Origin of the sequence: Neisseria dentiae (assembly GCF_024580525.1) — a bacterium.
GTDB lineage: Bacteria > Pseudomonadota > Gammaproteobacteria > Burkholderiales > Neisseriaceae > Neisseria > Neisseria dentiae_A.
Genome location: NZ_JANIKQ010000014.1, coordinates 1 through 57671, shown reverse-complemented (window position 1 = coordinate 57671; position 57671 = coordinate 1). Strand labels below are relative to the sequence as shown.

At 56.0% G+C, this 57671-nt stretch carries 52 protein-coding genes, 2 tRNA genes, 6 pseudogenes and 1 riboswitch (1 of these 61 running past the window's edge); of the genes and pseudogenes, 21 read left to right on the top strand and 39 right to left on the bottom strand.

The features are described 5' to 3' along the window. The 7 genes from NQ012_RS13165 to rsmD all read left to right on the top strand — a co-directional run. Positions 1–111: the 3' portion of a DprA-like winged helix domain-containing protein gene (locus NQ012_RS13165; RefSeq protein WP_373566648.1), read on the top strand. Its footprint begins 75 nt before the window's first position; 111 of the gene's 186 nt are visible here — the last part of the coding sequence; its start codon lies beyond the left edge, outside the window; it ends in the stop codon at positions 109–111. Positions 112–130: 19 nt separating this feature from the next. Next, positions 131–586, top strand: a complete 456-nt coding sequence (locus tag NQ012_RS09270; RefSeq protein ID WP_085366989.1) for a DUF494 family protein — start codon at positions 131–133, stop codon at positions 584–586. 677 nt (positions 587–1263) lie between these two features. Continuing rightward, the gene (locus NQ012_RS09265; protein ID WP_257067316.1) at positions 1264–1536 is read left to right on the top strand and encodes a hypothetical protein; all 273 of its coding nucleotides are present in this window, start codon (positions 1264–1266) and stop codon (positions 1534–1536) included. 173 nt (positions 1537–1709) lie between these two features. Beyond that, positions 1710–4034: a type I DNA topoisomerase gene (gene topA, locus NQ012_RS09260; protein ID WP_257067315.1), complete on the top strand. Its 2325-nt coding sequence runs from the start codon at positions 1710–1712 to the stop codon at positions 4032–4034. Between the two features lie 96 nt (positions 4035–4130). Beyond that, on the top strand, positions 4131–4421 hold the full coding sequence (locus NQ012_RS09255; RefSeq protein ID WP_257067314.1) for a nucleotidyltransferase family protein: 291 nt from the start codon (positions 4131–4133) through the stop codon (positions 4419–4421). Beyond that, positions 4418–4762, top strand: coding sequence for a HepT-like ribonuclease domain-containing protein (locus NQ012_RS09250; RefSeq protein WP_257067313.1), 345 nt, complete (start codon positions 4418–4420; stop codon positions 4760–4762). Before NQ012_RS09255 ends, NQ012_RS09250 begins: the two co-directional genes overlap by 4 nt. Positions 4763–4896: 134 nt before the next feature. Next, on the top strand, positions 4897–5448 hold the full coding sequence (gene rsmD / locus NQ012_RS09245) for a 16S rRNA (guanine(966)-N(2))-methyltransferase RsmD (protein ID WP_257067312.1): 552 nt from the start codon (positions 4897–4899) through the stop codon (positions 5446–5448). On the opposite strand, the gene NQ012_RS09240 is transcribed toward rsmD, so the two are convergent. Both NQ012_RS09240 and recQ read right to left on the bottom strand, forming a co-directional pair. Further along, complete coding sequence (locus NQ012_RS09240) at positions 5445–5627, bottom strand: lipoprotein signal peptidase (protein WP_257067330.1); 183 nt, start codon at positions 5625–5627, stop codon at positions 5445–5447. The two genes, rsmD and NQ012_RS09240, sit on opposite strands and share 4 nt — an antisense overlap. 115 nt (positions 5628–5742) lie before the next feature. After that, positions 5743–7524: pseudogene (gene recQ / locus NQ012_RS09235) on the bottom strand (DNA helicase RecQ); the annotation flags it as partial. A 188-nt stretch (positions 7525–7712) separates the two neighbouring features. Between recQ and NQ012_RS09230 the strand changes: the two are divergent. Together NQ012_RS09230 and NQ012_RS09225 are read left to right on the top strand one after the other, a co-directional pair. Next, a complete protein-coding gene (locus tag NQ012_RS09230) occupies positions 7713–8141 on the top strand; it encodes a surface-adhesin E family protein (RefSeq protein ID WP_257067311.1) in 429 nt (142 codons plus the stop codon). Positions 8142–8344: 203 nt separating this feature from the next. After that, positions 8345–9772 carry a cryptochrome/photolyase family protein gene (locus NQ012_RS09225; protein WP_257067310.1) on the top strand — a complete coding sequence of 476 codons (1428 nt, stop codon included), beginning with the start codon at positions 8345–8347 and terminating at the stop codon, positions 9770–9772. 9 nt (positions 9773–9781) lie between these two features. Here NQ012_RS09225 and NQ012_RS09220 read toward each other — a convergent pair whose 3' ends face one another. Further along, the gene (locus tag NQ012_RS09220; RefSeq protein ID WP_257067309.1) at positions 9782–10357 is read right to left on the bottom strand and encodes an RDD family protein; all 576 of its coding nucleotides are present in this window, start codon (positions 10355–10357) and stop codon (positions 9782–9784) included. Between the two features lie 182 nt (positions 10358–10539). Between NQ012_RS09220 and NQ012_RS09215 the strand changes: the two are divergent. Beyond that, positions 10540–11664 (top strand): annotated as a pseudogene (locus NQ012_RS09215) (FUSC family protein); the annotation flags it as partial. A gap of 392 nt (positions 11665–12056) precedes the next feature. Here the strand turns inward: NQ012_RS09215 and NQ012_RS09210 are convergent. The 4 genes and pseudogenes from NQ012_RS09210 to NQ012_RS09195 form a co-directional block, all read right to left on the bottom strand. Continuing rightward, positions 12057–12386 (bottom strand): hypothetical protein, encoded by a 330-nt coding sequence (locus NQ012_RS09210; RefSeq protein WP_257067307.1) that lies wholly within the window; start codon positions 12384–12386, stop codon positions 12057–12059. Between the two features lie 99 nt (positions 12387–12485). After that, positions 12486–13703 (bottom strand): NRAMP family divalent metal transporter, encoded by a 1218-nt coding sequence (locus NQ012_RS09205; protein WP_257067306.1) that lies wholly within the window; start codon positions 13701–13703, stop codon positions 12486–12488. Positions 13704–13820: 117 nt separating this feature from the next. After that, positions 13821–13921, bottom strand: a riboswitch (TPP riboswitch). A gap of 40 nt (positions 13922–13961) precedes the next feature. Continuing rightward, a pseudogene (locus tag NQ012_RS09200) lies at positions 13962–14102 on the bottom strand (lipoprotein signal peptidase); the annotation flags it as partial. Positions 14103–14136: 34 nt separating this feature from the next. Beyond that, a complete protein-coding gene (locus tag NQ012_RS09195; protein WP_257067305.1) occupies positions 14137–14733 on the bottom strand; it encodes a hypothetical protein in 597 nt (198 codons plus the stop codon). A 157-nt stretch (positions 14734–14890) separates the two neighbouring features. Between NQ012_RS09195 and NQ012_RS09190 the strand changes: the two genes are divergently transcribed. Continuing rightward, a complete protein-coding gene (locus NQ012_RS09190; RefSeq protein ID WP_257067304.1) occupies positions 14891–15325 on the top strand; it encodes a thioesterase domain-containing protein in 435 nt (144 codons plus the stop codon). Positions 15326–15380: 55 nt separating this feature from the next. Here the strand turns inward: NQ012_RS09190 and NQ012_RS09185 are convergent, their stop codons facing one another. Further along, positions 15381–15656: a hypothetical protein gene (locus NQ012_RS09185; protein WP_257067303.1), complete on the bottom strand. Its 276-nt coding sequence runs from the start codon at positions 15654–15656 to the stop codon at positions 15381–15383. 291 nt (positions 15657–15947) lie between these two features. Here NQ012_RS09185 and NQ012_RS09180 point away from each other — a divergent pair, with 291 nt between their 5' ends. Beyond that, the gene (locus NQ012_RS09180) at positions 15948–16208 is read left to right on the top strand and encodes a helix-turn-helix domain-containing protein (RefSeq protein ID WP_257067302.1); all 261 of its coding nucleotides are present in this window, start codon (positions 15948–15950) and stop codon (positions 16206–16208) included. A 102-nt stretch (positions 16209–16310) separates the two neighbouring features. Here the strand turns inward: NQ012_RS09180 and NQ012_RS09175 are convergent, their stop codons facing one another. After that, a complete protein-coding gene (locus NQ012_RS09175; protein WP_257067301.1) occupies positions 16311–17642 on the bottom strand; it encodes a M16 family metallopeptidase in 1332 nt (443 codons plus the stop codon). Positions 17643–18003: 361 nt separating this feature from the next. Here NQ012_RS09175 and ftsY point away from each other — a divergent pair, with 361 nt between their 5' ends. The 4 genes from ftsY to prfB all read left to right on the top strand — a co-directional run bounded on the left by ftsY (position 18004) and on the right by prfB (position 22361). Beyond that, positions 18004–19362 (top strand): signal recognition particle-docking protein FtsY, encoded by a 1359-nt coding sequence (gene ftsY / locus NQ012_RS09170; protein WP_257067300.1) that lies wholly within the window; start codon positions 18004–18006, stop codon positions 19360–19362. 207 nt (positions 19363–19569) lie between these two features. Beyond that, on the top strand, positions 19570–20223 hold the full coding sequence (gene ftsE, locus NQ012_RS09165) for a cell division ATP-binding protein FtsE (protein ID WP_257067299.1): 654 nt from the start codon (positions 19570–19572) through the stop codon (positions 20221–20223). Beyond that, positions 20220–21134: a permease-like cell division protein FtsX gene (ftsX, locus tag NQ012_RS09160; protein ID WP_257067298.1), complete on the top strand. Its 915-nt coding sequence runs from the start codon at positions 20220–20222 to the stop codon at positions 21132–21134. The genes ftsE and ftsX overlap by 4 nt, the downstream gene beginning before the upstream one ends. A 123-nt stretch (positions 21135–21257) precedes the next feature. Further along, positions 21258–22361 (top strand): peptide chain release factor 2, encoded by a 1104-nt coding sequence (prfB, locus tag NQ012_RS09155; protein ID WP_085366777.1) that lies wholly within the window; start codon positions 21258–21260, stop codon positions 22359–22361. A gap of 487 nt (positions 22362–22848) precedes the next feature. Here prfB and NQ012_RS09150 read toward each other — a convergent pair whose 3' ends face one another. The 26 genes and pseudogenes from NQ012_RS09150 to mraZ all read right to left on the bottom strand — a co-directional run bounded on the left by NQ012_RS09150 (position 22849) and on the right by mraZ (position 50527). Further along, positions 22849–24195, bottom strand: coding sequence for a M16 family metallopeptidase (locus NQ012_RS09150; protein ID WP_373566647.1), 1347 nt, complete (start codon positions 24193–24195; stop codon positions 22849–22851). Positions 24196–24318: 123 nt separating this feature from the next. Beyond that, the gene (locus NQ012_RS09145; RefSeq protein ID WP_257067296.1) at positions 24319–25656 is read right to left on the bottom strand and encodes an MFS transporter; all 1338 of its coding nucleotides are present in this window, start codon (positions 25654–25656) and stop codon (positions 24319–24321) included. Between the two features lie 26 nt (positions 25657–25682). Then, positions 25683–25829 (bottom strand): annotated as a pseudogene (locus tag NQ012_RS09140) (lipoprotein signal peptidase). A 43-nt stretch (positions 25830–25872) separates the two neighbouring features. Then, positions 25873–26715, bottom strand: coding sequence for a shikimate dehydrogenase family protein (locus NQ012_RS09135; RefSeq protein ID WP_257067295.1), 843 nt, complete (start codon positions 26713–26715; stop codon positions 25873–25875). A 546-nt stretch (positions 26716–27261) separates the two neighbouring features. Next, entirely contained in the window at positions 27262–27903 is a 642-nt protein-coding gene (locus NQ012_RS09130) for an OmpA family protein (RefSeq protein ID WP_257067294.1), read from the bottom strand. Between the two features lie 368 nt (positions 27904–28271). Continuing rightward, a complete protein-coding gene (locus NQ012_RS09125) occupies positions 28272–28880 on the bottom strand; it encodes a phosphoribosylglycinamide synthetase (protein ID WP_257067293.1) in 609 nt (202 codons plus the stop codon). A gap of 168 nt (positions 28881–29048) precedes the next feature. Next, positions 29049–30218: a cell division protein FtsZ gene (gene ftsZ, locus NQ012_RS09120; RefSeq protein ID WP_085366593.1), complete on the bottom strand. Its 1170-nt coding sequence runs from the start codon at positions 30216–30218 to the stop codon at positions 29049–29051. Between the two features lie 129 nt (positions 30219–30347). Next, positions 30348–31583, bottom strand: coding sequence for a cell division protein FtsA (gene ftsA / locus NQ012_RS09115; RefSeq protein WP_085366591.1), 1236 nt, complete (start codon positions 31581–31583; stop codon positions 30348–30350). Between the two features lie 21 nt (positions 31584–31604). After that, positions 31605–32372: a cell division protein FtsQ/DivIB gene (locus NQ012_RS09110; RefSeq protein ID WP_257067292.1), complete on the bottom strand. Its 768-nt coding sequence runs from the start codon at positions 32370–32372 to the stop codon at positions 31605–31607. Next, positions 32362–33273 carry a D-alanine--D-alanine ligase gene (locus tag NQ012_RS09105; RefSeq protein ID WP_257067291.1) on the bottom strand — a complete coding sequence of 304 codons (912 nt, stop codon included), beginning with the start codon at positions 33271–33273 and terminating at the stop codon, positions 32362–32364. Before NQ012_RS09105 ends, NQ012_RS09110 begins: the two co-directional genes overlap by 11 nt. A gap of 114 nt (positions 33274–33387) precedes the next feature. Continuing rightward, the gene (murC, locus tag NQ012_RS09100) at positions 33388–34782 is read right to left on the bottom strand and encodes a UDP-N-acetylmuramate--L-alanine ligase (protein ID WP_257067290.1); all 1395 of its coding nucleotides are present in this window, start codon (positions 34780–34782) and stop codon (positions 33388–33390) included. A 133-nt stretch (positions 34783–34915) separates the two neighbouring features. Then, positions 34916–35119: pseudogene (locus tag NQ012_RS09095) on the bottom strand (lipoprotein signal peptidase). A 40-nt stretch (positions 35120–35159) separates the two neighbouring features. Next, positions 35160–36227, bottom strand: a complete 1068-nt coding sequence (gene murG / locus NQ012_RS09090; protein WP_085366583.1) for an undecaprenyldiphospho-muramoylpentapeptide beta-N-acetylglucosaminyltransferase — start codon at positions 36225–36227, stop codon at positions 35160–35162. Between the two features lie 81 nt (positions 36228–36308). Continuing rightward, positions 36309–37469 (bottom strand): putative lipid II flippase FtsW, encoded by a 1161-nt coding sequence (gene ftsW, locus NQ012_RS09085; RefSeq protein WP_257067288.1) that lies wholly within the window; start codon positions 37467–37469, stop codon positions 36309–36311. Positions 37470–37604: 135 nt separating this feature from the next. Next, positions 37605–38942, bottom strand: coding sequence for a UDP-N-acetylmuramoyl-L-alanine--D-glutamate ligase (gene murD, locus NQ012_RS09080; RefSeq protein ID WP_257067329.1), 1338 nt, complete (start codon positions 38940–38942; stop codon positions 37605–37607). Between the two features lie 171 nt (positions 38943–39113). Beyond that, positions 39114–39587 (bottom strand): group II truncated hemoglobin, encoded by a 474-nt coding sequence (locus NQ012_RS09075; protein WP_257067327.1) that lies wholly within the window; start codon positions 39585–39587, stop codon positions 39114–39116. Between the two features lie 160 nt (positions 39588–39747). Then, positions 39748–40830 (bottom strand): phospho-N-acetylmuramoyl-pentapeptide-transferase, encoded by a 1083-nt coding sequence (mraY, locus tag NQ012_RS09070; RefSeq protein ID WP_085366575.1) that lies wholly within the window; start codon positions 40828–40830, stop codon positions 39748–39750. Positions 40831–40990: 160 nt separating this feature from the next. Further along, positions 40991–42361: a UDP-N-acetylmuramoyl-tripeptide--D-alanyl-D-alanine ligase gene (locus tag NQ012_RS09065; RefSeq protein ID WP_257067287.1), complete on the bottom strand. Its 1371-nt coding sequence runs from the start codon at positions 42359–42361 to the stop codon at positions 40991–40993. A 176-nt stretch (positions 42362–42537) separates the two neighbouring features. Continuing rightward, positions 42538–43473: an Abi family protein gene (locus NQ012_RS09060; RefSeq protein WP_257067285.1), complete on the bottom strand. Its 936-nt coding sequence runs from the start codon at positions 43471–43473 to the stop codon at positions 42538–42540. A 67-nt stretch (positions 43474–43540) separates the two neighbouring features. Next, the gene (locus tag NQ012_RS09055; RefSeq protein ID WP_257067284.1) at positions 43541–44059 is read right to left on the bottom strand and encodes a M23 family metallopeptidase; all 519 of its coding nucleotides are present in this window, start codon (positions 44057–44059) and stop codon (positions 43541–43543) included. Positions 44060–44138: 79 nt separating this feature from the next. Then, entirely contained in the window at positions 44139–45095 is a 957-nt protein-coding gene (locus tag NQ012_RS09050) for a hypothetical protein (protein WP_257067283.1), read from the bottom strand. Between the two features lie 389 nt (positions 45096–45484). Then, complete coding sequence (locus tag NQ012_RS09045) at positions 45485–46981, bottom strand: UDP-N-acetylmuramoyl-L-alanyl-D-glutamate--2,6-diaminopimelate ligase (RefSeq protein WP_257067282.1); 1497 nt, start codon at positions 46979–46981, stop codon at positions 45485–45487. 10 nt (positions 46982–46991) lie between these two features. Beyond that, positions 46992–48743: a peptidoglycan D,D-transpeptidase FtsI family protein gene (locus NQ012_RS09040; RefSeq protein WP_257067280.1), complete on the bottom strand. Its 1752-nt coding sequence runs from the start codon at positions 48741–48743 to the stop codon at positions 46992–46994. A gap of 54 nt (positions 48744–48797) precedes the next feature. Continuing rightward, positions 48798–49058 (bottom strand): cell division protein FtsL, encoded by a 261-nt coding sequence (gene ftsL, locus NQ012_RS09035; protein ID WP_257067279.1) that lies wholly within the window; start codon positions 49056–49058, stop codon positions 48798–48800. A 57-nt stretch (positions 49059–49115) separates the two neighbouring features. Continuing rightward, positions 49116–50075 carry a 16S rRNA (cytosine(1402)-N(4))-methyltransferase RsmH gene (rsmH, locus tag NQ012_RS09030; RefSeq protein ID WP_257067278.1) on the bottom strand — a complete coding sequence of 320 codons (960 nt, stop codon included), beginning with the start codon at positions 50073–50075 and terminating at the stop codon, positions 49116–49118. After that, on the bottom strand, positions 50072–50527 hold the full coding sequence (gene mraZ / locus NQ012_RS09025) for a division/cell wall cluster transcriptional repressor MraZ (RefSeq protein ID WP_257067277.1): 456 nt from the start codon (positions 50525–50527) through the stop codon (positions 50072–50074). The genes rsmH and mraZ overlap by 4 nt, the downstream gene beginning before the upstream one ends. A gap of 320 nt (positions 50528–50847) precedes the next feature. Between mraZ and NQ012_RS09020 the strand changes: the two genes are divergently transcribed. The 3 genes from NQ012_RS09020 to NQ012_RS09010 all read left to right on the top strand — a co-directional run bounded on the left by NQ012_RS09020 (position 50848) and on the right by NQ012_RS09010 (position 52302). Beyond that, the gene (locus NQ012_RS09020; protein WP_257067276.1) at positions 50848–51996 is read left to right on the top strand and encodes a class I SAM-dependent methyltransferase; all 1149 of its coding nucleotides are present in this window, start codon (positions 50848–50850) and stop codon (positions 51994–51996) included. A 146-nt stretch (positions 51997–52142) separates the two neighbouring features. Further along, positions 52143–52219 (top strand) — tRNA-Met (locus NQ012_RS09015). Between the two features lie 7 nt (positions 52220–52226). Continuing rightward, positions 52227–52302 (top strand) — tRNA-Ala (locus tag NQ012_RS09010). 95 nt (positions 52303–52397) lie between these two features. Here NQ012_RS09010 and NQ012_RS09005 read toward each other — a convergent pair. After that, entirely contained in the window at positions 52398–52997 is a 600-nt protein-coding gene (locus NQ012_RS09005; protein ID WP_257067275.1) for an RDD family protein, read from the bottom strand. A 142-nt stretch (positions 52998–53139) separates the two neighbouring features. Here NQ012_RS09005 and asd point away from each other — a divergent pair, with 142 nt between their 5' ends. Continuing rightward, positions 53140–54261, top strand: a complete 1122-nt coding sequence (gene asd, locus NQ012_RS09000) for an aspartate-semialdehyde dehydrogenase (protein WP_257067274.1) — start codon at positions 53140–53142, stop codon at positions 54259–54261. A gap of 22 nt (positions 54262–54283) precedes the next feature. Here asd and NQ012_RS08995 read toward each other — a convergent pair. From NQ012_RS08995 to NQ012_RS08985, 3 genes and pseudogenes are all read right to left on the bottom strand, one after another. Beyond that, a pseudogene (locus NQ012_RS08995) lies at positions 54284–54427 on the bottom strand (lipoprotein signal peptidase); the annotation flags it as partial. A 51-nt stretch (positions 54428–54478) separates the two neighbouring features. Continuing rightward, complete coding sequence (locus NQ012_RS08990) at positions 54479–55477, bottom strand: M48 family metallopeptidase (protein WP_257067273.1); 999 nt, start codon at positions 55475–55477, stop codon at positions 54479–54481. A gap of 22 nt (positions 55478–55499) precedes the next feature. Continuing rightward, a complete protein-coding gene (locus NQ012_RS08985; protein WP_257067272.1) occupies positions 55500–56612 on the bottom strand; it encodes a YjgN family protein in 1113 nt (370 codons plus the stop codon). 366 nt (positions 56613–56978) lie between these two features. On the opposite strand from NQ012_RS08985, the gene NQ012_RS08980 reads away from it, so the two are divergent. Continuing rightward, positions 56979–57452, top strand: coding sequence for a hypothetical protein (locus NQ012_RS08980; protein WP_257067271.1), 474 nt, complete (start codon positions 56979–56981; stop codon positions 57450–57452). Positions 57453–57671: the final 219 nt, after the last annotated feature.

Sequence of the window (57671 nt, the reverse complement as noted above, 5' to 3'; positions counted from 1 at the left end):
GCGCAGGCCCTCAACCTGCCCGCTGCCGAAATTTATGCGCAATTGCTCGAACTCGAGCTGGCAAACCAAATTGCCGCCTTGCCGGGCGGCCGCTACCAGCGGGTTAAATAACAAAAAACAAGGAACCATCATGGCTGATGTTATCGCCTTTTTAATCAAACACTTTTACGACTTGGACGCCTGCCCCGCCCCATCGGACCTGGGGCAGATTCTGGAAGACATCGGTTTCAGCGATTTGGAAATCAACCAAGCCCTGATGTTGCTCGAGGTGCTGGCCAACAGCCCCGAAGTTGCCGAAACCCGTTACAGCAGCGGCGCCATGCGCGTTTACCACCACGAAGAGTTGGACGCGCTGCCGCATGATGTAATCAACCTGCTCTACTTCTTAGACCGCGCCGAAGCCATCAACGGCGAACAGCGCGAATTTGTGGTGCACGCCTTGGCGCACCTGCCGGCCGAAGACATTACCGTCGATATGGCCAAAGTGCTCACGCTGCTGGTTTTGTGGGCGCACAAATCGGAACTGCCCGCCCTGATCGGCGCAGAGCTGATGATGGCGCTGCACGGCAAAGCCGTGATGCATTGAAACTGAAAACACGCAAACCGGGCCTTCACAAAGGCCGAAAACACGGCAACCCGCTTTATCACGCGCGTTGCCGAACCCGAATAAATTAATTTCAAAGGGAAAACCCGTGCCGCATCTTCTGCCGCACGGCAACAAGGGAACCAACAGGAAGGCCGTCTGAACACGTTTTCAGATGGCTTTCGGACACCTTAAACACAATAAAAATACGATAGAGACCTTTGCAAAACTGCCTTCAGGCCGTCTGAAATGTTTGATTTCGTCATTCCCGCGCAGGCGGGAATCCAGATGAAAAAAATTTCAAGTATTGATTAAACAAATACTTGGATACCAAGCGTCTGGATTCCCGCCTGCGCAGGAATGACGGTAAATAAACTTTTTGGGGTTTTGCAAAGGTCTCAATAAAAACACAATAAAAATACCATAGCAATAATTCAAACACTTACTTAGCGGTAACAGACTCAACCTGCGCCGCACGGAAATCCAATCTCACTACCGGCACCGGCTCCAACCGCTGCCGCACGCGCAAGCAGCCTGCGGGCGCGCCCGAATACGCACGCCGTCCGGCACGACCGGAACGGCATCCGCATTCGTGCGCCGTCCATATGCAGCACGGCCTGCAACCAAGCACACTCTCCCGCTTATGTTTTTCAACACTTGGTAAATATAAAACAGAGATTATGTTACGCATTCCGTTTATTGATTTGCTCTATGCAACTGCATTTTCCATCATGCTGACCTCGGTGGTGATGAGTACGCAAGTCGGCGATTGGATGGCACACATCACATTGATTTTCCTGCCCGACAGCCAACGCCTGCTGCACAAAGGCATTTATAACTTCCGCACCGTTTCCCCCGCCCTTTCCGTCCACTTTTTATGGGGGCTGGCGGCGGTTTACCTCTACCGCAAACAAACCAAACCCGGCAAAAGGCCGTCTGAAACCGAAAAATAGTTTTGACAAGCCATAAAGCCGCATCATATAAATAATAATAGGCACCGGCGGCACACCACCGAAACCGCCGCGCCGCACAACCATAAAATATTTTTCAGACGGCCTCATTTCAGGCCGTCTGAAACACAAACTATTTTGATTTTGCTTGTTTGACAACATTCAGGAAACCGACCATGGCAAAAAACCTTTTGATTGTAGAGTCGCCCTCCAAAGCCAAAACGCTGAAAAAATACCTCGGCAGCGAGTTTGAAATTCTCGCTTCCTACGGCCATGTGCGCGATTTGGTGCCGAAAAACGGCGCGGTCGACCCAAACAACCACTTCGCCATGAAATACGAGCTGGTTGCCCGCAATGCCAAACACGTCGATGCCATCGTCGCCGCCGCCAAAGAAGCCGAAAACCTCTATCTGGCCACCGACCCGGATAGGGAAGGCGAAGCCATTTCATGGCATTTGCAGGAAATCCTCAAAACCAAACGCGGCTTGAAAAACATCAACCCGCAACGCGTGGTGTTTCACGAAATCACCAAAACCGCCGTACTCGAAGCCATCGCCCACCCGCGCGGCATCGAAACCAACCTCGTCGATGCCCAGCAGGCGCGCCGTGCGCTCGATTATCTGGTCGGCTTCAACCTCTCGCCGCTGTTGTGGAAAAAAATCCGCCGCGGCTTGAGTGCCGGCCGCGTGCAAAGCCCCGCCCTGCGCCTGATTTGCGAGCGCGAAAACGAAATCCGCGCCTTTGAAGCGCAGGAATACTGGACGCTGCACCTCGACAGCCACAAAGGCCGCAGCAAATTCACCGCCAAACTGGTTCAATACAAAGGCGAAAAGCTCGAGCAATTCTCGCTGCCGTCTGAAACTGCACAAGCAGAGGTGCTTGCCGCCTTAGAGGGCAAAAGCGCGCACGTTGCCGCCATCGAAAAGAAAAAGCGCAGCCGCAACCCCGCCGCGCCGTTTACCACATCGACCATGCAGCAAGACGCCGTGCGCAAACTCGGCATGACCACCGACCGCACCATGCGCACCGCACAGCAACTTTACGAGGGCATCGACGTCGGCCAGGGCGCCATCGGCCTGATTACCTATATGCGTACCGACAGCGTAACCCTGTCGGACGAAGCGCTTACCGAAATCCGCCACTACATCGAAAACAAAATCGGCAAAGATTATCTGCCTTCCGCGGCCAAGCAATACAAAACCAAATCCAAAAACGCCCAAGAAGCGCACGAAGCCATCCGCCCGACTTCCGTGTACCGCACGCCCGAAAGCGTGAAGCCGTTCCTGACCGCCGACCAGTTCAAACTCTATCAAATGATCTGGCAGCGCACCGTTGCCTGCCAGATGGCGCCCGCAAAATTCGACCAAACCACCGTCGATATCGCCGTGGGCGACGGCATCTTCCGCGTAACCGGCCAAGTGCAAACCTTTGCCGGCTTCTTAAGCGTGTATGAAGAAAGCACCGACGACGAAGGCGAAGGCGAAGAAAACAAAAAACTACCCGAAATGGCCGAAGGCGAAACCCTGCCCGTCGACAACATCTATGGCGAACAACACTTCACCACCCCGCCGCCCCGCTTCAACGAAGCCACGCTGGTGAAAGCACTCGAAGAATACGGCATCGGCCGCCCGTCGACTTACGCCAGCATCATTTCCACGCTCAAAGACCGCGAATACGTTACCCTTGAGCAAAAACGCTTCACCCCCACCGACACCGGCGAAATCGTCAACAAATTCCTCACCGAACACTTCGCCCAATACGTCGACTACCACTTCACCGCCAAGCTCGAAGACCAACTCGACGAAATCGCCAACGGCAAACGCGAGTGGATACCCGTGATGGACAAATTCTGGAAAGGCTTCCACAAACAGGTTGAAGAAAAAGAAGGCATCGAGCGCGCCAAGTTCACCACCCAAGAGCTTGACGAAACCTGCCCCAAATGCGGCAACCACAAACTGCAAATCAAGTTCGGCCGCAACGGCCGCTTCGTTGCCTGCGCCGGCTACCCCGAATGCGGCTACACCCGCAACGTTAACGAAACCGCCGAAGAGGCCGCCGAACGCACCGCGCAGGAAGCCGCCGAGCAGGCCGAACTCGAAGGCCGCCAATGCCCCAAATGCGGCGGCCAGCTGGTTTACAAATACAGCCGCACCGGCAGCAAATTCATCGGCTGCGCCAACTACCCCAAATGCAAGCACATCGAACCGCTGGAAAAACCCAAAGACACCGGCGTTGAATGCCCGCAATGCAAAAAAGGGCATCTGGTGGAGCGCAAATCGCGCTACGGCAAACTGTTTTACAGTTGCAGCACTTACCCCGACTGCAACTACGCCACTTGGAACCCGCCCGTCGCGGAAACCTGCCCCAAATGCCAATGGCCGGTGTTAACCATCAAAACCACCAAACGCTGGGGTGTGGAAAAAGTCTGCCCGCAGAAAGAATGCGGCTGGAAAGAGCAGATTAAACCGCCTGCGCCGAAAGGAAGCGCGGCTGAAGAATAACCCCGGCATCGAAAAGCCGTCTGAAAATCAAAAATTTTCAGACGGCTTTGTATCTTCAATATATAATAAATCATAAATATCAAAGAAGTAGAGAAAATGAGACCCTCCGAAATCATCACACTGCACCGTCAAACCATCCGCGAGACCGCCGCCCGTTTTCCCGTTGCCAATGTGCGTATTTTCGGCTCAACCGCACGCGGCACAGATAGCGACGGCAGCGACTTGGATTTGTTGATTGACCCGTTGCCGCACACCACGCTTTTTGATTTGGGCGGTTTTCAGGATGAATTGGAAACACTTTTGGGGGTGCGTGTCGATGTCTGCACGCCGCAAGATTTGCCCGCATCATTCCGGCAACAGGTGCTAAATGAGGCAAAGGTGTTATGAATATTGACCGCAAACAGGATTATTTGAGCCATATCCGCAAAGCCGCTCAAAATGCCATTGATTTCAATCAGGATTTGCTGCTATCGGATTTTTTAGCGGATGAGCGCACACAGCAGGCCACCGTTATGAGTTTGCTCATCATCGGAGAAGCGGCAACCAAACTGATAAATGATTATCCTGAATTTACCGAAGCCAATGCCCATATTCCATGGCGCAGTATGCGCGGCATGAGAAACCGCATCGCACACGGCTATTTTGATATTGATTGGGCAGTTGTTTGGGCAACCGTTCGGACGGCCTTGCCGGATTTATTGGATAAATTGGCAGATGTACGGATGTAATAGAATTTTTATAGTGAATTAAAAAAGCAAAAGCCGAGACCTTTACAAAATTCGTTGAGGCCGTCTGAAAATCAAAAATTTTCAGACGGCCTTTGTTTTATAATCCCCCATCCTTTCCAAACCCGAACAGCCCCATGAAACACAGCAAACACCAAAACCAGATCCGCATCATCGGCGGCAGCTGCCGCGGCAGGAAATTGCATTTCAACGACGCCGACGGCCTGCGCCCCACACCCGACAGTGTGCGCGAGCGTTTGTTTAACTGGCTTGGGCAGGATTTAACCGGCCAAACCGTGTTGGATCTGTTTGCCGGCAGCGGCGCGCTGGGGCTGGAGGCGGCTTCGCGCAATGCGGCTTCAGTGGTGCTGGTGGAAAACAACCGCCGCACGCTGCAAACCGTTGGCGGCAATATCCGCGAGCTGGGTTTGAAGCAAGTTGAAACCGTATGTTCAGACGGCCTGCTTTATCTGAAACATTGCGGCAAAACGTTCGACACGGTGTTTCTAGACCCGCCTTTCGGCTGGCAGCAATGGCCGGATTTGTTTGCGCTGCTGCAAGGCCGTCTGAATATCGGGGCGATGGTTTATATTGAAGCGGGCAGCCTGCCGCCGTTTCCCGACTGGCTTGCGCCGTATCGCGAAGGCAAGGCGGGGATGAGCAAATTTGCTTTGCTGGCGTATAGTTAAATCACTGAACGAGGCCTTTGCAAAACCCTCAGATGTGGATGCAGTTCAAGGCGTAGCAGCGCAGCGAGTACAGACATATCAAGCAGATAGGCAAACGAGCGAGCGGCACACAATGCAGAAATGCGCCGCAGATGGGGGGGTTTGCAAAGGTCTCTGAATTTCAATAACGTTTCCGCCATACCCGGCCCTAGCCCGGGTATTTTCTTTAAAAACAAAAAGATGCCCGGGCCAAGCCCGAGCATGACGGTATTGCATTCAAGCTTTTCAGACGGCCTGATCGTTTTGGATAAACGTTTGGCAAATCTCGATGATGTCATTGCCGAATTTGTTGATTTTGGCTTCGCCCATGCCGTAGATTTCGTGCAAATCGTCGGGCGTGACGGGCAGTTTTTCAACGATGTCGCGCAGGGTTTTGTCGCCGAACACCACATAGGCTGGCACTTCTTCGGCCTGCGCGCGCGCCAGCCGCCAGCTTCGCAGCGCCTGCCAGATGCGCTCTTCGCGCTCGGTGCGCAGCCATTCTTCTTTGGGTTTCTGCGTGGCGGCTTTTTCGCGTTTGAGCGGGCGCAGCCACACTTCTTCGCTGCCTTTGAGCACGGCTTTGGCCTCTTCGGTGAGCACCAGCGCCTGATGGTGCAGCGGGTTGACGGTGAGGTAGCCCAAACTGATGCACTGGCGCACGATGCCGCGCCATTCTTTGTCGCCGAAGTCGGCGCCGATACCGAAGGTGGATAATTCGTGGTGGCGGTTGCGGGCGATCCAGTCGTCGTTTTTGCCGCGCAGCACGTTAATCACGTAGCCTGCGGCAAACTGCTGGCCGACGCGGTACACGCAGCTTAACAGTTTCTGCACAATCACGGTGCCGTTAAAGCGCACGGGCGGGTGCAGGCAGTTGTCGCAATGGCCGCAGGGTTGGCTCTGCTCGCCGAAATGTTGCAGCAGCAGCACGCGGCGGCAGGCGGCGGTTTCGCACACGGCAAGCATGGCGTCGAGTTTTTGCAGCTCGATTTGTTTCTGTTCGCTGCTGCTCTCGCCGGTTTGGATGCGTTCGCGCAGAATCACCCAGTCGTTGAGGCCGTAGCACAGCCAGCTGGCTGCGGGCAGGCCGTCGCGGCCGGCGCGGCCGGATTCCTGATAGAAATGTTCGACGCTCTGCGGCATATCGAGATGGGCGACGAAGCGTACGTCGGGCTTGTCGATGCCCATGCCGAAGGCAACGGTGGCCACCACGATAATATTGTCTTCGCGGGTGAAGCGCCGCTGGTTGGCTTCGCGCGTTTCCATGCTCAGGCCGGCGTGGTAGGGAACGGCGTCGAGGCCGTGTTCGCACAGAAAGGCTGCCGTGTCTTCCACTTTTTTGCGGCTCAGGCAGTAAACGATGCCGCTCTGCCCTGCCATCTGCTTGGTAATAAAATCAAGCAGTTGTTTTTTGCCATTGTTTTTTTCGATAACTTGGTAATAGATGTTGGGGCGGTCGAAGCTGGCGATAAATTCGGGGGCGTCGTTCAGGTACAGGTAGTGTTTGATGTCGGCGCGGGTGGCGGCGTCGGCGGTGGCGGTAAGCGCGATGCGGGGAACATTGGGGTAGCGTTCGGCCAAAATGCCGAGCTGTTGATATTCGGGGCGGAAGTCGTGCCCCCACTGGCTCACGCAGTGGGCTTCGTCGATGGCAAACAGGCTGACGGGGTGTTGGTCGAGAAAGCGCAGAAAACGCTCGCTAACCAGGCGTTCGGGGGCAACATAAAGCAGTTTCAGACGGCCCGACTGTATATCGTCGGCAATCTGCCGGGCTTCGTCGGGCGAAGTGCCGCTGTGCACGCTGGCCGCCGCCACGCCTGCAGCGTGCAGGTTGGCCACTTGGTCGTTCATCAGCGCAATCAGCGGCGACACCACCACCGCCACGCCTTCGCGCATCAGCGCGGGAATCTGGTAGCACAGCGATTTGCCGCCGCCGGTGGGCATCAACACCAGCAGGCTGCCGCCCGCGGCCAGCGTATCCACAATCTCGGCCTGGCTGCCGCGAAATTCGGGGTAGCCGAACACATCGTGCAAAATTCGGGCGGCGGTTTGGGGCATGGGCGGCTTTCGCAAAAGGGCGTAACGGGCGGAAAGTGCGTATTTTAACGTTTTTCGCAACAGGCCGTTTGAAAATTCAAGCGGCTTTTTTTACACGGTTTTGTTTATTTTTTTGCCGCCTCACATAAAAAGGCTTACCATTATGCAGTTTTAACCGAGCGGCAGATAAGGCCGTCTGAAAGGAATTTATGAACGCTTTTCGCTTTTCCGCCACGGCGGCGGTTGCCTTGCTGCTGGCCGCCTGTGCGGGCACGTCCGGCCCTTCGGTAAGCGGCAGTTGGGACAAAATCGGCACCACCTCCAACGGCAATATCCGAGCTTATATCGATAAGGCCAGCATCCGCAAAAACGGCAACCTGGTTACTTTCCGCGACCGCAAAGTGGTGCAGAAAACCGACGAAGAACGCTATGTGAACACGCCCAAATACAAAACCGCCGTCGGCACTTGGGAAATGCACTGCACCAACAAAACCTACCGCTTAACCGCCCTGCAACTGCTGGACGAAAAAGGCACGGTGCTGCTGAACCAAACCTACACCGCCGCCGGCATCCGCCCCATGAGCATCATCGGCGGCTCGGTAAACGAAAAACAGTTTGAAATAGTGTGCAAGCAGTAGCCCGCAAACCGAATGCTTGAAAGGCCGTCTGAACGTTTTCAGACGGCCTGAATCTTTGCAAAATAAAAAACATCACAAAAATAAACCGTTGCAAAAAACAATTCAAGCCTGAAAACGTTTGTATCTCGTCATTCCCGCCGCCGATACCCATCCTTTACAAAAACCCATTACAATAACCGCACCGCCAACCTTTCAGACGGCCTATGACTGCTCAACCGATTACGCTGGTGTGGTTCCGCCGCGATTTGCGCCTGTTCGACAACACCGCCCTGCAAACCGCCATACGCCGCGGCCTGCCCGTAGCAGGCGTGTTTGTGTTCACCCCCGCCGAAGAGGCCGCCCTCGCGCGCAACGGGCGCCGTTTAGGTTTTATTTACGACAGCGTGGCGGCGTTTCAAGCGGCCTTGTCGGCCAAAAACGTGCCGCTGTATGTGCTGCACGGGCGCGCCGAAAACGAAATTCCGCAACTGGCCGCAACGCTTGCCGCAGAAGCCGTGGTGTGCGCCGAAAGCTACGAGCCGCAAGGCAGGGAAGAAACCAACGCCGTCAGCCGCGCACTCGACCGGTCGGGCCGCGCCCTCGTGCAGGTTGACGATTCCGCCGTGCTGCCCAAAGCCGCCGTGATGACGCACACCGGCCGCCCCTATCTGGTTTACACACCCTACAAAACCGCCTGGCTGCAAACCTATGCCCAACGTTTCGGCACATGGGCGCCCGCCGACAACCGGCACGACCTTGCCGCACTGCAAGCGCGCCTGCCCGAATCCGCCCGCCGCTCTCCGCCGCTGCCCGATCCCGCCGCCCTCGGCATCGGCCCCGACGACCGCACCACTCTTTTTGCCGGCGGCGAAGAAGCCGCTCAGGCGCAGTTAGGGCGGTTTCTCAACCACATCGGGCGCTACCGCCTCGAGCGCGATTTTCCCGCCAAAAGCGGCACTTCCCGCCTTTCGCCCTATATCGCCCACGGTATGCTCTCGCCCCGCCATCTGGTTTATCTCGCGCGCCAACACGACGGCGAAGGCGCATCAGCATGGCTGGACGAGCTGATTTGGCGCGAATTCTTCCAGCAGGCGCTCTACCACCACCCGAACACGGCGCAGGAAAGTTTCCGCCCCGAATACCGCAACCTGGCTTGGCCCGGCAAAGCCGAATGGTTCGAGCGCTGGAAAAGCGGGCAAACCGGCTACCCGATTATCGACGCCGCCATGCGCTGTCTGGCCGGCAGCGGCTGGCTGCACAACCGTTTGCGTATGCTGGCGGCGGGCTTTTTGGTGAAAGACCTACTCACCGACCCGCGCCTTGGCGAAGCGTGGTTTGCCGAACAGCTGATTGATTACGATTTGGCCGCCAACAACGGCGGCTGGCAGTGGGCGGCCGGCACGGGCTGTGACGCGCAGCCGTATTTCCGCATTTTCAACCCCGTGCTGCAATCGCAGAAGTTCGACCCCGACGGCCGCTTTATCCGCCGCCATGTGCCGGAACTGGCGCACTTGGGCAAAGACGTTATCCACGCCCCGTGGCTGGCGAAAGAAAGCATACGCACCCACGGCTACCCGCCCCCCATCGTTAACCACAGCGAACAGCGTTTGCGGGCGCTGGCTCTTTTCAAGCAGCCTGAAAAGGCCGTCTGAAAATCGCTGCTACGCCTGCTTTCCGGCGGTGTCCGGCTGATGCGGCGGCGTATCATCCTGCTGTTTTTCCGAGCCGCCTTCTTTTGAGTCAGGCGGCAGATCCACGATAACCGTTCCGGCGATAAAATCGTGAATGCCGCGGCTGTTGGAGCCGAACACAATCATCAGACAGTTGATCCAAATGGGCCATCCACCTAGAAAATCATCGAAAATCAAAAAATTGCCAAAAATAAGCCATGCCGGCGTTCTGAGCAGGAGATATTCCAGCGCACTGGCCCGCTGCCCTGTGCGGATATTGATGGGAACAAGATAAAGCGCGCATTTGCCTGCCGAACGGCCGAAAATGCAGATAATGCAGATTTGTATCAGGGCATAAACCGAATACTGGAACACAGAAGGTGCACGGAGGGCATCTTCAATGGCTTTGGCATCACCGGCCATCACAGCATCGTTCATGGTGCAAAGCACCACTATCCACAATAAAATGCAATCTATTGTAAATGCCGCAAACCTGTCACTCACCGGCGCCACGCGGAAGTTTGATTCTTCAAATTTAAATGTTTTCAAATCGGCCCGTTCGCCCATAGCAGCGCTCCAAAAGCCTGTTAGAATCACAGAGAAACAATTAAGTTCAGTTCGATATTCATAACATGTGCCGCCCGAAACTTTTCAGACGGCCGCCCATCCGCCTGACTTAACGCAAGCCGCAGGCGCAAACCTTGTGTTCTAATGCACTTTTTTATCCGCCCCGCCCGCCCCGTGCCATTATGAAAACCCTGCTGCAACAAGCCGCCGAACGCTGGTTCAACCCCTACAAACGCTACCGCTACAGCCGCCTGATCCATGCCGTGCGGCTGGGCTTGGCGGTGTTATGCGCCACCCTGATTGCGCGCCGCTTCGGCCTGATGCACGGCGAGTGGATCAGCATCACCGTGTTTGTGGTGCTGGGTATGTTGCAGTTTCAGGGCGCGATTTATTCCAAAGCCGTCGAACGTATGCTCGGCACCCTGATCGGCTTGGCCGCCGGCCTGCTGATTTTGTGGCTGAATCAAAACCACCTGCACGACAATGCCGCGTTTTACCTGATACTCGGCGCATTCAGCGCCGTGGCCGGTTGGCTGGCAGTGGGGAAAAACGGCTATATCCCCATGCTGGCGGGGCTGACCATGTGTATGCTGGCGGGCGGTTTCCACAGCGGCGAATGGCTGCACGACAGCATGATGCGCGCGCTCAACGTGCTGCTCGGTGCCGCCATCGCCGTGGCCGCCGCCAAACTGATGCCGCTGAAATCCACCCTGATGTGGCGTTTTCTGCTGGCCGACAACCTCACCGCCGCCAGCCGCGTGCTGGCCGAAATCGGCAACGGCGAATACATGGGCAGGCAGCGGTGGCGCGAAAACCAGAAAAAGATCAAACAGATCAACAACCGCCTGGTGCGCAGCCGCAGCCATCTCACCCCCACCGCGCAAGAGAGCCGCATCAGCCTCACCATGATGGAAACCATACAGCACACCCACCGCAAAATCGTCAGCAGCACCGACCTTTTGCTGCACGCCGTGCTGAAACTGCCGCGCCCCGACATAAGCGAAGAGGAAGAAGCGCTGCTCAACCGCCATTTCGCCGCCCTGCAACACGAGCTGCACCTCACGTCGCATATGCTCAAAGGCCGCTATGCCCACCGCATTCATATTTCCACCGCCATCGACCCGCAACTGCGCGCCCTTTCGCAGCGGCTGCCGTTTGAATGGCAGGGTTTTATCTGGCTGAGTATCAATATCCGCATCGAGCTGGCCAATTTGGTGATGATGCTGGTGCGCACGCGGCAGAAGTGGCTGGAGCCGAAAGAATTGCGCAAACTGCGCAAGCATTTGATTGATAAAGGCGCACACGGGCAGGGATATAGTGAATTCAATCACTTCGGTACAAGGCAGCAAGCCGCAGGCAGTACAGGCAGTACGACAAGGCGCAGCAACGCCGTAACGGAGTAAGTGGATTCACTATAGGCGCGCAAAATGTTTTCAGACGGCCGCAAGGCTTGGCAAGACCTGTTTTTCTACCGTTTTCGTCATGCTCAAACTTGACCCGAGTATCCGGCTATTTTTAAAAAATAAAAAGATACTCGGGTCAAGCCCGAGTATGACGTTATTTTTAAACAAGTTAGCGGAATATTTTGCCAAGCCTTGCGGCCGTCTGAAAACCGTTCGGCAATGAGTAGGTCGGGCATTTATGCCCGACAAAACCGAAAAATATAACGGAATGTCGGATAAATGCCCGGCCTACGCTGCTACCCGCTGCGCCGTTTCAAGGCCGCCAGCACCACTTCGCTTTGCAGCGCCTGGCGGAACATCGTGCCGAACGGCATCACATCTTTATTCGCCACCACAATCACGCGTTTGCGGCTTTCGGGATTTTGCCAAAGATCAAACCACAACCCGCAGGCATGGGCGGCCATGCGCACGGCCTGCTCGGTGCGCTCGGGCTGCAAAGCCAGCCTGAACAGCGCGGGGTTGCGGATAAAATAATCGCTGAGCCGGTTTTTCGACACCGCATAATCGGCCCGGTCGCGGTCGATGGGCAGCACGGGCACAGGCAGTTGGTTGACGATATTCATCATAGTGTGTCTCCGATGGTTCCGATATCAACGGCTTCCATTGTGGCACAAATCGGGCGGCAACGAACCGTGTTGAATCAAAAACCGGCGATCCGGCCGCCTTCACGCCCACAACAGATAAACCGCCGCCATCGCCACCAGATAAACCAACCCCAGCCAGGCCAGCGGCAGCAGGCCGGACTGTTTGGGCAGGCTGCCCGCCAGCCCCAGGTTCAGCCACGCAAACACGGGGGCGGAAAGAAAAGAAGCCGTCATCGCAAACGGTATCATCTTGCCGACCGCGCCGCTGAAAAACTGAATCAGCACAAACGCCGCAACCGCCGCCGCAATAATCCACACACGCAAAACGCCGTCGCTTTCCGAAACTTCAGACGGCCTGCCCCGCAGCAAATCCACCGCTTGCCGGTTGCAGCGCGAATAACCGTCCACCGCCACGATGGTGGTGCCGTAAATACAGGCAAACGCCGCCAGCACCATCGGAACATACATAAACCCGCCGATGACCGCGGTGTACATATCCACAAACTGCCCGATAAACTTCCCGCCGCTCAAAGGCGGCACGTTTTGCCCGTATTGCACGCGCGCGCCGAGCATCATAAACATCAGCGCCAATATGATGGTAACGGCGTAGCCGGTGTTGAAATCGACCATGCGCCTTTCACGGTAGCCCGCGTGGCGGCGGTTTTTTTCTTTCACCCACATCGAACCGGCCACGCTCAATTCCATCGGCGCGGGCATCCAGCCCATCAGCGCGGCCAGAAACGGCACGGCGGCCAACGTCCACGGCGAAGGATCGGTAAAACCCGCCGCCGCCGGCGGGGGCGGTTTGCCGAAAGCCATCAGCAAAGCGGCGGCGGTTACCGCGCTCAACAGCAGCATGATGATTTTCGACACTTGGTCCAGCCGCCGGTATTGGTGCGAAAACAGCAGCACCACGAAACTCGCCAACACAATCAGGTTCAGCACATTCAGGCTGATGCCCTGCGGCAGCATCATGCCCAGCAGCAGCGCCGACAACAGCGTGCCGCCTGCAATATTCACCACCGTGGCAAACAGGTTGAATGCCAGAAACAGCCACAAATAAGCGCGCCCGCGTTCGGCATAGCCTTCGAGCAGGGTTTTGCCGTGCAGGGCGGCATAATCGAACGCAATGCGGAAAAACGGATATTTCAAAACATTCACCAGCACGATCAGCCCGGCCAGCTGCCAGCCGTAATACGCCCCCGCCTGTGTGGAGGCGATAATGTGCGAACCGCCCACCGCCGACGATGCCATGATGATGCCGGGGCCGAATGTTTGGAAGAAGCTCGGTTTATTCATCAAACTTCCTTTCCGGCAGTCATAAAAAATGCTCCTGTTTCTCGTTTATAGAAAGAAACAGGAGCGCCGTTGCTGCGGTTTCAGACGGCCTGATACAGCCTGATGCCGTCTGAAAAATACAATACGCCGGAAACTTCCCACGCAGGCATTATCCTGATCGGGTGTAAGGGTAACTCTCAGCTGCGCCCGAAAACGGCGCGGCACCCCTGTTTCTGTTTGGTGATTAAAACACGGAAAGCGCCCGGCGTAAATCCGCACGGGCGGAGACCTTTGCAAAACCCTCAGATGCGGATGCAGTTCAAGGCGTAGCAGCGCAGCGAGCGCAGACATATCAAGTAGATAGGCAAGCGAGCAAGCAGCGCACAACGCAGAAATGCGCCGCAGATGGGGGTTTTGCAAAGGTCTCGGGCGGTTTTACAAACGGCGGGCCGGATTACAGGCGGCGGCATTGGTCTTCTTTATTGCCTTTGACCTGGTTGTCGGAGCCGCCGATGCGGCCTTTGTTGCCTTTGCATTGCAGGTTGCCGCCGATACGGTTGCCGTTCACAGACGCACCGGCGTTGTTGTCGAACAATTGCAGATCGCCGTCAATCCATGTATCCGCCACTTTTATCGCATCCGATTCCTTCACCTGAATATCGCCGTCGACACGGGCGCGCTCAACCGTAACCGCACCGGCCTTATCGGCCTGGATATCACCGTCGACGATGGCGCCGAACGCTTGTAGGTTGCCGCCTTGCCCAACCTTCACATTGCCTTTAACACCCGTGCCATTTAAGGTGCAGCTTTGCCTGGCCGGCACCACCACGTCGCCGTCTATCGAAATATCCGACAGCGTGCCGTTACACGTTTGCGTTTCGGCATAGGCTGCCCCGCTGAATGCCAGCACGGCTGCGGGAATCAGAATGGATCTGCATAATTTGTTCATAATCGGTTGCTCCAAAACATCGAAAGCCCTGCCGCCGAAAATCGAAGCACTTAACGGCAAAACCTGCACATTACGCCCCGAATGCGGCAACACGGATGCCATTCAAGCATAAAGCCCCACTAACGACTAGAATATTTGCTTCAATTTTCACAACACAATCAAACCCAACGTTTGTTTCAATCGTGTGACCAACCGGCAAAAAGTGCGGCAACTGCCGCCGCAGGTTTTATAATATCCGCCCCACCGAATAGGAAACGCCATGACCCCTGCCGAACTGCAAAACTTTCTGCACCGCAACATTCCCGCCTCCGCCGCCCTGTCGCTGGCCGTAACCGAAAGCTCGCCCGCACGGGTGGCGCTGCTCGCACCCATCGCCGTTAACCGCAACCACCACCAAACCGTGTTCGGCGGCAGCATTGCCATGCTCGCCACCTTGTGCGGCTGGTCGCTCGTGCATCTCAATTACCCCGAATACCACGGCAAAATCGTGATACAGGAAGGCCGCACACGCTATCTCAAACCCGCCGCAGGCGACTTAACCGCCGTGTGCGAAACCGCCGACCCGGCAGCATGGGCGCAATGCACGAAAATGCTTGCCGAACGCGGCAAAGGCAAAATCACCCTATCCTGCCGCCTGTTCAGCGAAGGGGTTTTGGCGGCGGAATTCGAGGGAAAATATGTGGTGCTGGCTTGATAAAAAGGCCGTCTGAAACATTTCAGACGGCCTTCAATCATGTTTACACTCCCGATTAACGGTAACCGGTCATAACAACATAACCTTTAGAGCGCATACAGTAGCCGACCAGCTTGGCAGCCTCCTCCCGAGGCAACTCGCTGGCGCGGACTTCATGACGGCAAAAGCCCAACTGATCTTTGGCAGCCTGTCGGGAGACACCCTCTTTACCCCAGTAGCGGTATGCCTGCAACTGCCGCTGTGGCTGTGGTTGCGGTTGCGGTTGCGGGGCTGCACATGCGGCCAGCACAACGGCAAAGAGAACGGAAAGAATGATTTTCATGGTTTTCATCGCAATTTCAGATTAATCGGAAATTTATTTTTTATTTGAGCCGCCCTTGCCAGACGGCGGATTATTACCTCTGCCGCCTCCTGACGGATTACCTGTTTTGCTCGGCCAATTAGGATTCGGATTGTTTGTACTGCCTGCCGACATCATTATCTCCTTAATATCGATTGTTGAAAAAATTCCTGAAAAGGAAAAATAAATATATATTAAAATTAAATATAATTCAATTATAGTTGATAAATATACCATTATAATTAATTGTTTGGTAAACGGTGTTTTTCCATACTGCCCACTATGGAAAAAACGAACACACCACACCCCTACCGTTTGATTTTTGCTCAAAATATGCGCCAAATCCGCCGCCTGCAAGAAATTTCCCAAGAAGAGCTTGCATTTTCGGCAGGCATCAGCAAAACCTATGTTTGTGAAATCGAACGGGGCAGTAGAGCTGTATCCATCGATATTATGGGGAGGATTGCCGATGCACTTGAAATGCCGTTGGAAGAGCTTTTACAACGTGATTTAACCAAAGTCGGCAGCAATAAGCAGCAATAAATAGTTTGATACAGGGACAACCAATATTAAAAGGCCGTCTGAAACATTTCAGACGGCCTTTTAATTTTTCAACGGTTTCCGGCACAAACCCTGCGCGGCAGGCTAAGGCTTCTTCACATATTCCGGCTGCGCCTGCGCAGGCTGCACCACCACCACGCTGGAACGCTCGGGGGTGAGTAGGCGGGCGGCGCCCTGCACGTCGGCGGCGGTAACGGTTTGCAGGCGGCGGCGCAGTTCGGCTTCGTCGCCGTAGCTGAAGCCGCGGGCTTCGAGCCTGCCCATCAGCGAGGCTTGGGCGCTCATCGAATCTTTGGCGTAGATTTCGGAAGCGGCCGCCTGCGTGCGTACCCGTTCCAACTCGGTGCGGCTGATGCCGTTGCGGGCGATGTCGGCGATTTCGCTGCGTATCATTTCGAGCAGCTCTTGTTCGCCCGTGCCGCCGGCGGGCATGGCGATGATGCTGAACAGGGGCATTTCGCGGCTGAACATATCGTAGTTCACACCGATGTCGAGCGCGGCCTGCCTGCCGCGCACCAGGTTTTTGTCGAAGCGGCTGGAGGCATTGCCGCCGAGCACATCGGCAAGCACGTCGAGCGCATAAGGCGTTTTGTCGTCGATGCGGGTAAGTTTGGGCACGCGGTAGGAAAGCGCGAGCACGGGCTGGCGGGTTACGGCCGATTCGGTTTGTGCGCTCGCGGGGCGGGTTTCGGCGGCTTCGCTCACGGTGTTGCGCGGCGGCAGGGGCTTGGCGGGAATCGCGCCGAACAGCCGTTCGGCGGTTTTTAGGGTTTGCCGTGCGTCCACATCGCCCACCACCACCAGCACGGCGTTATTGGGGGCATACCATTGGCGGTACCATTGGCGCAAATCGTCGGCTTTGAGCGCGTGCAGATCGTTCATATAGCCGATAACGGGCGCGCGCAGGGCGGGGGTTTGGTAGCTGTTGAGGTAAATATGCTCCCACAGCTTGCCGAAGGGGTTGTCTTCGGTGCGCTGACGGCGCTCTTCGCGTATCACGCTCATTTCGTTGGCGAACTCTTTGTCGCTGAAATTGAGGTTGGCCATGCGGTCGGCTTCCATTTTCAGCACTTCGGGCAGGTTTTTGGCGGCCACGTTTTCAAAATACACGGTTTCGCTGCGGTTGGTGTAGGCGTTGTTCTGGCCGCCCAAAGCCGACACGCGGCGGCTGAATTCGCCCGAAGGCACGGTTGGCGTGCCTTTGAACATCATATGTTCGAGCGCGTGGCTCAGGCCGGTTTTGCCTTCCTGCTCGTCAACGCTGCCCACCTTATACCAAAGCTGCGACACGGCCACGGGCGCGCGGCGGTCTTCTTTCACAATCACTTTCATGCCGTTGGGCAGCGTTTGCGAAAGCGTTTGCGCCCACGCGGGGGCGGCGGCAAGCAGCATCAGAAAAACGGTTCGGCGCAGCATGGTTGTTCTTTCGGAATGGATTGCGGGGCATGATAACTTTTGCCTGCCGATTAAACAAGGTTTGAGGCCGTCTGAACGCTTGTTTTCAGACGGCCTGACGAAGTATAGTGGCTTAAATTTAAAATAGGACAAGGCGACGAAGCCGCAGACAGTACAGGTAGTACGGAACCGATTCTGTTGCCGCTTCAGCGGCTTACAAAATCGTTCTCTTTGAGCTAAGGCGAGGCAACGCTGTACTATTTTAAATTTAAGCCACTATAAGTGTTTGTTTCCGCCGCATCTTGTACTTTCGGGGCATAGCCATTATTTGAAAATACGTTACAATCCAACCCTGAAACCATTTTCAAAACAAGGGAAACCCATGTTCAGTTTCTTTAAACGCAAAAAAAAGCAGGATAACGCCGAACCCGCCGAACCTGCGCAAACGCCCGCGGCGCCCGAAGAAGAGGCGGCCGCATCCGAGGCGGAAAGCGGCTCCCCGTTGGCAGAGGAAGCCCCCGCCCCGCTCACCGAAGCGCAACTCGAAGCGGTTGAAACACACCTGCAAAACAACCCTGTTGATCAATTGGTAGCCGACATCGTCAACCCCGAAGCCAACCTGCCCGAGCAATATAATCCGAACGCGCCGGTGGCCAAAGTTCACATCAGGCCGTCTGAAAACGAAACCGCACCTACCGAAGCGGCCGCAACACTCAGCAGCGGCGAAATGGCCGAAACCCTGAAACAGCCCGACAACATCGCCACCGTTACCGCGCCCGTGCCTGCCGCCGCAGCGGCTGCCGCAGCCGCCGAAGAGAGCGAACCCGCCAAACTCGGCTGGGCGGCGCGCCTGAAGAAGGGCCTCACCAAATCGCGCGACCAAATGGCCAAATCTCTGGCGGGCGTGTTCGGCGGCGGGCAGATCGACGAAGACTTATACGAAGAACTCGAAACCGTGCTGATTACCAGCGACATGGGCATGGAAGCCACCGACTATCTGATGAAAGACGTGCGCAAGCGCGTGTCGCTGCGCGGCCTCAAAGACGGCAACGAGTTGCGCGGCGCCCTCAAAGACGCAATCTACGATTTAATCAAACCGCTGGAACAACCGCTGGTGGTGCCCGATAACGGCCAACCTTTCGTGATTATGCTGGCCGGCATCAACGGCGCGGGCAAAACCACTTCCATCGGCAAGCTTGCCAAATATTTCCAATCGCAGGGCAAATCGGTGCTGCTGGCTGCGGGCGACACTTTCCGCGCCGCTGCCCGCGAGCAGTTGCAGGAATGGGGCGCGCGCAACGGCGTTACCGTGATTTCGCAAACCACCGGCGATTCCGCCGCCGTGTGTTTCGATGCCGTTGAAGCCGCCAAAGCGCGCGGCATCGACATCGTGCTGGCCGACACCGCCGGCCGCCTGCCCACGCAGCTGCACCTGATGGAAGAAATCAAAAAAGTGAAGCGCGTGCTGCAAAAATCCATGCCCGACGCACCGCACGAAATCATTGTGGTGCTGGACGCCAACATCGGCCAAAACGCCGTCAACCAGGTTACCGCCTTCGACGACGCGCTGGGCCTTACCGGCCTGATTGTTACCAAGCTCGACGGCACCGCCAAAGGCGGCATTCTCGCCGCGCTCGCCAGCAACCGCCCGATTCCCGTGCGCTATATCGGCGTGGGCGAAAGCATCGACGATTTGCGCCCGTTTGACGCCAGAGCATTTGTGGACGCGCTGCTCGACTGACTTTCAGGCCGTCTGAAAACCTTTCCGCCCGCACCGCGCACTGCCGTGCGGGCGTTTTTTAACCAAAACGGTTTTCTTGAAACAGTTTGTTTCCTATCATCTCCGCCCGTCGTTCCCGGCTGAACCGCGCAACATTATTCGGTATAATCGCGCATAACCTTTCAGACGGCCTGATGCCGTCTGAAACCAACTTCACCGGATAAACCTATGATTCGTTTCGAACAAGTTTCCAAAACCTATCCCGGCGGCTTTCAGGCGCTGAAAAACGTCAGCTTCAGAATCAGCAAAGGCGAAATGATTTTCGTGGCCGGGCATTCGGGCGCGGGCAAATCCACCGTGCTCAAACTCATCGCCGGCATCACCAAACCCACCGAAGGCAAGGTGTGGATGAACAACCAAAACATCGGCGATTTAAACGACAACCAAATCGGCTTTATGCGCCAGCACATCGGCATCGTATTCCAAGACCATAAAATCCTTTACGACCGCAACGTGCTGCAAAACGTGCTGCTGCCGCTGCGCATCATCGGCTACGACGCCAAACAGGCCGACAAACGCGCCCGCATCGCCATCGAAAAAGTGGGCTTGGGCGGCCGCGAGCTTTCCGACCCCATCACCCTTTCCGGCGGCGAACAGCAGCGCCTGTGCATCGCCCGTGCCGTGGTGCACCAGCCCAGCCTGCTGATTGCCGACGAGCCTTCCGCCAACCTCGACCGCGCCTACGCCCTAGACATTATGGAACTGTTCAAAACCTTCCACGAAGCCGGCACTACCGTTATCGTGGCCGCGCACGACGAAACCCTGATGGCCGACTACGGCCACCGCATTCTGCGCTTGCAGGAAGGCAGGTTCACATCATGAGCCAATACGTATCGCTCCACCTTGACGCCGCCGCCAACGCCGCCCGCCAACTGCTGAAACAGCCCGTGGGCACGCTGCTGATCCTGCTGATGCTGGCGGTGGCGATGACGCTGCCGCTCGCGCTTTATTTGGGCGTGCAAAGCTCGCAGGCCGTGGTCGGCAAACTCAACGAATCGCCGCAGATTACCGTTTATATGGAGCTGGGCGCCGACACGGGCGACACCGAAGCCGTGAAAAACCTGCTCGCGCAAGACAAACGCATTCAGAAAAACGAATTCGTGAGCAAACAAAAAGGCCTGCAAGAGCTGCAAACCAGCATGGGCGGCCAAGATTTGGTGTCGATGCTCGACGAAAACCCGCTGCCCGACGTATTCATCGTTACCCCCGATCCCGCCACGCCGCCCGAAGAAATGAAGGCGCTGCAAAAAGATTTGGCCGAACTGCCGATGGTGGAAGAAGCCAAACTCGACACCGAATGGATGCAGACGCTCTACCAAATCAACGACTTCGCGCATAAAGTTTTCTGGTTTCTCGCCTTCACCCTCGGCGTGGCTTTCGTTTTGGTGGCGCACAACACCATCCGCCTGCAAATCTTGAGCCGCAAAGAAGAAATCGAAATCACCAAACTTTTGGGCGCGCCCGCCTCGTTTATCCGCCGCCCCTTCCTTTATCTGGCCGCCTGGCAGAGCGTGCTCGCCGTTGCCGTGAGCCTGGGGCTGTGCGCCTGGCTGGTGAACGTGTCGAAACCGCTGGTCGATCAGATTTTCAAACCCTACGGGCTGAACATCGAATGGCGTTTCTTCTATTTCTGGGAAGTGCTGCTGGTGCTCGCCGCCGTGGCCGCCCTCGGCATCGCCGGCGCATGGCTGGCCACGCAGCAGCATCTGCTGGGGTTTAAAGCCAAGCGCTGACCAGGGCACAAAACGCACAGGCCGTCTGAAACCCTTTTCAGACGGCCTTTCTCCATAGCCCGCCCCTGTAAAATCCAGTACAATACGCCCCTTAAATAAAGACCTTAGCAAGAGAAAACCATGATTGAAGCCGAAACCGTCAACCAATTGAACGCCATGCTGGGCGACCTTGCCGGCCGCAGCAGCGACATCCGCGGCTATCTCGATTACGACGGCAAAAAAGACCGCCTCGAAGAAGTGGTCGGCCTCTCCGAAGACCCCGACCTTTGGAACGACCCCAAAAAAGCCCAAGAAATCGGCAAAGAGCGCAAAGTGCTCGAAGGCATCGTGCTCACGCTCGACAACATCGCCGCCGGCATCGACGATAACCGCGAGCTGCTCGAAATGGTGGTGGAAGAAAACGACGAAGCCGGCTTCGCCGCCGTGCAGGAAGACATCGCCAAACTCGAGCAGATGATGGCCGATTTGGAATTCAAACGCATGTTCAACCAGCCGGCCGATGTGAACAACTGCTTTATCGACATCACCGCCGGCGCCGGCGGCACCGAAGCCGAAGACTGGGCGGGTATGCTCTACCGCATGTATCTGCGCTATGCCGAGCGCAAGGGCTTCAAGGTAGAAGTGCTCGAAGAAGACGAAGGCGACATCGCCGGCATCAACCGCGCCACCATCAAGCTCGAAGGCGAATACGCATACGGCCTCTTGCGCACCGAAACCGGCATTCACCGCCTGGTGCGCTATTCGCCGTTCGACTCCAACAACAAACGCCACACCTCGTTTGCCTCGGTGTTTGTTTACCCCGAAGTGGACGACAGCTTCGAAGTGGAAATCAACCCCGCCGACCTGCGTATCGACACCTACCGCGCATCCGGCGCGGGCGGCCAGCACATCAACAAAACCGACTCCGCCGTGCGCATCACCCACAACCCCACCGGCATCGTGGTGCAGTGCCAAAACGACCGCTCGCAGCACCGCAACCGCGACGAAGCCATGAATATGCTCAAAGCCAAGCTGTTCGAGCTGGAAATGCGCAAGCGCAACGAAGAAAAGCAGGCGCTGGAAGACGGCAAATCCGACGTGGGCTGGGGCCACCAGATCCGCTCGTATGTGTTCGACCAGTCGCGCATCAAAGATTTGCGCACCTCTTACGAAGTGGGCAACATCAAAGCCGTGATGGACGGCGATTTGGACGGCTTTATCGAAGCCAGTTTGAAACAGGGCGTGTAGCCGGGCCGCCAACCAAACAGGCCGTCTGAAAAGGTTGTTTCTTTTCAGACGGCCTGAAATTTTTGCAAGTTGAGCGCTTTGCCAAACTCATTAAGGCCGGGAGCGTTGCAAGTTGTTTAGGCCGAGACCTTTGCAAAAAAACCAATTCAACCCTGAAAAGGTTTGTGCCTCATCATTAGCTTCGCAAGTCCGCTGCGCTACCCCCGCGTAGGCGGGAATCCAGCCTTTAAACCATTAAGTATTTTATTTCAATAGTTTACGAAAACGACTGGATTCCCGCCTACGCGGGAATGGCGATGGTTGAATATTTCAGACGGCCTAAATGAATTTTGCAAAGGTCTCAGGCCGTCTGAAATATTTGATTTTGTCATACTCGGGCTTGACCCGAGTATCTTTTTGGATTGAAAGAAATAGGGATACCCGGGTCAAGCCCAAGTATGACGATGCAAGTGTTTTCCCGCCTGTTTCCACACTTTCCCGCCACCGCCTACCGCCGCTTTATCGGGTGGTAATCCGCCGCCGTTGCCGCGCCCTGCTCCGCGCCCACCACCACGATATTCATGTTTTCCGCTTTCACACGCCGCTGCCACGCCGATTTGACCTGTTCGGCGGTGAGGGCGGAAACGGCTTTCGGATAGGCTTCGAGATAATCGTCGGGCAGGTTGTAGAAACCGATCAGGCTCAGATAGCCGAGCAGTTTGGCGTTGGTGTCGAAACGCAGCGGGAAGCTGCCGGTGATGTTGGCTTTGGCCTGTTGCAGCTCTTCTTCGGTCGGCCCTTCCGCCGCAAAGTCGGCCAGCACTTTGCGGGCGGCGGCCAGCGCGGCGGCGGTGTTGGCTTTTTGGGTGGAAAAGCCTATGGTCAGCGGCCCGGCCTCAGAGGAAGGGGCGAGGCTGCTGGACGCTCCGTAGGTGTAGCCGTGTTTGTCGCGCAATTCTTTCATCAGACGGCTGTCGAAACCGCCGCCGCCAAGGGTGTAGTTGCCGGCCACCAGTGCGTAATAATCGGGATCGTGGCGTTTGATCAAGGGCATACCCATCACGATTTGCGCCTGCTCACCCGCAAACGGGATATTCTGATGCGCCGCGCGGTGTTCGGGCACGGCGGGCACGGCGCTGCTTTGGCTGCTGCGCGCAGGCAGGCCGTTTAACGCCTGCCGCACCAGGGCTTCGGTTTGGCGGCGGTTGAGGTCGCCCACCACGGCTACGACGGCATTGTTTTTACCGTAGCGGCTGCGGTAAAACGCGCGGATGTCGTCGAGCGTTACGCGGCGTATGCTTTCCACGCTGGTTTGCGCGGGGCGGCCATAAGGGTGGCTGCCGTAGTTCAGGCGGGCGAGTGCGCGGTCGGCGATAAAGCCGGGGTCGGTTTCCTGCTGTTGCAGCGCGGTGATGCTCTGTTTGCGTATGCGCTCGAACACGGCGGTATCGAAACGCGGCTGCGTGAGCGCCTGATTGAGCAGGTTAACGGCGGGTTTGAGTTTGGCGGGATGGCTCAGGCTGCGCAGGGTAACGGTTGCACCTTCTTCGCCGCCGTCGCTGCTGATGCTGGCGGCCAAACCGTCGGCCTGCTCTTTGAAGGCTTCTTCGTCGAGCCGCCGCGTGCCACCCGTCAGCAGTGCGGCGGTAAATTCGGAAACTTCGCCTTTGCCTTCGGGGTTGAAGGCGCTGCCTGCGCCTTTAAAGCTGATCTGCACATCAACAATCGGATTCTGATGCCGCTCCACCAGCAGCACTTGGGTTCCTTCGGGCGTTTGCCAGCGCTGGATATTCACGGCGGCATGGGCGGCAAGCGGCAGCAGGGTTAGCGCGAGCAGAGTTGCGGTCGGTTTCAAAGGCATGGCGTGCTTTCTGAATCTGGCGGAAAGATGCAAGGTTAAACGTTTTTGAATGCGGCTGTAAAGGCAAAGGCCGTCTGAACAATATTTTCAGACGGCCTGAGACCTTTGCGGGCTTGTTTATGCCGCTTCTTTGCGGCGGTAATACGCGCGTTTCAAGCCCAGCAGCACGGCCACGGCGGCGGCGGGCGCGGTCAGGGCGACGGCCACGGTGGCGAAGCCCCAACCGAAATTCAGCATCCACGCGCCCACGAATGCGGAAAGAATCGCGCCGATGCGCCCCAAGCCGTGCATCCAGCCGTTACCGGTGGCGCGGGCGGAGAGCGGGAAAAACATGCTCGACAAGGCGTTCATGCCCGTGCCGCCGCCGTTAAAGGCCGCGCCGACCACAAATGCCAACACGCACAACAGCATATATTGCTGGCCGGCGTTGCTGATGGCCACCAGCACCACCGCGCCGGTGAGATACGACAAACCCAGCACGCGGTGCGGCTCGAACCTGTCCATCAGCCAGCCCAGCATCACCGAGCCGAGCGGGCCGCCGAGCTGGAACATGGCCGAAATAATGCTGGCCTGCGAGGCGGTCATGCCCGATTCTTTAATCATGGTGGGCATCCAGCTGCCCAAGAGATACACTAAAAACAGGTGCATGAAATAGCCCGACCACAACATGATGCTGCCGAAGCGGTAATGCTGATTGAGCACGGTTTTAATCGGCGCTTCGCCGGCGGCGGCTTCGGCGGGCAGCGGCAGCACGAAGGTGCTGTGTTCGGTGGTGGAGCCGGGGGCGCAGCGTTCCACCAGTTTGCGTATGCGCTCGGGCTTGTGCTTTTTATGCGCCAGAAAACCGATGGATTCGGGCAGCATCCACACCAACAGAATGCTCAGCACAATCGGCGCAATCCCGCCCACCCAAAACACGCTGTGCCAGCCGTAATGCGGAATCAGCCCGGCAGCCAGAAAACCGCCGCCCGCCGCGCCCACGGTAAAACCGGCAAACACCACCGTTACCAAAAACGCACGGCTGCGTGCGGGCGAAAACTCGGTGGCCAGCGTGGCCACGCTCGGCATAATGCCGCCCATCGCGCAACCGGCGATAAAACGGTAAACAATCATATGGTTGAGCGAGTTTGCCGAGGCCACCAGCAGCGTGAACAAGCCGAAGGTAAACACGTTGGCAATCAACACCTTGCGCCTGCCGAATTTGTCGGCCAGCGGGCCGGTAATCATCGCCCCTACCGCCAAGCCCGCCAGCGCGGCACTCAACACGGGCGCCAGCGCGTTATTGCTCAACTGCCAGTCTTCTTTCAGCGAGGGCGCCACAAAGCCCATAATGGCCACATCGAAGCCGTCCATTACCACAATCAGAAAACATAAAAAAATCACCAGCTTCTGATAAGCGCCCACGGGGCGGTGGTCGATTAGTTCGCGCACATTGATTTCGTTGGTAGTTGTCATAAGCAGTTACTCTGGTCGGGTTGTTTTCAGACGGCCTGAAACCTTTGCAAAACCGTCAGATGTAGATGCAGTTCAAGGCGTAGCAGCGCAGCGAGCGCAGACATAACATAAAGTCAGGCAAGCGAGCGGGCAGCGCATAACGCAGAAATGCGCCGAAGATGGCGGTTTTGCAAAGGTCCCGGCCTGCCGCCGCACGGTTGGTTGGGATACGGGGGTTCAATCCAATTGTGCCAAACGGCGCAGGTTTTCGGGCGTGGTTGAAGGCAGGCCGAAATATTCCAGATAGGCCGGAATCTGCTCGAACAGCATATCCGTGCCCAACTGCACCGTACAGCCCCGCTGCTGCGCCGCACGCACAAACGGCGTGGCTTCGCGCAGCACCACTTCGCCCACAAACGTTTCGGGCGATAGGCGCGACACGTCGGCGGGCAGCGGGTCGCCGTCATACATCCCCAGCGGCGTGGCATTCACCACCAAGTCAAAGCCGCGCACATCGTTGCCGCCCGTTTCCACCGCCAGCGCCGGATAATGCTTGTTCAGACGGCCTGCCAGCGCCACAGCCGACTCCGCGCGCGTGTCAAACAGCGCCAGCCTTGCCGCCCCCGCTGCCGCCAGCGAAGCCGCAATCGCCGAACCCACGCCGCCGCAGCCCAAAATCAGCGCCGATTTTCCCTGCGGTGCAAAGCCTTTGCGGCGTATGCCGCGCACAAAGCCCTCGCCGTCGAACATATCGCCTTCGAGCCTGCCGTCCACCCCCAAGCGCACGGCGTTGCACGAACCGGCGATTTCCGCCGCCGGCGCAACACGGTCGATTAACCCCACGGTGGCCACTTTATGCGGCATGGTAATCAGCGCCCCTGCGGTGTTGGTATTACCGAACACGGCTTTCAAAAACGCCGGATAATTGTGCGCCTCGCACGAAAACGGCACCACCACCGCATTGATGCCCGCATCGGCGAAATAAGGGTTGTAAATCATCGGCGATTTAAAGGTTTGGGTGGGGAAGCCGATATGGGCGATGACACGGGTTAACCCGTTGATGGTTAAAGAAGACGGCATAAGGCGCTTTCCGACAGAAAAAACGGACTTATTCTAACCGATGTTCCCCCGCCCGCCCCGCTGCAGCAGCAACGGGCGGCGGGAAAAGCAGGATTATGGGTGGGTTTGCAAGAGCATTGGAAGTTTATACCCGAAACAGCGGCATAACCGACATTCACGCTTTGATTTAGCCAATGTTTCGCCTGAAAATTGCAGAACGGAAGGGGCAGAACCTTTGCGGACAATAGTTGCAGCCTTTGCAAAAATACCTTCAAGCCGTCTGAAATGCTTAAATCCCGTCATTAGCTTCGCAAGTCCGCTGCGCTCCCCCCGCGTAGGCGGGAATCCAGATAGAAATATTGAAGTATTGATTAAACAAATACTTGAATACCAGGCGTCTGGATTCCCGCCTACGCGGGGGGAGCGCAGCGGACTTGCGAAGCTAATGACGGAAATCAGGTGTTTTAGATAGTAATTTGAATTTAGCAAAGGTTTCAGGCCGTCTGAAATATATTTTTCAGACGGCCTGAAGGTGTTTTTGCAAAAGTCTCACCCTATGTAAGCCGCTTATTCGCCCAACTGCTTGGTTTTGTTGATCACGATTTCCACGCGGCGGTTTTTGGCGCGGCCTTCTGGGTTGTCGCTGCCGTCTTCGTTGGTGTTCGGCGCAATCGGATCGGCCGCGCCTTTGCCGTCGGTTTGGTAATCATAATGCAGGCCGTGTTTTTCAAACCATTGCTTCACGGCCTCTGCGCGCGCCAGCGAGAGCTTTTTATTGTAGGCTTCGCTGCCCTTGCTATCAGTGTGGCCGGTGATCAGAATCAGCCCTTTGCCCTTTTCGCGTATCACTTCGGCGGCCTTTTGCAGCTCGGCATCAGCCTCGGGTTTCAAATCGGCCTTATCGAAATCGAACAACACATCGGAAGCCAGATTGATTTCGATATTGAACCCCGTTTGCTGCGCACTCAGGCTGCTGCCGGTTGCCGATAAGTTGCTGCCTTGTGCAGAAACTGATGAAACGGGGGCAGAAGTTGTTTGTGCGGGAGCAGGTTGCGGCTCGGCTGTTTGCAAAGCAGCGGAAGCGGGTTGGGCTTGTTGGGCCGGTGCGGATTGCGCAGGCGCAGCAGGTGCTTGGCTGCCTGAAGATTGCGGGTTGCAGGCGCATAAGGCAACGGCGGCCAAAAGGGAAAATGCAGTTGTGGCGTTCATCGGATTGCTCTTTAAAATTAAAGTCGGACTCACTTAGGGAGTGTAGTCAGAAGGCTTGTGAAGCGGATTTTTGAGGGAACATCCGCAGATGCAAGGCAAAAAGCACAGCAAGATTGAACATCTTGCGAGCATTTTAGCTTCGCAAGTCCGCTATGCTACCTAACGCAGCAGATGCGGATTTTAACCAAAAATACCGCCGCAACGCTTTCTGGCTACACTCCCTAATATTAGCCGCAGCGCCGGCATATTCGGATCAGCCCCAGGTGTGCGCGGATATGGCTGTTTGTTTTTTTAAGTTTTTCGGCAAAACGGTTTTCAGACGGCCTGATCTAAATTCATAGGCCGTCTGAAAGCCCGTATCCGAAAACTTAACGGCTCACGGGAACGGATTCAAACGAACCGACTTCGGGAAAATCGATGGTAATAGTGGGCGAGGTTGTAGGCGGGGCAGGAAATTTTAATGTAAGTGCTTGCGGATATTTCTTGTAGTTTAATATCCGCACTCTTTTGCCATCATCATCCAATGGATTGGCCATGTATTTTCCGTTTTCGTCTTGCAGCAAGGTAACTTTTTTGCTGGTGGTTTCGTCTATGTAATCAAAGTCTTTTAACGGAAAGTATTCGCCTGCGGCACTTTTATATTCTCCGTTTGCATCTTTTGGAGGCACAGCGATAAATTCCACGCTCAAAATCTGGCCGATAACCTTGGCTTTGGTCAAATGAATGGTGAATTCACCAAATGTTTTGGTTTGAATCGCCTGCACAGGTTGGCTTTGCGCGGCAACCGGCTCGCGGATCAAGCTCTCACCCGAAGTGGGTGCAGCTGCCTGCTGCGGTGCTTGTGCAGCCGGTTCGGTTTGAGCCGGAGCCTGCTGCTGCGCCTGTTGCGCAGGCGCAGCAGGCGTTTCTTCTTTTTGGCAGGCGGCCAAGCCGGCCAATGCGGTTAACGTGAATACAGCCAATATTTGCAAACGCATATTTTGCTCCCTCAGATATAACGGTATTGGTGGTTAATATTACTTTGACTTATCGTTAGTGTATTAAGTTCAGCCCCAAAGAGTAATTACTTTAATAAAAATCAAAAGGCCGTCTGAAAACCTGCTTCGGTTTTCAGACGGCCTTTTCAAGTATCAAACCGATAACGGTTAGTCGGCTTGGCGGCGCAGAATGGCGGGGATTTCAAAATCGTCCAACACGGATTGGTTGGCGAAATCGGAAGCGGTCAAATTCATGCTGCGAGTGCTGCGACCGGAACGGATCAAACCGTCGATATTACCAAAGCCATCGTCGGTGCCGGTTGCCTGTTGGGTTTTCACCATGCGCAGGTTGTTTGAAGCGGCGGCGGTGTTTTCTTTCAGGCCGGTGGCGATAATGGTTACGCGGATGGCATCCTCTTCCATGCCTTCGTCTTCGGCAGTGCCGTATTTACGCTCTGCATCGGGATGGGCGTATTCGTCAACCACTTTCATAATTTCGCGGTATTCCGACATTTTCAGGCAGCCGGGGGCGGTGGTGATGTTCACCAAAACGCCGCGCGCGCCGTCTAAGGTTACATCGTCCAGCAGCGGGCTGGAAATGGCCTGCTCGGTTGCCAAGCGGGCACGGTCGATACCTTGCGCGAAGCCTGAACCCATCATGGCCATGCCCATAATGCTCATCACGTTTTTCACGTCGGCAAAGTCCAAGTTGATGAAACCGGGACGGGTAACCACTTCGGAAATACCGGCAACGGCATCACGCAACACATTGTCGGCAGCGCGGAATGCTTCGCGCACGGTGATGTCTTCACCCAGTGCGGTCATCAGTTTGTCGTTCGGGATAACAATCAGGGAATCCACCTGGCTTTTCAGATGATCCATGCCTTCTTGGGCGATGTGTACGCGCTTGCCTTCGTGACCGAACGGGCGGGTAACCACGGCAACGGTCAAGATGCCTTGTTCTTTTGCGATTTCCGCAACAACGGGGGCAGCGCCGGTGCCGGTGCCGCCGCCCATGCCGGTGGTGATGAACAGCATATTGGCGCCGCGGATGGCGTCGGCAATGGCTTCACGGTCTTCTTGTGCCGCTGCGCGGCCGATTTCGGGATTGGCGCCCGCGCCCAAACCGCGGGTCAGATTGGTGCCCAACTGGATGCGTTTGGCGGCGTTGCTTCTGCCCAAAGATTGCGCATCGGTGTTGGCGCTGATAAATTCCACACCTTGAACGGTGTTTAAAATCATATTGTTAATGGCATTGCAACCGCCGCCGCCGATACCGATAACTTTGATAACCGCAGGGCTTGCGGCGGCTTCTACTACGTCGTAAACCAATTCCATAAAATGCTCCTCTGCGCCCTGCGTCAGGACGGGTAAATAAATGACGGCTAAATAACTGCGAAAGTTGGCGCTATTATATAAGAAGCCTTGCCCCGCTGGCAAAATTCTTCTTACATTTTTACGAGAATTTTAAAAATTATTTTTCAGCCATTCTTTCAGCCGGACCAGCCAGTTTTCTTTCGGCTCCCTGATGGCAACCGCACCGGTTACCGGCGCACCCGAAACTTCGCCGCGCGCGGCCTGCAAAAGGCCGATGGCGGTGGCGTAGCGGGGGTTGCGGATGCGCTCGGAAACGCCGCCCATTTCGTGCGGCACGCCGATGCGGGCGGGCAGGTTGAACACGTCTTCGGCCAAATCGACGATGCCGGTAAGCAGCGATGCGCCGCCGGTAAGCACCACGCCCGAAGTGAGTACTTCTTCGGGGAAGCCGCTGCGGCGCAGTTCGTTGAGGGTAAGCTCTAAAATTTCTTCGACACGCGGGCCGATAACGCTGGCCAAAACGCGGCGGGAAATCTGGCGCGGCTGGCGGTCGCCCACGCTGGGCACTTCGATCATTTCGTCGAGGCCGTCCATGGTGGCGATGGCGACGCCGTGGTTGATTTTGATGTATTCGGCGGCATTGTGCGGCGTGCGCAGGGCTTGCGCCAAATCTTTGGTAATCAAATCGCCGGCAACCGGAATCACGGCGGTATGGCGGATGGCGCCGTTGGTGTAAACGGCGATGTCGGTGGTGCCGCCGCCGATGTCGATTACGCAAACGCCCAAATCTTTTTCGTCTTCGGTTAAGACGGCCTGCCCGCTCGCCAGCGGTTGCAGCATAATCTGCTCCATATGCAGGCCGCAGCGGTTGACGCATTTTTGAATGTTTTGCAGGGCGGTAATCGCGCCGGTGATGATGTGCACGCGGGTATCCAGGCGCACGCCGCTCATGCCGATGGGTTCTTTAACGCCGGGCTGGTTGTCGATGATGTATTCCTGAACCACGGTGTGCAGGATGTTGTGGTCGGGCGGGATATTGACGGCTTTGGCGGTTTCGATGGCGCGGTCGATGTCGGCTTGGGAAACTTCGCCGTCTTTGATTTTCACCACACCCTGCGAATTGAGGCTGCGGATGTGGTTGCCGGCGATGCCGGTGGTTACGCTGTCGACTTTGCAGTCGGCCATGCGTTCCGCTTCTTCCATGGCCTGTTTGATGGCTTGGGCGGTGGCATCGATATTGGTTACCATACCGGCTTTGAGGCCGCGCGAAGGTGCCTGCCCCAAACCGATAATATGGATTTCGTTGTCTTCGTGCACTTCGCCGATTAACGCGATAACTTTAGAAGTGCCGATATCCAATGCACTGATGTATTTGCCTTTTACCATGATGTCCCATTCGTTTGCTGATTACTGTCGGTTTTGTGCTTCGACGCCGGATGCGCTGTTTTCAGACGGCGTGTCTGCCTGCGGTTCTTGCTGTTTGTCGTGGTAGCGTACGGCGAATCCGTCGCGGTAGCGCATATCCACATAGGCCAGATTGCCTTGCTGCGCCTGCAAAATGCCCGGCCACATTTCGGCAAAGCGTTGCAAGCGTTTGGTTTCGTTTTCGCGCCCCAAGCGCACGGAAATGCCGTTATCCAGCCCTACCGTCCAAGCCGAGCGCGGGGAATATTCGAGTTCGGCAACGGCCAAACCCAAGGGCTTTAAGACGGCGTTAAATTCGTTGAAATGCTTCACCATAATTTTGCCGGTGCCGGGTTCGCCTGAAAAAACAGGGAATTTTTCGTCGGTGGCGGCGTTGAAAAGGTTGCCGTTGCTGTCGATCAGGCCGGACTCTTTCCAGCGCGCCACGGGGATGCGCTCGACGAGGTCGATTTCGACGGTATCGGGCAGGCGGCGGCGCACGGTTACTTTATCAACCCACGGCAGTTTGGCGAACGCTTCCTGAGCGCCGTTCAAATCGGCGCGGAAGATGTTGCCGCGTATGTATTTTTGCGCCACGGCTTGCAGCTGTTTGCCGCCGGTGCGCTGAATTTCGCCTTCGATTTTGACTTGTTTCACCGGAAAATACGGCGAATTGTAAACCCAAACGGCCAATGCTCCCAGCAGTATCAGCACTACCAGGATCATCAGCCAACGGGTTACGCGCTTCAAGGCGCCTGCATTATCCCACATGAGCGGTTTTCAGAATTTCAACACATAAATCGGCGAAGCTCAAGCCGGTTTGGGCGGCGGACTTCGGCACCAAGCTGTGGCTGGTCATGCCGGGCAAGGTATTGATTTCAAGCAGATACAGCTTGCCGTCGGTGTCTTTTAAGAAATCCACGCGCGACACGCCTTCGGCGCCGACTGCCTGCGCGGCGCGCACCGACAGCGAGCGCATCAGGGCTTCGTCGGCTTCGCTTAAATCGGCAGGGCACTGGTAAACGGTGTCGTCGCGGGTGTATTTGGCTTCGTAATCGTAAAATTCGGTGGCGGGAATGATGCGGATGGCGGGATAGCCTTCGCCGTTAATCACGGGGCAGGAATATTCGCCGCCGCCGATAAAGCGTTCGGCGATGATTTCGCCGTGCAGGTGTTTGAGGCTGTTATACACTTCTTTCAGACGGCCTGCTTCCTTCACTTTTACCACGCCCACGCTGCTGCCTTCCGCGGCGGGCTTTACAAACATCGGCAAACCCAATTCGCGCTCGACGGCATCGAAATCACTGTCTTCGCGCAATACGGCAAACTCGGGCACAGGCAGCCCCAGCGCCTGCCAAATCAGTTTGCAGCGGTATTTGTCCATGCCCACGGCCGAGGCCATCACGCCGCTGCCGGTGTAAGGGATGCCCAAAAGTTCGAGTGCGCCCTGCACGGTACCGTCTTCGCCGTAGGTGCCGTGCAGAATGTTAAAGGCCGTCTGAAAGCCCCGGGCTTTCAGCTCGTGCAAAGGGGTTTCTTTCGGGTCGAACGGGTGTGCGTCTATGCCCTTGCTTTGCAGGGCGGCGACAATGGCGGCTCCGCTGTCGAGCGACACTTCGCGCTCGCTGGAAAATCCGCCCATCAATACGGCAACTTTGCCAAAATCTTGCATATTTACGGTTTCTTTCTTTTTCAGACGGCCTGTTTATTGATCTGCAAAAACAATCAACAACCCCTGTGTTTTATTATTTTTCAAAGCGCGGCATAACCGCCCTACCCTGCCGTTTCAGCTTGCGTTTCCGGCTAGCGCCTGCGGGGTTTTGTTAATGCTGCCCGCGCCCATGGTCAGCACCACGTCGCCGTCTTGCAACACGTTCAGCAGGGTGTCGGGCAGGGCGTTCACATCTTCGCAGTAAATCGGTTCGAGCTTGCCCAACACGCGCACGGCACGCGCCAGCGCGCGGGCATCGGCAGCCACAATCGGCTCTTCGCCGGCGGCATATACTTCGGTCAACACCAGCGAATCGACGGTGCTCAACACGCTCACGAAGTCTTCAAACAAATCGCGGGTGCGGGTGTAGCGGTGCGGCTGGAAGGCCAATACCAAACGTTTGTCGGGATACGCGCCCCGTGCGGCGGCCAGCGTGGCGGCCATCTCTACGGGGTGGTGGCCGTAATCGTCGATCAACGTGGCCTTGCCGCCGCCGGGCAGGGTGATGTCGCCGTATTTCTGGAAACGGCGGCCGACGCCGGCAAAACCCAGCAGGCCCTGTTGGATGGCTTCCACCGATGCGCCCACTTCGAGCGCTACGCCGATGGCGGCCAGCGCATTGAGCACGTTGTGGCGGCCGGGCATATTCAGCACCACTTCAAAGGGCTTGATGCCTTCTTGCTTCACATGAACGGTAAAACGCATTTTGTCGCCTTCGGCCTGAAGCTCGGTGGCGTAAATATCGGCGCTTTCGTCCAAGCCGTAAGTGGCGTAAGGCTTGCTGATGCGCGGCACAATGGCGCGTACGTGTTCGCTGTCGGTGCATAAAAACGCTTTGCCGTAAAACGGCATACGGTGGATAAACGACACGAACGCCTGATGCAGTTTTTCGACGCTGTGATCGTAGGTGTCCATATGGTCGGTGTCGATATTGGTTACCACCGACATAATGGGCGTGAGGTGCAGAAATGAAGCGTCGGATTCGTCGGCCTCGGCCACCAGATACTCGCCTTTGCCCAAGCGGGCGTTGGTGCCGGCGGCGGTGAGTTTGCCGCCGATAACGAAAGTCGGATCCATGCCCGCCGCCGCCAGAATGGAAGCGGTGAGGCTGGTGGTGGTGGTTTTGCCGTGGGTTCCGGCAATGGCGATGCCGTCGCGGAAACGCATCAGCTCGGCCAGCATCAGCGCGCGCGGAATCACGGGGATTTTACGCTCCTGAGCCGCCAGCACTTCGGGGTTGTCGGGTTTGACGGCGGTGGAGGTTACCACCACATCGGCATCGGTAACGTGCGCGGCGGTGTGGCCGGGGTAAACCTGAATGCCCAAGCCGCTCAAGTGGCGCGTTACCGCGCTTTGCGCCTGATCGGAACCGGATACTTTAAACCCCAGGTTGTGCAGCACTTCGGCAATCCCGCACATGCCCGAACCGCCGATACCGACAAAATGAATATTGTTGACTCTGTTTTTCATGTTGTTGTGTTTTCCTGAAGCCCGTTCCGTTTCAGACGGCCAAAATGCTGCGCCCAAACCGCCGGCAAACCTAAAAGGCGTTATTTTAAAGGGCTGCGGATAGATGCGCTATGGTTTTAATGTAAAAGGGTGTTCAGACGGTTGTTGCCAGGCAGGTTTTGTGCCGCTTCCAAACCAACCCGCTTGCCGCAGCAAGAGGCCGAGACCTTTGCAAAACCCCCAGATGTGGATGCAGTTCAAGGCGTAGCAGCGCAGCGAGCGCAGACATAACATGGAGTTAGGCAAGCGAGCGAGCAGCGCACAACGCAGAAATGCGCCGCAGATGGGGGTTTTGCAAAGGTCTCAGGCCGTCTGAAAAAATCTTCTTCCGAATCTGTTTACATCGTAGCGGCAATTGCGGTAACCGCCACATCGTCGGCGCTGTGCGGCATGGCCAGCGTGCGGGCGTTTTCGGCCCACTCGAGGCAGCGTTCGCGGTTGAGCGCCCACAACACTTCCGACAGCTTCTCGGCGGTAAGTTGCGACTGCGGCAGCAGCAATCCGGCATCTGCCTGCACCATAAAGCGGGCGTTGGCGGTTTGGTGGTCGTCCACCGCATGGGGGTAAGGCACCAGCAGGGCGCCCACACCGGCGGCGGTCAGCTCGGCAATCGTGAGCGCGCCCGCGCGGCAGATAACCACGTCGGCGTGTTCGTAGGCGGCGACCATATCGTCGATAAATTCCACGCATTTGGCCTGCACGTTAAGCACTTCGTAATCGGTTTTGAGCGTGCCGAGTTTGCCGCGGCCCGACTGGTGGTAAATCTGCGGACGCTCGCTTTCGGTGAGCAGCGCCAGCGCGCGCGGCACGGTTTGGTTGAGCACGTCGGCACCCAAACTGCCGCCCATCACCAACACTTTCAGACGGCCTTCGCGTCCGGCAAAACGCTCGGCCGGCGGCGGCAGGTTGGTAATGTCGGCGCGCACGGGGTTGCCGACCAAGCCGTCGGGGTTGCCGAAAGTGCGCGGAAAGGCATACAAAACGCGGCGCGCCCAGCGGGCAAGCTGTTTATTGGCCAAGCCTGCCACGGCGTTTTGCTCGTGAATCACAATCGGCACGCCCGACAGTTTGGCGGCCACGCCGCCGGGAAAGGTAACGAAACCGCCGAAGCCGATAACGCAATCGACGCGGTGTTTTTTGATAATCCGCATCGCCGCCTGCACGGTTTTGAACAAGGTGAACGGCAATTCCAGTTTGCGCTTCCAGCCGTTGCCGCGAACGCCTTTAATCGCCAGCGTTTCGAGGCGGATATTGTGTTTCGGCACGATGCGCTCTTCCATCGAATCTTCGCTGCCCAGCCAAATCACATGGTGCCCGCGCCCGCGCAGGGCTTCGGCTACCGCCAGCGCGGGGAAAATATGGCCGCCGGTGCCGCCGGCCATCAGCATAAAGGTTTTACTGCCCATAACTCGAATTATCCTTTTCTATTATATTTTTTCGGTTGATACGTTTTTTCAGACGGCCTTCCGCAGCGCAGGCGGCCGGTTTTATCCTTCCACTTTGTAACCGCGCATTTTCAGACGGTTTTCATAATCCACGCGCAGCAGCAGCGCTATGCACACCAGCATGATAATCACCGCCGAACCGCCGTAGGACATCAGCGGCAGGGTCAGGCCCTTGGTGGGCAGCAGGCCGATGTTCACGCCGATATTGAAAAAACTCTGAATGCCCAGCCAGATGCCGATGCCTTTGGCGACAAACGCGCCGAAAAACAGCTCCAGATCGCGCGCCTGCTTGCCGATGGAAAACGCCCGCCACACCAGCCACGCATAGCAGAAAATCAGCACCGAAATGCCCACGAAGCCGAATTCTTCGCCGATTACCGCCAAAATAAAGTCGGTATGCGCCTCGGGCAGGTAGAAACGTTTTTCCAAACTCGCGCCCAACCCCACGCCGAACCATTCGCCGCGCGCAATCGCCATCAGCGAGTGGGTAAGCTGGTAGCCCTTGCCCAGCGGGTCTTCCCACGGGTTTAAGAATGCCGACACCCGCGCCATACGGTAGGGTGCGACGGCAATCAGCGCCACCATGCTGGCCAGGCCGATGCCCACCATCATCAGAAACCAGCGCCACGGCAGCCCCGCCAGAAACAGCAGCCCCATCGCCACGGCGGTTACCACCACAAACGAGCCGAAGTCCGGCTCCAGCATAATCAGGCCCAAGCCTATGCCCACCGGCACGGCGGAAAAGCCCACTTTTTTAAACTGCTTCAGGATTTCGGCGCGGCGGGTGAAAAAGCTCGACAAATATAAAATAATCGCCAGTTTGAACACTTCGGTGGGTTGCAGGTTAACCGGCCCCAGATGTATCCAGCGTTTCGCGCCGTTAATCTCGCGCCCCACCAACAAAACCGCCACCAGCAGCCCCAAGCTCGCAAACAGAATCCACGGCGTGTATTTCTTCCACTTGGCCATCGGGATTTTAAACGCCACCAGCCCCGCCAAAGCGCCTGTGGTCAGAAACATGGCCTGGCGGGAAAGGTAAAACCATTGGTCGCCGCCGTCGTGGGCGGCGTAGGCGATGGAGGCGGAATAAATCATCAGCAGGCTGAACGACACCATCAGCACCACCATCCACAGCAGCGACTGGTCGGTTTTGTGGCCGCTGCGCAGGATTTTGCGGTCTAGGATTTTGGATTCTGTAATCATATGCTTTAAAAAATGGTTTGAGTTGCTTTAGGGTTCGGGCGGTTTAACAAACATACGAACGTCATTAACACCCGTTTCGGCTGGTGAACCGCAAACGCTTTTCAGACGGCCTAAACGGTTCGTCCCTTTCGGCCGCTACAAAGCCTTAAACGCCTCGACAAACACTTGCGCCCGATGCGCGTAGCCTTTAAACATATCGAAGCTGGCGCAGGCGGGGGAAAGCAGCACGATATCGCCGCTTTGCGCGAGCCGGTAGGCCGTCTGAACGGCTTCTGGCAAGGTTTCGCAATCAATCATCTCCACGCCGCAGCCGTCCAAATCGCGGCGGATTTGCGGCGCGTCGGCGCCGATTAGCAGCACCGCGCGGGCTTTGTTTTGCAGCGCGGCGCGCAGCGGGGTGAAATCCTGCCCTTTGCCCTGCCCGCCGGCAATCAGCACAATCGGGCTTTGCAGGCCGGAAATGGCCGCTACGGTGGCGCCGACATTGGTGCCTTTGCTGTCGTCGATAAAGGTGATGCCGTTTTTCTCGCCCACTTTTTCCACGCGGTGCGGCAGCCCTTTGAAGGTTTGAATGTGTTGCAGCAGCTCGGTTCGCGGCAGGCCGATGCTTTCGCACAAGGCAAGTGCGGCCAACACGTTGGCGGCGTTGTGCAAACCTTGCAACGGCACGGCGGCGGTGTCGAGCAAACCGCTGCCGCCCGCTTTCAGACGGCCTGCCTGAACATCCGCCCAATAATCGGTTTCGTTTTCCAGCGAAAACCATTTCACTTGGCGGCCGTTGCGCTTCATGGCGCGGCACAGCGCATCGTCGGCGTTGAGCACCTGCACGCCGCTGCCGCGGAAGATTTTGTCTTTGGCGTGGGCGTAGTCGAGCAGGTCGTCGTAGCGGTCGAGGTGATCTTCGGAAATATTCAGCACCACGGCGGCATCGGGAGTAAGGCTTTCGGTGTTTTCGAGCTGGAAGCTGGAAAGTTCGAGCACCCACACGTCGGCTTTTTTGCCTTCGCGCTGCAATTCGGCTTCGAGCACGGGCGTGCCGATGTTGCCGGCCACCACGGTGTCCAACCCGCATTTCACGCACAGATAGCCCACCAAGCTGGTTACGGTGGTTTTGCCGTTGCTGCCGGTGATGGCGATCACTTTGTCGCCGCGCGCTTTCACGATATGGGCGAGGATTTCGATATCGCCCAACACCCTGCCGCCGTTTTGTTTGAATTCGACGATTTCCGGCGCGCGCTCGCTGATGCCGGGGCTGAGCGCCAGCACGTCGAAACCCTGCGCCAACGCGTCTTTCAGACGGCCTGTGTGGCAGTTCAAACCTTTGAAAAGCTGCGTAAGCTGCGCTTCGCGCTCGGGTTTCAAATCGGCATCGTAAGCCGCCACCTGCGCGCCGGCGCGGCGCAGATAGGCAATCATGGAAACGCCGGTACCGCCGAGGCCGGCGACGAGGATTTTTTGGTTTTGCCAGTTCATGTTGTTGCTCATCAATATTTTGTCATTTTCAAATATTTCGTCATACTCGGGCTTGACCCGAGTATCTTGTTACATTTTCACTATGCCTGTCTGAAAAACTTTTCCGGTTATTTTCGAGAGATACTCGGGTCAAGCCCGAGTATGACGGCAATTTATATTTTTCAAACGGTCTCAAAAAAACCCTTCCACCCCATATTCTTCCAACACCGCCGCCAATTCCGGCAAGCGCGCTTCCGGTTCGGCCGCCATTGGTGGCAGCGGCTGGGCGTATTCCGGTTCGTGTTGGTTACGCATCCAGTCGGCCAGCGCAAACAGGCGCAGCAGCAACGGTTCGGCCAAATCAGGCGCAACCGCCGATTCGTGCAGCGCTTGGGCGAAACAGGCTATCCATTGGTTGCGCGTCTGCAGGGTAACGGCGAAGGGGAAATGCCGCTGGCGCAGGCGCGGGTGGCCGTGTGCCTGCTCATACAGCGGCGGGCCGCCGAGCCAGCCGCTTAAGAATTGGAACAGGCGTTCGCGGGCGTAATCGAGCGTTTCGCCGTGTTGCGCGCGCAGTTCGGCGTATTGCGGTTCCAGCTCCATCAAATCGTAGAAGCGGCCGGTTAGCGCCTCCACGCCCGCTTCGCCGCCCAATAGGGCGTACATCGTTTGTTGCGTCATGTTTTCTGTTTTATGTGGTTCCTGACGCCGTCTGAAACTTTGCGGCAAACTTTAATCGGTAGTGCGTGGAGATACTCGGGTCAAGCCCGAGTATGACGGCAATAGGTATGTGCTTTTCAGACGGCCTTTGCTTTTCAGACAGGCATCAGCGGATTTTCAGCGAGCTTAAGCCCACCAGCACCAGCACAATGGTAATGATCCAAAAGCGCACTACCACTTGGGTTTCTTTCCAGCCTTTTTGTTCGTAGTGGTGGTGGATGGGCGCCATCAGGAAGATGCGTTTTTTGGTTTTCTTATACCAGCCCACCTGCAACATCACGGAAATGGCCTCCACCACAAACAGGCCGCCCATAATCACCAGCACCAGCTCTTGGCGCACAATCACCGCCACCGTGCCCAAGGCCGCGCCCAAGGCCAGCGCGCCCACGTCGCCCATAAACACTTGCGCGGGGTAGGCGTTGAACCACAAAAAGCCCAAGCAGGCGCCGCACATGGCGGTACAGAAAATCACCACTTCGTTGGCACCGGCCACATGGGGCAGTTGCAGGTATTGGGCGAACTGCGCGTGGCCGCTGGCGTAGGCGAAAATCGCCAAACCGCCCGCCACCAGCACCACGGGGAAGGCGGCCAGGCCGTCCAAGCCGTCGGTGAGGTTGACCGCGTTGGAGGTGCCGACGATGGTGAGGTAGGCCAGCACCACAAAGCCGAACACGCCCAGCGGCAGGGCCACTTGTTTGAAAAACGGCACGATCAGGATATTGTTGGCCGAGTTCTGCGCCACATAAAACAGCAACAAGCCCGCCGCCAGCGCCACGCCCGACTGCCACACCATTTTGAAGCGCGCCGACACGCCGTTGGGGTCTTTATAAACCACTTTGCGCCAGTCGTCGTAGAAGCCCAGCGCGCCGGTGGCGAGCAGCACCAGCAGCAGAATCCAAATATAGGGGTTGGCCAGATTGCCCCACAGCAGGGTGGAAACGGTGATGGCGGTAAGAATCAGCGAGCCGCCCATGGTGGGCGTGCCGGTTTTGATCAGGTGGGTTTGCGGCCCGTCGTGGCGCACGGCCTGGCCGACTTTCAGCTCGGTGAGCTTGCGTATCGTCCACGGCCCCAACAGCAGCGAAAATGCCAGCGCGGTCAGGGCGGCCATCACGGCGCGGAAGGTGGTGTATTGGAAAACGTTCAGCGCGGAAAACCAGTCGCTGAAGTGGGCTAACCATAAAAGCATGGGGTTTACTTCCTTTTTGTTTGATTTTGGTGTTGTTGTTTATTATTGGGCTTGAGGCCGTCTGAAACCGTTTCAGACGGCCTCTTTCTTAATGTGTCGGTTTTTCCGAATCCGTTATTTTAAAGCAGAACGGCAAACCTTCCGGATGCAATATTCCTTTTCAGACGGCCTTTTCCAGCAACGCTTCGGCCACTTCTTCCATCTTCATAAAGCGCGAGCCTTTCACCAGCACATTGGCGCCTTGCGGTAAATCGTGCGCCAACACCTGAATCAGCGGGTCTTTGTCGGCAAACCATAACCCATTGCCGCCGAAGGCTTCCGCCGCCGAAGCGCTGTAATCGCCGACGAAATAAGCGGATTCGATGCCTTTGCTGCGGGCGTAGGCGCCCACTTCGGCGTGCATGGCGGCCGATTCGTCTTCGCCCAATTCGCCGATGTCGCCCATCACGAACACGCGCGGGGCAGGCAGTTGGGCGAGCACATCGAGCGCGGCTTTCATGCTGTCGGGGTTGGCGTTATAGGTGTCGTCCAACACGGTGGCGCCTTTGATGCCGCGTTTCACGTTCAGACGGCCTTTGATATTGGCGAAACCGGAAAGGCCGTCTGAAACCTCTTGCAGGCTCAAACCGGCGGCCAGTGCCAGCGCGGCGGCGGCGGCGGCATTGGCCACATTGTGCCGCCCCGGCACCGGCAGCCTGACGGCGGCGCGCGCGTTGCCGCACACCAAATCGAATTCGCACGACAGCGGCTTCAACACGATGTTTTCGGCATGGATATCGCCGCTTTGTGCACCGAAAGTCTGCTGTTTCAAACCTTGTGCGGCCGTCTGAAACACGGCGGCATGGGCGTCTTCGGCCGGAACCAGCGCCAATCCGTTTTCAGACAGGCCTTGGTAAATCTCGCTTTTGGCTTTGGCAATATCGCCCACGCCGTCGAAACCGCAGCCGACGTGCGCACGCAGGGCGTTGTTGACCAGCGCCACGTCGGGTCGGGCAATCCGCGTAAGCGCGGCCAGCTCGCCGAAGTGGTTCATACCCATTTCAATCACGGCATAACGGTGCGCGGGCGTGAGCTTGAGCAGGGTCAGCGGCAGGCCGATGTGGTTGTTGAAATTGCCCGCCGTCGCCAGCACGGCATCTTCGCCGAAACGGTGGCGCAGTATCCCCGCCAGCATTTCTTTCACGGTGGTTTTGCCGCTGGAACCGGTGATGCCGAACACAAACGGGTTGGTTTCGTTGCGCCAGGCAGATGCCAGCGTTTGCAGCGCGGCCAGTGTGTCGCCTACTTTCAACGCGCCGGGGAGCGCGGCGCAATCTTCGCGCGACACCACAACCGCCGCCGCGCCTTTGGCCAGCACGTCCGCCGCAAAATCATGCGCGTCGAAACGCTCGCCGGCCAAGGCGAAAAATACGTCGCCGCTGCGGATATCGCGGCTGTCGGTTACGATGCGCTTGACTTCGGCATCGCCGTTTTCAGACGGCAGCGGCAGGTTTAGGGCTTGGCGGATAAAATTCAGGGTTAGGGGTTTCATTTTCGTGTTCTGTTTTCTTTTCTATTCAAAGAGCTGCATTTTGCGCAATGTTTTATTTTTCAAACAATCTTATTTTTTGGATTTGGTTTTAAACAAATTGTGTTGCTTTGAAGACGGTTTCAGCGTAATATTTATCTCGAAACGGCCGCTACCTCTGCTTTTGCATGTAGTGGCCTTTATTTTTTCCACAAATCCCATTCCCGATAATGCTCCGGTAATCCGAATGCAGCCAAGCTGGTAACGGCTTCTTCGGGAAATTCACGCAACAGCTCATCAAACCTGTCTGCCCATTTAGAATGCGGGCACAATATTTTCATCATCTGCTGCATAATGCAGAAATAGAAAAACGGATGGTAATTTTTGAGTTTTTTCCAATATTCATCTGTCGAAATGGGCGCTGCCTGCTGAACGATGCGTGCATTCCACAATCGGTCGTGATGGGCTGCAATATTGCGTATCTCATTCAAACTGCGCAGCCACTTCGCAAATATCCCGCCATGCAACGCACCGTATTTACGGGCAATGAGATTTTGATCCTGATGCTTCATTCCCTCATATAGGCGGGACATCGCACCAAAGTCCCATAATCCGCATACTGCCCAAACCGGTAAGTGTCCGTATTTATGTAAATTATGCACAACACAAGATGTTTTCCGTTGCCGGGCTTTTCTAATCAATTCTTCCAGCCGCTCATACCATTCCTGATACTTAGTCTTCCCGTTGGCCTGAATGGTTTTGGCAAACTTACCATCGAAACACGCCGCGTTTTCATGAGCCAGCGGATCTTTCTTACCCAGAATATGCACGATATCCACCCGCACAGCCATTTCAATCCGCTCAAGCGCATCCAACGCCAGCAAGCGCAATTTTTTATCAAACAGATATAGCGATAAAACACTCTCAAAACTGCTATTGGGCCGGAAGGTTTCCAGCAAAACCTGATTTTGCCCATCCCATTGTCGGAAAACATGAAAATAGCCGCTCAAACGATAATACCCGATACGGCGCAGATATTTTTCCGCACGCTCACTATCGTCAATTTGCATCCCTCTGCTTTCCAGCAACACAACTTGGTCGGCAAAATCCCGCCACGGTTTTATCGGTTCATACATATTTTCAGACGGCCTCCCGTTATATTGTTTTTATATTTGTTTCAGAAACTTATTATTCCAACCCGATTCATCTCTCCTGATCAATCAACGGATAAGGATTCACCGCGCCGCCGTGGGTGGGATAAACGCCGTAGTGCAGGTGTGCCGGTGTTTTTTTGGCGTTGCCGGTTTTGCCTACATAGCCGATAACCTCACCGGCCTTCACTTTGTCGTATAACTTCGCGCCGGCGAATTTTTTCAGGTGGGCGTAATAGTGCCATGCGCCGGGGCCTTGTATGCCGATCACTTTGCCGCCCAATCTGTTTTTGCCGCGTTTGGTAACGATGCCGTTGGTGGTGCTGCGCACGGGCGTGCCTTTGTCGGCGAAAATATCCACGCCTTCGTGCCTGCGTCCGCCGCTGCGGGCCGCACCCCATGTGTCGGCGAAACGTTGGCCTTTCACGGGGTTAATCAGGCTTTGTTTTGCCGGGGCGGGCTGCGCCCTGAGTTCGGCCAGCTCCTGATTCGGCCGCGTGGCCTGGCAGCCCCATAAAAAAACGGAAACGGCGGCAAAGCACACCAGCCGCTTGGCGGGTTTCGATATCACTGATCGGGTTCCTTTCGTTGGTTTCAGACAGGCCTTCCCCACTTCGATAAGCCTGTCTGAAAAACTCCCTTTCCTTGGCCTACATTACTTCCCGCATATGTTTCATTAATGTTTTGGGTGTAACAAAGGTTAATTCGTACATGCTGCTCAATGCCGCTACCTGAGAATCTTCCAAATCGGTTACCAGCACAACAAATCTGGCGGCGGGCAAATTCAAGCGCTTTCTCAACCGCACATATTTCTCAATATCTTGGCGGAACTCGCCCGACTTACATTCAATCATCAGCGGCGGCTGCCCGGCGGGCTGGAAAACCACATCTAATTCATGCACATCTTCATTACTGAATTTGATTTTCACATTGCGGGCACAAGAAAAGGCATATGCCTTGCCACGCTGCTTGGCTTCGGCCAACATTTTGCCCAAGGCATACCACTCCAACCAACCGCCGCTGAAAAAATGCTTGATGGCTGCGGCTTTTTGCAGATTCAGCCGGATAACTTTTTCCTGCTTTTGGTAGAAATATTTGGCAAACAATGTATGGCTGTAAAACTGACGGCACATATTGTTGATCAGTTGCGCATCTTTCTGCGCCATTTTGCCTATATCAAGATTGATTCCGGTATGGTTGTTACGGTATGCCCATCCGATACGACCTAAAATATCCTTGGTAATGTGGTATTTGCCGCCGATTTCCGAAGCCGCTTCGTCAAAATAGCCGCTCATATCGACCGCCGAAAAATCAAACGTAGGCACGATGTTTTGTTTGATAAACCATTGCTTAAGCGGCTCATGCTGCTCTTGCGTTGCCAGCACATCGGTTGCCGCGAGATTTACGCCCACCAATAAATTATTCTGTTCTTGCTCCGCCTGTTGCGGCGATTGGTTTTTATCTTCCGACGTTTCCTGCTCTTGGGCTTTCAGCGCCTGCAACTCCCGATGTACGGCAAAATAACGCTCCAAAAGTTTCTGCACAAAAAATAAGGTGTCGTAAACCTTATTGGGCGCTTGGCACTTCGGGCAGGCAACTTCTGCCATATTCGGCTGCCAAGCATGCTCTGCCAAATGCCCGCATTTGTTACAACGATAAATTCCCATTTGTAGGAAATTCCAGCGTTGTTTACACTTTCCGTTTTTTGCATGCAGACCCATTTTGGGATTTTTGAGGGTTGTCAAGAATGCCGAAAGGCACGGCGAAGCCGCATCGTTCTTGAGAATGCTCAAAAATCACGAAACCATCATTCCAGCAAAAAATAAAAGCCGTTTGGCATAAAAAGTGTAAACAACCCGACCTTTTCCCACATCGTAAGTGAGTTTGTTTATTTAATTTTTGTTTTCAGACAGGCATTGTTGGGGATAACCCGTGTTTTTACTTTTACAATTTTGTCTGCCAGTTATCTGAAATGTTATGCCTGTCTGAAAATTTTTTAACGATTATCCAACGCCTTTTGGGCTTCTTCGAAATCGGAAAAATGATGCTTCTCGCCCTGCACGTCCTGATAGGTTTCGTGGCCTTTGCCGGCAATCAAAATGATATCGTCTGCCGCGGCATGTTTGACTGCATAGCCGATGGCGGCGCGTCGGTCGGCTTCGATGTGTTCGGGGTTGGGCACGGCGGGAAGGATGTCGTCGATAATGGCCTGCGGCTCTTCCATGCGCGGGTTGTCGCTGGTAACCACCACCTTGTCGGCGCCCGCAACGGCGGCGGCACCCATCAGCGGGCGTTTGCCTTTGTCGCGGTTGCCGCCGCAGCCGAACACGCACCAAAGGCCCGCGCCTTGCGGTTTGATTTCCTGCAAGGTGGCGAGCGCTTTTTCGAGGGCGTCCGGCGTGTGGGCGTAATCGACCACCACCAGCGGTTTGCCGGGATTCATGATGCAGTCCATACGGCCGGTGGCGGGGCGGATGCGGGCGAGTGCGTTTAATACCGGTTGCAGCGGGTAGCCTGCCGCGCACAGCACGCCGACGCAGGCGGCAAGGTTTTGGGCGTTGAAACGGCCGAGCAGGCGGGTTTGGCATTCGCCCGCGCCCCACGGGGTGTCGAGCGCAACCGTCATGCCGCCAGATGTGGCGCTAAAGCCGGTGATGCGGATGTCGGCATCTTCGGCAAAACCGTAGCGGTAAACGGCCAGGCCGGGGCGATCGGCTTTCAGACGGCCTGCCAGTTCGGCGCCGTATCCGTCGTCGGCATTAATCACGGCGTGTTGCAGGCCCTGCCAGTAAAACAGGCGCGATTTGATTTCTCCGTAGGCTTCCATGCTGCCGTGGTAGTCGAGATGGTCGCGGGTGAGGTTGGTGAACACGGCCGTCTGAAAGGGCACGCCGTTAACGCGCGCTTGGTCGAGGCCGTGGCTGGACACTTCCATCGCCACGGCGCGTGCGCCTTGCTGTTTGAAGCGGTGGAACAGGGTTTGTACGGAAACGGGATCGGGCGTGGTGTGGGTGGCTTCAACCAACTCGCCCCAAAAGCCGTTGCCGACGGTGCCGATAACGGCGCAGCTTTTCAGACGGCCTTCGAGCAGGTCGGCGGCTTGTGCGAGCCATTGGGTTACCGAGGTTTTGCCGTTGGTGCCGGTAACGCCCCAGACGGCGGGGCCGTCTGAATGACCGCTTGAAACGTTGCCGTACACTTCGGCGGCCAGTATGCCGGCGCGGTTTTTCAAATCTTTGATGCCTTGGTTGGGCACTTGCCACTCGGGCTGCCAGGCAAAACTGCCGTCGTCGTCCCAAAACACAAAGGCGGCGCCGTTGGCGATGGCGGCGGGGATAAAGCTGCGCCCGTCGGTGTATTCGCCCTGGCAGGCGACGAAGATGTCGCCGGGCTGGATTTTTCGGCTGTCCGAATGCAGCAAACGCCCTGCTGCGCTTTCGCACAGCAGGGGCGGCAGGTCGGTTTCAGCAGGGGGAACTCGTTCGCTGAACATAAAAAACTCTTTATCGTTTGGCCGTCTGAATGGTGGGGGTTTCCTTCAGAGGTTTGGTGGGCGATACGCCGAGAATATTCAAGCTGCCGCCCATGATGCCTTTGAACACGGGGCCGGCAACCACGCCGCCGTAGTAGCCGTTGGCGGAGGGTTCGTCCACCGAAACGGCCACAATCACGCGCGGTTTCTCGGCCGGTGCGAAACCGATGAAGGTGGCGACGTGCTTGTCGCTGGCATAACGGCCGTTCACCAGTTTGCGGGCCGTGCCGGTTTTGGCGCCGACATCGAAGCCGTCAACCGCACCCATGGTGCCGGTGCCGCCTTTTTCGGTAACGGAAATCATGATTTCACGCACGGCGCGGGCGGTTTCGGGCTTGATAATCTGCTCGCCTTTGGGCGGGGCTTCCTGTTTTTCGAAGCTCACGGGCAGCAGTTCGCCGTCGCTGGTGATCACGGTGTAGGCGCGCGCCAGTTGCAGCAGGCTCATTTGCAGGCCGTAACCGAACGACATGGTGGCCTGTTCGATGGGTTTCCAGTTCTGCCATTTGCGCAGCATGCCCGGTGTTTCGCCGGGGAAGCCGGAGTGCATACGGCGGCCTATGCCCAGGCTTTGGTAAAACGCGTGCATTTCTTCGGGCTTGAACATGGCCGACAACTTGCTGGTGCCTACGTTAGACGATTTCTGCATGATGCCGCGCACGTCGAGCGAGGGGTAAACATGGGTGTCGCGCACGGTGGCGGGGCCGATTTTGAACGGCAGGGTGTTGAAGCGTGAATTCACGCTGGCTTTGCCTTCGTCCAACGCTTTGGCAATCGGAAACGGCTTCATGGCCGAACCCGGCTCGATCATATCGGTAACGGCCCGGTTGCGGCGCTGCTCGCTGTCGGCTCCGCCGGGATTGTTGGGGTCGTAGGCGGGGCTGTTCACCAACGCCAGAATCTCGCCGGTTTGCGCATCAAGCACAACGGCGCTGCCGGCTTTGGCGCGGTGGTGGGCGATGGCTTTGTTCAGCTCGTCATAAGCCAGCGCCTGAATGCGCTGGTCGAGCGACATCACCATATCGCGGCCGTTTTGCGGATCGCGGTTGCGGGGGGAATCGAGGCTGTCGACGATATTGCCTTTGTTGTCGCGCAGCACCACTTTGGCACCGTTTTCGCCGCGCAAATCGTCTTCACGCGCCAACTCCAGCCCTTCCTGGCCTTTACCGTCGATATTGGTGAAACCGATAACGTGCGCAAACAGGTTGCCCATCGGATAGTGGCGTTTGGTTTCCTGCTGGAACGCCAAGCCTTTGATGCCCAAAGCCGCCACTTTATCTGCGGTTTCTTTGTTCAACTGGCGCTTCAAATAAATGAAATCTTTATCTTTTTTTGCCAAACGCTCTTCGATGGTGGCAACGGGCACGCCGATTAACGCGGAAAGCCGTTCAAGCTGTTCGGCCGTCGGCTGGATATCCATACCGGAAGGCACGGCATACAGTGATTCGGTAGGGGCGCTCAAGGCCAGCGTGGCGCCGTTGCGGTCGGTAATCGTGCCGCGCGAAGCGGGCAGCGCCACCGTGCGCACGAAGCGCTGGTCGCCCTGGTTTTTCAGAAACTCATGCTGCGTGGTTTGCAGGTAAACACCCCGCCCCACCAGCGCGGCAAACGCCAAAGCCAAACCGCCGAGCACAAAGGCAATACGCCCGTTGGTAGAAACGGGTTTCTTGGCTTTGGGCTGCTTGGGCAGCATCTGAGGCTTATATTCGTTTTTAATCAGCATAGCAACTTCTCGTTTTTTTCAGACGGCCTCGATTTGTTTTTAAGAAACCGCCGTTTATTTCATTTCAATCATGCGTGTATCTGATGCGCCCGGGGGTTGCAGCCTTTGCCGCTCCGCCGCTTCTTTAATTAGTGTATGGTTCGACAGCTTGGCCTGTTCGAGCTTCAAACGCGCATAATCCTGCTCAAGCTGGACTTCGTGCTTTTCGGCCTTATCCAGCGAAATATAGTATTGGCGCGACCGGTCTTGCACGGTTACCACCGCCAAGCCCGACAACAATGCCACTACCAATAAAATAACGTTTAATTTATTCATATTTTCAAACGGCCTTCGTTTTCAGACGGCCTGTTGCGTCGGCAGGCATGCCGCCGGCTAAAATGCTTCAAAACTGCCGCCGGTGCGCTCGGCAACACGCAATACGGCCGAACGCGCGCGCGGGTTGGTAGCGGTTTCCTCTCCGCCCGGCTTGATAGCCTTGCCCACCGGCTTTAACGGTGGCTGCGGCAAATCGGCTTCTTTCACCGCCGCCCAGCGGGGCATGGGCGGATGCTGCGAATAGCGCTTGATAAACTGTTTTACGATGCGGTCTTCCAGCGAGTGGAAGGCAATCACCGCCAGCCTGCCGCCTTCTTTCAAGCGGCCCGCCGCCTGCGGCAGCACGGCTTCTATTTCTTCAAGCTCACGGTTGATGAAGATGCGAACGGCCTGAAACGTCCGGGTCGCCGGGTCTTGTCCGCGCTCGCGGCTACGGACGTTTTGCGCCACGAGCTGCGCCAGCTTGCGGGTTGTATCGATGGGCGCCGTTTCGCGCTGCGAAACGACAGCGCGCGCAATCTGGCGACTAAACCGCTCTTCACCATAATTTTTGATTACCTCGTGTATTTCCTGCTCAGCGGCGCTTGCCAGCCATTCGGCGGCCGAAATGCCGCGCGTGGGATCCATGCGCATATCCAACGGGGCATCGAAACGGAAACTGAATCCGCGCGCCGCTTCGTCAATCTGCGGCGACGAAATGCCCAAGTCAAACAAGGCTCCGTCTATTTTGCCGATACCCAGCCCGTCTAAGGCCGTCTGAAAAGTGGCGAAGCCGTTATGCACCACACTCACGCGTTTGTCTTGCGCCGCCAATTCGTTGGCAACGGCAACGGCCTGCGGGTCTTTGTCAAACACCACCAAGCGGCCTTCGCTGCCCAGTTTCGACAGAATCAGGCGGGAATGCCCTCCCCTGCCGAACGTGCCGTCCACATAAACACCGTTTTCCCGCACGGCCAGCGCATCCACCGCCTCGTGCAGCAACACGGTGATGTGTTGCAAAGTTTCGGCACCGCTCACAGTTGCAAATCCGTTTGGCCCAATTCGGAAGCCAACTCGTCGGGATCGATATCCAAAGCCTGATCCATTTCGGCCTCCCAATGCTCGCGTCCCCACAGCTCCAAGCGGTTGGCGCGCCCCACTAGTGTTACTTCCTTATCGAAATCCACGCGGCGGCGCAGGTTGGCGGGCAGCAGCACGCGCCCGGCCGTATCCAGCTCCAGCGTGTCGGCATTGTGCAGCAGCAGGTTTTGGTAGCGTTGCAGCGTAGGATTGCCCGCCGTTTTCAACGCCAGCAGCTGCCTGGCCACGCCTTCCCATTCGGCTTCGGGATAAATCAGCAGGCGGCTGCGCGAATCCAGCGTTGCCACCACGGCCGGCGTGTAATGGCGCAACAACAGCTCGCGGAACTTGGCAGGAATCGCCAACCGCCCTTTGCTGTCTATGCTCAACTCGTGAACGCCGCCAAACACTTTATCCCACTCCGTGATTAAAAACGGGCAATGAAGACACTTTGACACACATTACCCCACATGCCCACACTATATGCAATTTCAACATTGCGGTCAAACCCGCTTTTCTGAAAAAATAACCAGTAAGACAAACACTTAAGCATCAAAAAAGCAGGCATCTCGCCCGCTTTATGCACCTGACACACACAAAAAACACAATATCTAGTATTAATATTATATTACAATTACCATATATAGTAAAAATTATGAAATAGAGTCCGTTTTCTAATAAAGGGTATAATATTCCGGCCCTTTGATAAAATTTACACGTTCTAACATTTATGACTGCGCAATTACCCGCCCCTTCTGCCGCCGCCGCAACATCCTCCGAAGCCTTGCAAAGCCTGATTGCGGCAGACATCCGCGAACACGGCGGCTGGATTCCGTTTTCCCGCTTCATGGAGCTGGCGCTCTATGCCCCCCGATACGGCTACTACACCGGCGGCGCACACAAAATCGGGGCAGCGGGCGATTTTGTTACCGCCCCCGCCCTCACCCCCTTGTTCGGCCGCACACTCGCCAACCAACTTGCCCCGCTGCTGCCGCAAACCGACGGCAACATCTATGAATTCGGCGCCGGCACCGGCGAATTGGCCGCCGATTTGCTGCAATCGCTTTCAGACGGCCTCAAAAATTACTATATCATTGAAATATCAAGCGAACTGGCCGAACGCCAGCGTGCCCGCATCTGCAAACAAGTGCCGGAAGCGGCCGGGAAAGTTATCCACTTAGCCGAATTGCCCGACACTTTCGACGGCATCGTCATCGGTAACGAAGTGCTCGATGCCATGCCCTGCGAGCTTATCCGACGCGAACACGGGCAATTTTGGCAAATCGGTGTGGCGCTGGAGCATAATGCCTTCGTCCAAACCCCGCGCCCGCTCGACCAAGCCGGCTTGCTGGCAAGTGCCGCAGCCTGTTTTCCGCCCGACGAGCCGTACACCAGCGAACTGCACCCCGCCCAACACGCCTTTATCCGCACACTAGCGGGCAAACTCGTGCGCGGCGGCATGATTTTCATCGACTACGGCTTCGATGCCGCCCAGTATTACCACCCGCAGCGGCATATGGGCACCTTAATCGGGCACTATCGACACCACGCCGTACACGATCCGTTTTTCTACCCCGGCCTCACCGACCTGACCGTCCATGTCAACTTCACCGATATTGCCCAAGCCGGCACCAACGGCGGTTTGGATTTAATCGGCTACACCACCCAGGCCAATTTCTTACTCAACCTCGGCATCACCGGCCTGCTGGCGCAAACCGCCGAACCCGGAACACCCGCCTATATCCGCGAAACCGCGGCTCTGCACAAGCTGTTGGGCCAGCACGAAATGGGCGAACTGTTTAAAGTGATGGCGTTCGGGCGCGGCGTGGATGTGGATTGGCAGGGCTTTATATCGGGCGACATCTGCCACAAACTTTAAATCTTTCCGCACGGCAAAGGCCGTCTGAAAACATTTCAGACGGCCTTTAAATATTTTTTTCCATAAAAATCAAACGAAAGCGCATAATTTCTGATAAACCGGTTGCCCGTCCGAAAAAAAACCGTATAATTGCGCTTTCACCAAACGGCGAATTAGCTCAGTCGGTTAGAGCAGAGGAATCATAATCCTTGTGTCCGGGGTTCGAGTCCCTGATTCGCCACCAGAACTTCGGGGGTATAGCTCAGTTGGTAGAGCGCTTGCATGGCATGCAAGAGGTCAGCGGTTCGATCCCGCTTACCTCCACCAGATTTAAAGCACTTGGTTAAAACCAAGTGCTTTTTTACTGTGAAGGCCGTCTGAAAAGTTTCAGACGGCCTTCAATCTGCATTGCCTGCGCAAAATTATCTTTCCGGCAGCTTAACCACCACCGTATCGGCCAGCATATCCTGCAAAGTGCGGCGGTTTTTCGTTTTGTTAAACAGCATCACCAAACACACCACCCATAACAGCTGCGATAACGCATTACCAATCAATTCGGCCGTTTCGGGGCTGCCCTGCACCACCAGCGTAATCAGATAGCCCGCAATCATCGAAGCGATGCTCACGATAACGTTAAACAAAATCTCGCGCAGTATCACCGTACCCCAAAGACCGGGGTTGTCGCCGTTGCTTTTCAATACCCTGATTTTCATTATTCTTTTGCCGAAAGACTGCCCGTCCCGCGCCATCAGCCACATTTGTACGGCTGCATAAACCAGCAACAGCAGCAAGCTGCCCGCCACCAAAAGGCCGTTCCACGCGATTTGATCCAAAGCTTCGGGGTTCTGCTCATCCCAATGCTCCATCAGAGGCAGCACGACGCTGTAAAACAACGGAACAAATACCAACACGGTAAACACCACATTCAAGAGATAGGCCGCAATCCTGCTGCCCGCCGTGGCAATATCCACCTCCACAATTTCTTCGCCGGCGGGCGCGGGGTGGGAATTGAGTGTGTCCATATTTGACGCTCCGTTTCAAGATTTGGAAATTTTTGCCACCTTACCACAAAAAAGCCTTTACTTTTACCCCCTCGGGGGTTAAAACGCTAACTTGATTATCTTTCCTTATTTTGTAAACAATTTTTCGTTTTAGGAGCAAACAATGAAAGTAGGATTCGTCGGCTGGCGCGGCATGGTCGGTTCGGTTTTGATGCAGCGCATGCAGGAAGAAAACGACTTCGCCCATATTCCCGAAGCCGTATTCTTCACCACCTCCAACGTAGGCGGCGCCGCTCCCGACTTCGGCCAAACCGCCAAAACCCTGTTGGATGCCAACGATACCGCCGAGCTGGCGAAAATGGACATCATCGTTACCTGTCAGGGCGGTGATTACACCAAGGCCGTATTCAAACCGCTGCGTGATTCCGGCTGGAACGGCTACTGGATTGACGCGGCTTCTTCGCTGCGCATGAACGATGATGCAGTGATTATTCTCGACCCCGTCAACCGCAACGTTATCGATCAAGCCCTGCAAAACGGTGTGAAAAACTACATCGGCGGCAACTGCACCGTATCGCTGATGCTGATGGCCTTGGGCGGCCTGTTCCAAAACGACTTGGTGGAATGGGCAACCAGCATGACCTACCAGGCCGCTTCGGGCGCGGGCGCCAAAAACATGCGCGAGCTGATCGAAGGCATGGGCGCGATTCACAACGAAGTCAAAGCCGAAATCGCCGACCCCGCCGGCGCGATTTTGGATATCGACCGCAAAGTGTCCGATTTTCTGCGCAGCGATGCTTTCCCCGCCGCCAACTTCGGCGTGCCGCTGGCCGGCAGCCTGATTCCGTGGATTGATGCCGACTTGGGCAACGGCCAATCGAAAGAAGAATGGAAAGGCGGCGTGGAAACCAACAAAATCCTCGGCCGCAGCGCCAATCCCACCGTTATCGACGGCCTGTGCGTGCGCGTGGGCGCGATGCGCTGCCACAGCCAGGCTATCACGCTGAAGCTGAAAAAAGATTTGCCGGTGGCCGAAATCGAGCAACTGCTCTCCTCGGCTAATAGCTGGGTGAAAGTGATCCCCAACGAAAAAGAAGCCAGCATCCACGAGCTGACCCCCGCCAAAGTAACCGGCACATTAAGCGTGCCCGTGGGCCGCATCCGCAAACTGGGTATGGGCGGCGAATACATCAGCGCGTTTACCGTGGGCGACCAGCTTCTTTGGGGTGCCGCCGAGCCGTTGCGCCGTATGCTGCGGATTGTATTGGGTAATCTGGATTCGTAACCGGTTTGCTAAACATATAATGAGACCTTTGCAAAACCCCCAGATGTGGATGCAGTTCAAGGCCTAGCAGCGCAGCGAGCGCAGACATAACATGGAGTTAGGCAAGCGAGCGAGCAGCACACAACGCAGAAATGCGCCGCAGATGGGGGTTTTGCAAAGGTCTCATAATGGCTAAAGGCCGTCTGAAATATTTCAGAGGGCCTTTTTCATATCTGTTTTATTCGGCTAACATTTCCACCTGCTTCACCCGCTCGGCGGTTACCGGATGGGAGCTGAACACCCGTGCGACACCGCTTTCGTCGTGGCCGTAGCTGCTGTTTAAGCGTTGCAAGAAATCTGCCAGATGTTTTGGCGGAATATTTTGACGTTTCAATGCGTTAATGGCATAACGGTCGGCTTCCAGCTCGAATGTTTGGGAATACTGCGCTGCCACCAGCATGGCCGGCAGGTTGGAAAGCAAATCGCTTGTATCGCCCGTTATCAGCAGCAAAAACACGCCGGTGCCGATTCCGCGCAGAGCCTGTTGCAAACTGTGCCGCTCGCTTAAATGGCCTTGCTCATGGGCCAAAACCGCAAGAATTTCATTATCGTGCTTGGCAAGGGCGATCAGCTCGTCGGTTAAAACTATCGTATTGTTGGGTATGGCCAAAGCATTGGCTCCGAGGCCGTTCCCTTGTCTGAACAATAATTTTGCGGGCTTTTCCGGTTTTAAGGTTTGATAAAGATTCGATATTTCGCGCTTTCTCGCCGCACTCAGGCGGCTTTCTCCGGTTAAACCGACAATGGCTTTTTCGGCCTGGCCGCCGATGTCGTCCAACGTTTGGGCAGGCAAATGCCGGGCGGCATAATAAGCAGCAGCAGGAATGCCCCATTTAAACACCGCCGTAATCACACAAACCACTACAACCAAGCCGAGGCCTGCCCATTTCCAGCTCTGTTCGAGCCGGCCGACATGCTTCAGCATGGCCTTGTTTTGCAGCGGCAGCCAGTCGGGCACATGATGGTCGGGAAACTCGATGCGGGCATCATCCGGCAACTCCAACACCGGCAATACCCCGCCCACGCCCGCAAGGTAGGCCGCGCTGTGCAGCGGATAAAAATCTGTTTGGCCGCCGCCGTAAACGATGCGCAACCGCTCTCCGTCCAGCGACAATTCGGCCTGATGGGGCATATTGCGCTTGCCGTCGTAATAACGTACCGTAACAGATTCTGCCATTACCTGTTCTCCCGCTGCCGTCTCACAGTGAAATATCGATATCGAACACATCGGCGATTTCTTCGCCTATGCTGTGCGGATCATTCTGTGCCTGATTAACCAGGTTTTGCGGATCATCATACAAATCCACCTGCAACGATGCCGACTGATACCGATAAAGCCTGACCGCCGCCCACGGGTGCAGCAGGCCGAGGGTAAACACCATGGCAACATAGTTGGTGAATTTAATCCACGCATATTTTATCGGAGACAAATCGGTGGAAATACGGCTGTTACCCACTTGCACATTCTGCCAGGTGGCGCGGAACAGATAGGCTTGTGTCAGCGGCACAAACAAACCTATCATTAAAATATAAAGTGCCGCAGCGGCCGCTACAAACAAACCGCCCACCACCTCCGGACGCCCGGGGGTTTGCAACATCATACCCAATATCATAACCACAAATCCGGCCAGCAGCATCCATAAATAAGGCTTCAACACCGCGCCGTAAAAATCGGCCCAACCCGATTGCAATTCAAACTTCAAACCGCCGATATGCAGATGGTTGATTTGATAAGATTTAAACCAATACAGCGCCACCGGATAGAGCAAGCCGAAACTCAAAAGCGTAACCAACAGGCATTTGGCAAACAGCCAATAAGTCTGCCCTTGGGAAGCAGAAAAATAAAAGCGGCTGTTGCCGTATTTACTGTTTCTGGCGCGGAAACGCATAGTAGAGCGCACCAGCCACGGCACGGCAACCAATGCCACTCCCCATACCGCCAGCGCATAAGCCGGATCCAACTCTGACAACACCGAAAACGCCGCAAACAGCACCACGGCAATCAGCCGCCCGATTAAAATCCGCGAGGGCAGTGCCGTAAAATCGAATTGATCGCCACCCAACCGGGTATTACCGTAAAAATAGCGCAAACGGCGTACTTTCGCCCACGGCGCATAAATGCCTAAGGTGATGATAGTTAAGAAAATATTAACAATCCAAATGTTGAAATATTCTCCGGCGTTACCGTGAAACTCAAAACGCCATTGCTGCCCCTGCTCTACGCCGGTAGCCGACACTACTACTTCGGCGTTTTCTTGCACGGCCAAGCTGCTTTCATCATATCGGTTTTCCTGCTCAGATAAACTGCTCATCCTTAAGCTTCCCTTTTAACATTAACGAATCAACAGCCGAATTATATTCAGGCCGTCTGAAAAATACAAAATGCATTTTTCAGACGGCCTGCTTTTTGAAAGGGGCTGTCATTTAGATAACCGGATAATCAATCTCAAAGTATTTTCTGTATCGAGATCTTCACCACAATACCTAACCGCCCCTACTTAAAGATTCATTGGTTCCAATCCAAGCAACTATCGCTATTTCATTTTCTGAACAGCTGTATCTTTAATTTCTTAAAATCCCATATATTTTTATCGGAATCAAACAGATTAATTGTATTGCCCCGTTCATATTCCCCCGTAAATACTTTAAACTGCGTTTTTTTACGCCTGCTCTGAAATATGAACCGCTTACTGACCCCGTTACCGATATGGCTGGTATTGGCCGATATGGCATACACTTTTATTATCAATATCCTGCAAAGTTTCAACCTGAGCCAAGCCCAATTACCGAAAGACGGGCTGCCCGTTTCTCCCGATATTGCTTTCAGCGGCCTCCAAGTTGTGACCAATGGCGGTATGGTGCTAATTATCGGTTTCGGCTTGTGGACTTTGCTGAAACTCAACCGCAGCGTGTTGCAGCAGCAAATTCTGCCCATCGGCATTTTCCGCACACTCGGCCTGGTAGCTGTGCTCGCTTTCAGCATACCATCTCTTTGGCAATGGGCATGGGCTTTGATCAAACTGGCAGGCGGCCACAATACCATTGCGTTCGGTTCACCCCGATACCTGGTCATTGCCGTCTGCCAACCCCTCGTTGGCTGCCTATGCCTATACCGTTTAACCGGCTGGTACCGGCTGGTACCGGCTGCATAAGCATACGGCTGCCGCAACACTTGCCGAATAGCACAACACGATATTCAAGAAACCAGCCCTGCAATTAGGCCGTCTGAAATAGATTCATTTCAGACGGCCTCTGCATCTGTTACCATACGCAGCCTGCCGGCAGCTTCACTACTTAGCGGTCGGTTTTTTCACCGCAGGCTGCGCCTTCTTCGCCTCCTTGGCCCCCACCGTCGCCTCCTCCCGCAGCTT

Coding starts and splice junctions, on each gene's coding strand:
- NQ012_RS09065 (WP_257067287.1), bottom strand. CDS start 42,361: ATGAAACCCCTAACCCTGAATTTTATCCGCCAAGCCCTAAACCTGCCG.
- NQ012_RS09225 (WP_257067310.1), top strand. CDS start 8,345: ATGACTGCTCAACCGATTACGCTGGTGTGGTTCCGCCGCGATTTGCGC.
- NQ012_RS09020 (WP_257067276.1), top strand. CDS start 50,848: ATGACTGCGCAATTACCCGCCCCTTCTGCCGCCGCCGCAACATCCTCC.
- ftsA (WP_085366591.1), bottom strand. CDS start 31,583: ATGGTAAAAGGCAAATACATCAGTGCATTGGATATCGGCACTTCTAAA.
- ftsE (WP_257067299.1), top strand. CDS start 19,570: ATGATTCGTTTCGAACAAGTTTCCAAAACCTATCCCGGCGGCTTTCAG.
- NQ012_RS09265 (WP_257067316.1), top strand. CDS start 1,264: ATGTTACGCATTCCGTTTATTGATTTGCTCTATGCAACTGCATTTTCC.
- topA (WP_257067315.1), top strand. CDS start 1,710: ATGGCAAAAAACCTTTTGATTGTAGAGTCGCCCTCCAAAGCCAAAACG.
- ftsW (WP_257067288.1), bottom strand. CDS start 37,469: ATGATTACAGAATCCAAAATCCTAGACCGCAAAATCCTGCGCAGCGGC.
- murG (WP_085366583.1), bottom strand. CDS start 36,227: ATGGGCAGTAAAACCTTTATGCTGATGGCCGGCGGCACCGGCGGCCAT.
- NQ012_RS09060 (WP_257067285.1), bottom strand. CDS start 43,473: ATGTATGAACCGATAAAACCGTGGCGGGATTTTGCCGACCAAGTTGTG.
- ftsL (WP_257067279.1), bottom strand. CDS start 49,058: ATGAATAAATTAAACGTTATTTTATTGGTAGTGGCATTGTTGTCGGGC.
- NQ012_RS08990 (WP_257067273.1), bottom strand. CDS start 55,477: ATGGCAGAATCTGTTACGGTACGTTATTACGACGGCAAGCGCAATATG.
- NQ012_RS09045 (WP_257067282.1), bottom strand. CDS start 46,981: ATGTTCAGCGAACGAGTTCCCCCTGCTGAAACCGACCTGCCGCCCCTG.
- NQ012_RS08980 (WP_257067271.1), top strand. CDS start 56,979: ATGAACCGCTTACTGACCCCGTTACCGATATGGCTGGTATTGGCCGAT.
- NQ012_RS09210 (WP_257067307.1), bottom strand. CDS start 12,386: ATGATGAATATCGTCAACCAACTGCCTGTGCCCGTGCTGCCCATCGAC.
- NQ012_RS09270 (WP_085366989.1), top strand. CDS start 131: ATGGCTGATGTTATCGCCTTTTTAATCAAACACTTTTACGACTTGGAC.
- NQ012_RS09135 (WP_257067295.1), bottom strand. CDS start 26,715: ATGCCGTCTTCTTTAACCATCAACGGGTTAACCCGTGTCATCGCCCAT.
- NQ012_RS09195 (WP_257067305.1), bottom strand. CDS start 14,733: ATGGCATCCGTGTTGCCGCATTCGGGGCGTAATGTGCAGGTTTTGCCG.
- asd (WP_257067274.1), top strand. CDS start 53,140: ATGAAAGTAGGATTCGTCGGCTGGCGCGGCATGGTCGGTTCGGTTTTG.
- NQ012_RS09040 (WP_257067280.1), bottom strand. CDS start 48,743: ATGCTGATTAAAAACGAATATAAGCCTCAGATGCTGCCCAAGCAGCCC.
- ftsX (WP_257067298.1), top strand. CDS start 20,220: ATGAGCCAATACGTATCGCTCCACCTTGACGCCGCCGCCAACGCCGCC.
- NQ012_RS09190 (WP_257067304.1), top strand. CDS start 14,891: ATGACCCCTGCCGAACTGCAAAACTTTCTGCACCGCAACATTCCCGCC.
- rsmD (WP_257067312.1), top strand. CDS start 4,897: ATGAAACACAGCAAACACCAAAACCAGATCCGCATCATCGGCGGCAGC.
- murD (WP_257067329.1), bottom strand. CDS start 38,942: ATGAACTGGCAAAACCAAAAAATCCTCGTCGCCGGCCTCGGCGGTACC.
- NQ012_RS09230 (WP_257067311.1), top strand. CDS start 7,713: ATGAACGCTTTTCGCTTTTCCGCCACGGCGGCGGTTGCCTTGCTGCTG.
- NQ012_RS09005 (WP_257067275.1), bottom strand. CDS start 52,997: ATGGACACACTCAATTCCCACCCCGCGCCCGCCGGCGAAGAAATTGTG.
- ftsY (WP_257067300.1), top strand. CDS start 18,004: ATGTTCAGTTTCTTTAAACGCAAAAAAAAGCAGGATAACGCCGAACCC.
- NQ012_RS09180 (WP_257067302.1), top strand. CDS start 15,948: ATGGAAAAAACGAACACACCACACCCCTACCGTTTGATTTTTGCTCAA.
- NQ012_RS08985 (WP_257067272.1), bottom strand. CDS start 56,612: ATGAGCAGTTTATCTGAGCAGGAAAACCGATATGATGAAAGCAGCTTG.
- NQ012_RS09255 (WP_257067314.1), top strand. CDS start 4,131: ATGAGACCCTCCGAAATCATCACACTGCACCGTCAAACCATCCGCGAG.
- NQ012_RS09110 (WP_257067292.1), bottom strand. CDS start 32,372: ATGTGGGATAATGCAGGCGCCTTGAAGCGCGTAACCCGTTGGCTGATG.
- NQ012_RS09185 (WP_257067303.1), bottom strand. CDS start 15,656: ATGAAAACCATGAAAATCATTCTTTCCGTTCTCTTTGCCGTTGTGCTG.
- NQ012_RS09075 (WP_257067327.1), bottom strand. CDS start 39,587: ATGTACGCCCTATTGGGCGGCGAAGCGGGCGTGGAGGCGCTAACCGGC.
- NQ012_RS09240 (WP_257067330.1), bottom strand. CDS start 5,627: ATGGCGGAAACGTTATTGAAATTCAGAGACCTTTGCAAACCCCCCCAT.
- NQ012_RS09130 (WP_257067294.1), bottom strand. CDS start 27,903: ATGAACGCCACAACTGCATTTTCCCTTTTGGCCGCCGTTGCCTTATGC.
- NQ012_RS09175 (WP_257067301.1), bottom strand. CDS start 17,642: ATGCTGCGCCGAACCGTTTTTCTGATGCTGCTTGCCGCCGCCCCCGCG.
- murC (WP_257067290.1), bottom strand. CDS start 34,782: ATGAAAAACAGAGTCAACAATATTCATTTTGTCGGTATCGGCGGTTCG.
- NQ012_RS09145 (WP_257067296.1), bottom strand. CDS start 25,656: ATGACAACTACCAACGAAATCAATGTGCGCGAACTAATCGACCACCGC.
- NQ012_RS09050 (WP_257067283.1), bottom strand. CDS start 45,095: ATGGCAGAAGTTGCCTGCCCGAAGTGCCAAGCGCCCAATAAGGTTTAC.
- NQ012_RS09125 (WP_257067293.1), bottom strand. CDS start 28,880: ATGCGTTTGCAAATATTGGCTGTATTCACGTTAACCGCATTGGCCGGC.
- NQ012_RS09105 (WP_257067291.1), bottom strand. CDS start 33,273: ATGCAAGATTTTGGCAAAGTTGCCGTATTGATGGGCGGATTTTCCAGC.
- NQ012_RS09220 (WP_257067309.1), bottom strand. CDS start 10,357: ATGGGCGAACGGGCCGATTTGAAAACATTTAAATTTGAAGAATCAAAC.
- mraY (WP_085366575.1), bottom strand. CDS start 40,830: ATGCTTTTATGGTTAGCCCACTTCAGCGACTGGTTTTCCGCGCTGAAC.
- NQ012_RS09205 (WP_257067306.1), bottom strand. CDS start 13,703: ATGAATAAACCGAGCTTCTTCCAAACATTCGGCCCCGGCATCATCATG.
- NQ012_RS09250 (WP_257067313.1), top strand. CDS start 4,418: ATGAATATTGACCGCAAACAGGATTATTTGAGCCATATCCGCAAAGCC.
- ftsZ (WP_085366593.1), bottom strand. CDS start 30,218: ATGGAATTGGTTTACGACGTAGTAGAAGCCGCCGCAAGCCCTGCGGTT.